This is a genomic window from Nonomuraea sp. B1E8 (genome assembly GCF_039871515.1).
GTDB lineage: Bacteria > Actinomycetota > Actinomycetes > Streptosporangiales > Streptosporangiaceae > Nonomuraea.
Window position 1 is genome coordinate 55963 of sequence record NZ_JBDPLS010000008.1, and the last position, 57671, is coordinate 113633.

Here is a 57671-nt window from a genome sequence, read left to right on the forward strand (position 1 = left end):
ACCCCCGGCTGGGCGATGACCTCGGTGATCGTGGCCAACATCTGGTACGGCGTCACGTTCTTCGCCATCATGATCATGGCCGCGCTGCAGTCGGTGCCCCGCGAGCTCTACGAGGCGGCGTCGGTGGACGGCGCCTCCCGCCTGCGGCAGTTCTGGCACGTGACGCTGCCGCACATCCGGCCCACGCTGGCGCTGATCGTGTTGCTGCGCATCATCTGGATCCTGAACTTCCCCGACCTCATCTACTCGATGACCGGCGGCGGCCCCGCGGGCAGCACGGACATCATCACGACGTTCCTCATCCAGCAGGTCATCGGCGGCGACTACGGCCGTGCGGGCGCGGTCGGCCTGCTCGTGCTCGGCCTGCTGCTCGCCTTCAGCGTCTTCTACCTCAACGCCACCCGATTCGAGAAGGTCCGATGAAACGCGTCGCGACCGCGGTCAAGGCCGTCGTGCTGGGCTCCTGGCTGCTGATCACCCTGTTCCCGCTCTACTGGATCCTCGTCACCTCGCTCAAGCCCAAGGCCGAGATCTTCTCGATGCCGCTGAAGTACTGGCCGGGCGAGGTGACGTTCGAGCACTACGAGGAGCTGTTCTCCTTCGCCGACTTCGGCGTCTATCTGCTGAACAGCCTGATCGTCTCGCTCGTCTCGGCCGGGGTGGTGACCGCCGTCGGCGTGCTCGGCGGCTACACGCTGGCCCGCTTCGCCTTTCCCGGCAGGGGAGCGGTGATGCTGGCGTTCCTCGTCACGCAGATGATTCCGCTGTTCATCGCGCTCGGGCCACTCTACCTGCTCATGTCCGATCTCGACCTGCTCAACCGGCTGTCCGGGCTGATGCTGGTGTACGTGGCGATGCTGGTGCCGTTCGCCACGATCATCATGCGCGGCTTCTACGAGCGGGTGCCGGTCGCGCTGGAGGAGGCCGCCCAGGTGGACGGCGCCTCGCGGCTGGCGGCGATGGTGCGGGTGGTGATCCCGGTGATGCTGCCGGGCATCGCGGCCACGTTCATCTTCGCGTTCGTGCAGTGCTGGAACGAGCTGTTCCTGGCGATCACCTTCATCGACAGCGAGGACGCCAAGACCATCCCGGTCGCCATGAACTCCTTCATCACCCAGTACGACATCGACTGGGGCTCGATGGCGGCGGCCACGGTGATCTCCGTGCTGCCGACGCTGGTGCTCTTCGCCGCGATCCGGCGCTACATCGTCGAAGGGCTCACCGCTGGGGCCGTAAAGGGGTGAAAGGGAAAGCCAACCGCTCACCGCGCCATACAGACCTTTCACCGCAGGCCATCCCCAACTAAGCGCCGGACGGCGGCGGCTCGCCGAACAACTCGGCCACGTCTCTCCACGGCCGGTAGGTTGCGCTCTTACGTTGGGCGTGATCCGCATCACAGTGGAGGGCTCGTGACGACTCAAGAACATGACGCATCGGTTTATGAACAAGTGCAGGGGAGCGATGAGTTCCAGGATCTGAAGAGGCGCTTCCGCCGCTGGACCTTTCCCATGACTGTCGCGTTCCTCGCGTGGTACCTGCTGTACGTGGTGCTGTCGGGATGGGCGCGCGACTTCATGGGGATCAAGGTGTGGGGCGACATCAACGTGGGGCTCGTCCTGGGCCTGCTGCAGTTCGTCTCCACCTTCCTCATCGCGTGGGCGTACTCCAGGCACGCGGAGAAGTCGCTCGACCCGATCGCCGACAAGCTCCGCCACGAGGTTGAGGAGAAGTCGAAGTGAGCTCGACCACTCTGGGGATGATCCTCTTCCTCACGTTCGTCGCCGCCACGCTGGGGATCACCGTCTGGGCGAGCCGGCAGACCAAGACGGCCGCCGACTACTACGCGGGCGGCCGGTCGTTCAGCGGCGCGCAGAACGGCCTGGCGATCGGCGGCGACTACATGTCGGCCGCCTCCTTCCTCGGCATCGCCGGCATCATCGCCCTGTCGGGCTACGACGGGTTCCTGTACTCGATCGGGTTCCTGGTGGCGTGGCTGGTCGCGTTGCTGCTGGTGGCCGAGCTGATGCGCAACTCCGGCAAGTTCACCATGGCCGACGTGCTCGCCTTCCGGATGAGCCCGCGCCCGGTGCGCACCGCCGCCGGCGTGTCCACGATCGTGGTCAGCATCTTCTACCTGCTGGCCCAGATGGTCGGCGCGGGTGCCCTGGTCGGCCTGCTGCTCGGCATCGAGTCGGAGGCGGGCAAGCTCTGGACGATCGTCGGCGTCGGCGCGCTGATGATCGTGTACGTGGTGTTCGGCGGCATGAAGGGCACCACCTGGGTGCAGATCGTCAAGGCCGTGCTGCTGATGACCGGCGCCGCCCTGGTGACGCTGCTGGTGCTGGGCAAGTTCGGCTTCAACCTGTCGGCGCTGCTGAGCCAGGCGGCCGCCACGAGCGGCCCGTCGGGCAACACCGGCAGCTTCCTCGTCCCCGGCCTGAAGTACGGCACCGAGGCGCAGGGCCTCGCGGGCAAGATCGACCTGATCAGCCTCGGCCTCGCCCTGGTGCTCGGCACGGCGGGCCTGCCGCACATCCTCATCCGCTTCTACACCGTCCCCACCGCCAAGGACGCCCGCAAGTCCGTGCTCTGGGGCATCGCCATCATCGGCACGTTCTACCTGCTCACGCTGGTGCTCGGCTTCGGCGCGGCGGCCCTGGTCGGCCGGGAGGAGATCGTCGCCGGCGACCCGGGAGGCAACACGGCGGCGCCGCTGCTCGCGTTGCGGATCGGTGAGGAGATCTTCGGCTCGGTGGGCGGCACGATCCTGCTGGCCTTCATCGGCGCCGTCGCCTTCGCCACGATCCTCGCGGTGGTGGCCGGACTCACGCTCGCCTCCTCCTCCAGCTTCGCCCACGACCTGTACGCGCACGTCTTCCGGCGCGGCCAGGCCAGCGAGCGGCAGGAGGTCGTGGTCGCCAGGATCTCCGCCCTGGTGATCGGCGCCATCGCCATCGGCCTGAGCATCCTGGCGCAGAGCCAGAACGTCGCCTTCCTGGTGGCGCTGGCGTTCGCCGTCGCCGCCTCGGGCAACCTGCCGGCGATCCTCTACAGCCTGTTCTGGAAGAGGTTCAACACCTCCGGCGCGGTCAGCGCGATCTACGGCGGCCTGCTCTCCGCCCTGGTGCTGGTGATCTTCTCGCCGGTGGTCTCCGGGGGTAAGACGGCGCTGTTCAAGGACGCCGACTTCGCCTGGTTCCCGCTGAGCAACCCGGGCATCATCTCGATCCCGCTCGGCTTCATCTGCGGCTGGCTCGGCACGATCATGAGCAAGGAGTACAACGCCGCCAAGTACGCCGAGATCGAGGTCCGCTCCCTCACCGGCGTCGGCTCGGAGAAGGCCGTCAAGCACTGACATCTTTCCTCCGAGGGCCCGGCCTCCCCAGGCCGGGCCCTTTGTGCTGTCTGGTGGGGGTTTGCGGGCATTTGAGCAGGCGTCCCACACCGGCTCTTGTCGCTAACGACACGGAAACGCAGTGATATGAGTGGTTGACGGGATTTCGGCGATATGGGTACGTTCTCAGATGTGTGAACGTTGCCACACTGGCCTGGCGCCACGTGGCCGTCATCAGCATGCCTGATGCCCCGCTTGCTCAGTGTGGAGGCGAAACCCCATGAGATCCCCCCTCGTCCGCTGGTCCGTCCTGTCGGTGTCCCTGGCGCTGGCCCTCACCTCGTGTGCCAAGGGCACCGGTGGCGGCGCCGCCCCGACCCCGTCGGCCGGCCAGTTCAACCCCGGAGCCACGTTCAGCGGCTCCATCTCCGTGATGGGCTTCGGCGCGACCGACGAGATCGGCACCACCCGCGTCGACCTGGCCGAGAAGGCCCTCGGCGGCGCGGAGATCAAGCTGATCGAGGGCGACCTCGACATCCAGCAGTTCCTGTCCGCCGTCGCCGCCGGCGACCCGCCGGACATCATCTACGCCAACCGCGACCAGATCGGCACCTTCGCCTCGCGCGGCGCGATCATGCCGCTGACCGAGTGCATCAAGGGCGAGTCGATCGACACCTCGATGTACAACAAGAACGCGCTCGGCCAGGTGACGTTCGGCGAGGAGATCTGGGCCATTCCCGAGTTCAACCAGGTCCAGATCACCATGGCCAACGGCGACCTGCTCAAGGAGGCCGGGCTGACGATCGAGGACGTCAACGGCTCCGACTGGGACAAGGTCACCGCCGCGGCCAAGAAACTGGTCAAGGCCCCTGGCGGCAAGCTCAAGGTGATCGGCTACGACAGCAAGCTGCCGGAGTTCCTGCCCCTGTGGGCCAAGGCCAACGGCGCCGACCTGCTGTCGGCCGACGGCAAGACCGCCCAGCTCAACAACCCCGCCGTGGTCAAGGCGCTGGAGTTCGCCGTCGGCATCTACGACGCGCAGGGCGGCTTCGCCAAGGTCAAGGCCGTGCGCGACTCCGCCGACTTCTTCGGCAAGGGCAACCAGTTCGCCAAGAACGAGCTGGGCGCCATGCCGATGGAGCAGTGGTACGTCAACGTCCTCAACGACGTCTCGCCCAAGGCGCCCCTGGTCTTCGACACCTTCCGCACCCCGCAGGGCCGGCCCCTGGCCTACTCGTCCGGCTCGTCGTGGGCCATCCCCAAGGGCTCCAAGAACCCCGGCGCCGCCTGCCGCTTCGCCAAGACCATGACGCTCGTCGACACCTGGAAGGCCGCCGCCCAGGCCCGCCTGGACAAGCGCGAGGCCGAGGGCAAGCCGTTCACCGGCGTGCTCACCGGCAACGTCAAGGCCGACGCGGAGATCGAGAAGATGCTCACCTCGGGCGGCGAGCCCTGGGACGCCGGCGTCAAGGCCGTCTACGAGGCCAACGCGAACACCTTCAGCCTTCCCGCCAACCCGGCCGACAAGGAGTTCAAGGACGCCTGGCAGGGCGCCGTGAACCGGGTCCTCAACGGCCAGGACGAGCCGAAGGCCGCGCTCGACAAGGCCCAGCAGGACGCTCAGAAGGCGCTCGACGAGGCATGGGCCGGCTGGACGAAGCGTACGAACTGAGATGCCCCGCACCCGCTCCCACTCCCGGCCCGCGTTCCGGAGGTCCATGCGGTTCGTCGAGACCCGCGCGGCGCTGCTGTTCATCAGCCCGTGGATCCTCGGCTTCCTGATCTTCACCGCGTGGCCCGTCATCAACAGCGCCTACCTGTCGCTGACCGACTACGACGTGATCAACGACCCGTCGTTCGTCGGGCTCGACAACTACCGGACTCTCTTCGAGGATCCCAAGGTCGGCCTGGCGCTCAGGAACACGTTCATCTTCATGGTGATGTCGGTGCCGGCCCAGCTGGTCGTCTCCCTGGGCCTGGCGCTGCTGCTCAACAGCGCCACCAAAGCCACAGGCTTCTTCCGCACGGCGTTCTTCCTGCCCAAGATGACGCCGCCGGTCGCCGTCGGCATCCTGCTGCTGATGTTGTTCAACGGGCAGAGCGGCCTGATCAACGGCTTCCTCGGCATCTTCGGCATCGACGGCCCCGCGTGGACCACCGACCCCGACTGGGTCAAGCCCGGCCTGGTGCTGATGAGCCTGTGGACCGTCGGCTCGTCGGTGGTCATCATCCTGGCCGCGCTGCGCGGCGTCCCCCAGGAGCTGTACGACTCCGCCGTCGTCGACGGGGCCGGGTGGTGGAAGCGCACGCTGCGGATCACCGTGCCGATGATCAGCCCCACGCTGTTCTTCCTGTTCATCGTGGACAGCATCAACGCCCTGCAGTCGTTCACGGAGGCGTACACCGCCTTCTTCGGCTCGGGCAACACCACCTACAGCAACGACGCCGCGCTGTTCTACGCCATCTACCTGTTCCAGCAGGCCTTCGAGTTCCTGCACATGGGCTACGCCTCGGCCCTGGCCTGGCTGCTGTTCATCGTGATCATGGTGATCACGATCGTGCAGATCCTGGTGACCAGGCGGTTCGTCCACTATGAGGGGGGGAACCCGTGAGGCGCGCCCGGCTGATCCTGACGTGGACCGCGCTGAGCGCGTTCGCCATCGCGTTCATCTACCCCTTCGTCTGGCTGCTCAGCGCCTCGTTCAAGCCGCGCAGCGAGGTGTTCGACCACCGGCTGATCCCGGAGACGTTCACCTTCGACAACTACATCCAGGTCTGGCAGGAGGCGCCGCTGGCGTTGTGGATGGTGAACACGCTCTTCGTGACCGTGCTGGCGGCCGTCGCCGTCACGATCACGAGCGCGATGGTGGCGTGGGGCTTCGCCTACTTCCGCTTCCCCGGCAGGGGAGCGCTGTTCAGCGTCGTGCTCGGCACGATGATGTTGCCGGGCGCGGTCACCATGATCCCGGTGTTCCTCATCTGGAACTCCCTCGGCATGGTGGGCACGCTGACCCCGCTGTGGGCGCAGAACCTGTTCGGCAGCGCCTTCTACATCTTCCTGCTGCGCCAGTTCTTCCTCGGGCTGCCGCGCGAGCCGTTCGAGGCGGCCAAGATCGACGGCGCGAACAACTGGCAGATCTTCACCAGGATCGCCCTGCCGCTGTGCAAGCCGGCGGTCGTGGTGACGCTGCTGTTCGAGTTCCAGGCGGCCTGGACCGACCTGATGCGGCCGCTCATCTACCTGCGCGACTCCAGCACGTTCACCGTGCCACGCGGGCTGAAGGCGCTGCTCGACCAGTTCGGGTTCGGCGGCGAATGGCACTGGGAGATCGTCATGACGGCCAGCGTCATCACCACCATTCCGATGATCATCCTGTTCTTCCTCGGCCAGAAACACTTCGTCAAGGGCATCGCGACCACAGGGAGCAAGGGATGAGCTTCCCCGGCGGATTCCTGTGGGGCGCGGGCACGTCCGCGTACCAGATCGAGGGCCACCACGGCAGGGGCGAGTCCGTGTGGGACGTGTTCTGCCGCCGGCCCGGCGCCGTCGAGGGCGGCGGCGACGGCTCCCGGGCGTGCGACTCCTACCTGCGCTGGCGCGAGGACGTCGAGCTGGTCAAGGAGCTCGGGCTGCGCGCCTACCGCTTCTCCACCGGCTGGTCGCGGGTCATGCCCGACGGCGTGCGCCCCGACCCGAAGGCGCTCGACCACTACGAGCGCTTCGCTGACGCGCTGCTCGAAGCGGGGGCGGAGCCCGTGCTCACGCTCAACCACTGGGACATGCCCGCCGCGCTGACCGGCGGCTGGGCCGAGCGCTCCACCGTGGCCGCCTTCGCCGCCTACACCGAGGCGGTCGCCGGGCGGCTCGCCGACCGCGTCACCTGGTGGGTCACCCAGAACGAGCCGTGGATCATCCAACTGCTCGGCTACCAGCTCGGCCTGCACGCCCCCGGCGTCGCGGACCTGGGCACGGCCGTCAGAGCCGGCCACCACGTGCTGCTCGGCCACGGCGCGGCGGCCGACGTGCTGCACGCCCACCCGGGCGCGCTGGCCGGCTCGGCGCTCAGCCTCTTCCCCTGCGACCCGGCCACCGGCAGCGAGGCCGACCGGGCCGCCGCCACCGGCTCCGACGGCTACGTCAACCGGTGGTACCTCGACCCGCTGCTCGCCGGCGGCTACCCCGCCGACATGCGCGAGCACTGGGAACGGGCGCTCGGCCACGGCCTGGACTTCATCCAGGACGGCGACGAGGCCGCCATCGGCGGGCGCAGCGACTTCCTCGGCGTCAACTACTACACCAGGCGCGTCATGGCCGCCGCGCCGCCCGGCCCGTTCCCCTGGCGGGTCGTCGGGCCCAGCGGCGACGTGGCCAGGACCGACGAAGGCTGGGAGATCAACGCGGGGGCGCTGCGCGACCTGCTGATCGGCCTGAGCCGCCGCTTCCCCGCCACGCCGCTGATGGTCACCGAGAACGGCGGCGTCTTCGGCGACACGCCCGCGCACGACGGCCAGGTCCACGACGACCGCAGGATCGCGTTCCTGCGCGACCACGTCGCGGCCGTCGGCGAGGCCATCGACGCGGGGGCCGACGTGCGCGGCTACCTCCACTGGTCGCTCATGGACAACTTCGAGTGGGCGCTGGGCTACCGGCCCAGGTTCGGGCTCGTCCACGTCGACTACGCGACCGGCACCCGGACGATCAAGGACTCCGGGCGCTACTACGCCCGGCTCATCGCCGGGGGCGGCGCCGCCCCCGCCCTGCCCAGGATCGAGGCTTACGGCTAGACCATGCGGATCACCACCACGGACACCGCCTACCACCTGGACAGCGGGCACTACCGGCTGACCGTCTCGCGCACCGATCCCAGCGCCGAGCTGGAAGGCTGGCTGACGCTCAGCCTCATCGCCTCCGTCGCCACCGGGAGCGACCGCGACGAGACGTACGAGACCCTGCCGCCCGTGCTCGCCGAGCGCGGCGACGTGGCGGTCTTCGACTTCCCGCAGCGCTCGACCGCGTGGGCGGCCAAGACCGTCCGCCTCACCTGCACCCCCGAGACGATCGCGCTGGAGGTGCGGGTCGAGGGCGACGGCGTGATCGGCGACGTGACGCTGCTCGGCGGGCGGGCCGTGCTCAACACCCGCGCGGCCGGCACGTTCCGCTCGGCGGTGCACGCGCGCGGCGTCTTCAACCCCACGCCCACGCACCCGGTGCACGTGGTGCGGCCCGTGTCGGCGCCGCTCGCGCTCACCGTGATCGGCGACGCCTCGCCGGGCCGCCTGCACGCCGTCTTCTCGCCGCCGCCGCTGGCCATCGCCTTCAGCAGGGAGGAGCCCGACGGCGGTGCGACCTCCGTACCCGAAGGCCCCTGGCTGGGCGCGTCGGTGCGCGCCGGGATCGCGGACCTGACCTTCACCGAGCTCCGGTACGAGCCGCTCGACGGCGGCGCGCTGCTGCGGCTGGACTACGAGTGCCAGACGGCGGTGAGCGGCGCGTGGACGTCGCCGGCCGTGGTGTTCCGCGCCGCGTCGTCCCCCTGGGAGGCCATCTCCCACCACCGGGAGGACCTCGTCGAGCACGGCCTGGCCCCGCGGGGACCGGTCGCGGAGCGGCACGACTGGTGGAGCGGGACGATCTTCTGCGGCTGGGGCGCCCAGTGCGCGCGGGCCGACGGACGCTCCCCGGTCGAGCTGTCCCGGCAGGACCTCTACGACACGTGGCTGGCCAGGCTGGAGGAGCACGGCGTCGTGCCCGCCACCATCGTCATCGACGACCGGTGGCAGCTCACCTACGGCAACCAGGAGCCCGACCCCGACAAGTGGCCCAGGCTGCGCGAGTGGATCGCCGACCGGCACGCGCGCGGGCAGCGGGTGCTGCTGTGGTGGCGCGCGTGGTCGCCCGACGGGCTGCCCGCCGAGGAGTGCGTGACCGACGCCGCTGGCCGTGCCGTGGCCGCCGACCCGTCCAACCCCGCCTACCGGCGCAGGATCGGCGAGATCATGCGCCGGCTGCTCGGCGACCTCGACGCCGACGGATTCAAGATCGACTTCACGCAGTGGTTCCCCAGCGGGTCGCACCTGAAGGCGTACGGCTCCACGTGGGGGCTCTCCCTCCTGCACCAACTGCTCGGCACCATGTACGCCGCCGCCAAACGCGTCAAGCCCGACGCCCTGATGATCACCCATACCCCGCACCCCGCGTTCGGGGACGTCAGCGACATGATCAGGCTCAACGACGTGCTGGAGCTCGACGCCCGCGGCGAGCCCGTGCCCGCCGTCGACCAGCTCCGCTTCCGCCACGCGGTGGCCGTCCACGCCATGCCGGAGCACCTCGTCGACACCGACCAGTGGCCCATGCCGAGCCGGGCCGACTGGCTCGCCTACGCGCGGGAACAACCGTCGCTCGGCGTGCCCGCCCTCTACTACGTGGAGTCCATCGACAACACCGGCGAACCCATCACCGGCGACGACCTGCGCCAGGTGGCGACGTGGTGGCGGCGATGAGGCAGGCCGAGGTCGTCGTGTACGGCGCGACGTCCGCGGGCGTGTGCGCCGCCGTCGCCGCCGCCCGCCGCGGCCTCGACACCGTGCTGCTCGAACCCGGCCGGCACGTCGGCGGCATGACCTCCGGCGGGCTCGGCTACACCGACATCGGCGACCCGCGCGTGCTGGGCGGGATGGCCGCCGAGTTCCGCCAGGCGGTCGCCGACGCCTACGGCGTGGCTCCCGGCCACTACGCCGGGCCGGAGCCGCACGTCGCCGAGGCCATCTTCGTGTCGTGGCTGGAACGCGCCGGCGTGGAGGTCGTGTACGACGCCCCGCTCCGCACGGTGGTCACCTCAGGGGATCGCATCTTCTCCGCCGTCACCCGCCAGGGCGACTACACCGCCGGCGCCTTCGTGGACGCGAGCTACGAGGGCGACCTGATGGCCGCCGCGGGCGTGTCGTACCGGGTGGGCAGGGAGGACCGCACGCTGCACGGCGAGACCTTCGCCGGGCGGCGCGAGGTCGTGCCCGGCATGCACAACTTCCCGCCGTGGATCTCCCCGTTCCGCGCCGACGGCACGCTGCTGCCGCAGGTCGCCGACGGGCCCATGGCCGAGGTGGGCGCCGGCGACGGCGGCGTCATGTCGTACGGCTACCGCGTCTGCCTGACCAGCGCCGACGACCGCATCCCGATCGAGCGGCGGCCCGGCTACGACGAGGAGCACTGGGAGCTCGGACGGCGGTTGTTCCGCCACTGGCGCGAGCAGGGCGTCGAGCCGCGCGCCGGACGCCTCGTCGGCCTGGCGCCGAACCTCCCGAACGGCAAGTGCGACGGCAACTCGCTCGGGCCGTTCTCCCTCAGCGTGCTCGACCGCTCCGCCTGGGACTACCCCGACGCCGGCCCCGGCGAGCGCGAGCGCATCCGGCTGCACCACCTGCACCACGCCCAGGACCTGCTGTACTTCCTCTCCCACGACCCCGAGGTGCCCGCGAGCGTGCGGGCCGAGCTGGGGCGCTGGGGGCTGCCGCCCGACGAGTTCGCCGACACCGGCCACCTGCCGCACCAGCTGTACGTGCGGGAGGCACGGCGGATGCTGGGGGACAGGCACCTGACGGAACACGACCTCGTCCAGAGCCGCCCGCAGCCGGACGCCATCGCGATGGGGTCGTACCACCTCGACATCCGCGAGGTGCAGCGGACCTGGCGGCAGGTGTACGAGCATCCCGACCCGGTGCCGATGGTCGTCACCGAGGGCTACCTGTCGGTGGGGGTCGCCCCCTACCAGATCCCGTACGCGGCGATCGTGCCCCGGCGCGCGGAGTGCGGCAACCTCGTGGTGCCGGTGTGCCTGTCGGCCTCGCACGTGGCGTTCTCCTCCATCCGGATGGAGGTGCAGTACCAGATGCTCGGCCACGCCGCCGGGCTCGCCGCGGCGCGGGCGGCGGGGAGCGGCAAGGCGGTGCAGGACATCGACGTCACCGCCCTTCAGGACGACCTCTCCGCCGCCGGCCAGGTGCTCTCCCTCTGACCACGCCCCGCGCCCCCGCCGGACCTCCGGCCAGGGGGCCTTCGGTACTGGTGAGGGTCGGACCGGATTCTGGCGCTAGTGCCTCGTCGATCAGGGCGCGGACGTGCGCGTCGCGGGCCCGGTACAGCACGCGACGGCCGTCGCGCCGGGTCTGCACGAGCCCGGCCAGGATGTCTAGCGGAGCGTGCTGGCTGTTCATGGACCAGCTATATATGAACACAGCGCATAGTACTGAACACAGTGTCCCGAATCCTGGAGGTCTTGATGCCGGCAGCCAGCACGGATCGCCGGGTGCGGCGAACCCGGGAACTCCTTCGGCGTGCCCTGGTGGACCTGATCTTGGAGACGGGTTACGACCGGATCACCGTGCAGCACATCATCGACCGTGCCGACGTCGGCCGCTCCACCTTTTACGCGCACTACACCGACAAGGACGATCTCCTGCTCAGCAACCTGGAGGAGCTGGCGGCGGCGTTCGAGGAACACATGGAGCGCCACTTCGCCAGCCGTGCCGAGCCCAATCCGGTGCTGGCCGCCTTCGAGCACGCCGACCGGCAGCGCGACCTGTACAAAGCGCTGGCCGGCAAGCGGGGCGCGGAGGTGATCAGAACCGGGCTGCGCCGCCGAATCAAGGAGGTCATGGCTCGGCGGGTGCCGGAGTTCCTGCCGCACCGCGACGGCGCGGTACCGGTGGAGGTCACCACGGAGTTCCTGCTGACCTCGATGCTCGGCCTGCTGGTGTGGTGGCTGGACAACGACCTGCCGTACACGGCCGAGGAGATGGCCGACTCGTACGCGTCTGATCGTGCCCGGCGTTCAGGCCGCCTACGGAATCTGAACAATTGCGCTGATCTGTTCACTGCCGCACTGAACTGCGGTTTCGTCGATTGACCGGCCTTCTGATATCGAACATCGTGTTCTGAAACTGACTCAATGTTTTGATAGGAGGCTCAGTGCCCGTCATCGACATACGCGAGGTCACCAAGACCTACGCCACCCCGCAGGGCCCGTTCACCGCGCTGCGCGGCGTCTCGCTCAAGACCGACCCCGGCGAGTTTCTCGCGGTGGTCGGCCGGTCCGGCAGTGGCAAGTCCACCCTGATCAACATGATCACCGGGATCGACCGGCCCACCAGCGGCGAGGTTCACGTCGCCGGGGCCGCCGTGCACGAACTGGACCAGCAGGCGCTGGCCATCTGGCGCGGGCGCAACGTCGGCGTGGTGTTCCAGTTCTTCCAGTTGCTGCCCACGCTGACCGTCGCCGAGAACGTCATGCTGCCCATGGACTTCTGCGACACCTACCCGCGCTCCGAGCGCCGCCCCAGGGCACTGGAGCTGCTGGAACGGTTCGGCATCGCCCAGCAGGCCGACAAGCTGCCCGCCGCACTGTCCGGCGGCCAGCAGCAGCGCGCCGCCATCGCCCGCGCGCTGGCCAACGACCCGCGGCTGCTGGTCGCCGACGAACCCACCGGCAACCTGGACTCGTCCACCGCAATCGCCGTGCTGGAGCTGTTCGCGGCCATCGCCGGCGAGGGCACCACCGTGGTCATGGTCACGCATGGCAACGACGCGGCCCCGTACATCACCTCGACCGTGGAACTGGCCGACGGAACGGTGAGCGCGCATGTCTAACCCGCTGTCTGGGCCGCTGTCTGGGCCGCGCTGGCGCAAGCTCCGCCGTGACATGGCGCTGGCCTGGGGGCGTACGGTCATGATGGTCGTGGCCATCGCGGTCGGGGTGACCGGCATTGGCGCGGTGCTCAGCGCCAACGCGATCGCCTCACGCGAAATCACCCGCAACTACCTCGGCACTGCGCCCGCCGCGGCCACCCTGGAGCTGGATCGGGCCGACGCCGCGCTGGCCGAGCAGGTCCGCGGCCGCCCCGGCATCACCGACGCCCAGGCCAGAGCCACTCTCGCCGCCACGATGCGGATCGGGCCCGACGAATGGCGGACGCTGGTGCTGTTCGTGGTGCCGGACTTTGACGGCATGCGGATCTCCACGTTCGCCCGCGAGTCCGGAGCCTGGCCGCCGCCGGCGGGCACCATGCTGATCGAACGTGCCGCCCGCGACATGGTGCCGCCCGGACCCGTCGAGGTGCGCCTGCCCGGCGGCCAGAGCCGCACCATTACCGTCTCCGGCGCCGTGCACGACCCCGCGCTCGCCCCCGCCTGGCAAGACCGCGCCGGCTACGGCTACATCACCCCGCAGACGCTCGCCGTGCTCGGCGGTAGCGCTTCCTTGGATGAGCTGAAGATCCGCACCGAGGCCACCACCTCGGAAGGCATCGCGCAGACCAGCCGCGAGCTGGCGGCCTGGCTGCGCACCCAGGGATACCAGGTGCACGAGATCCAGGTGCCGCCGCCAGGCCAGCACCCGCACGAAGGGCAGATGCAGGCGCTCATGCTGATGCTGCTGATCTTCGCCTTGCTCGGGCTCGTGCTGGCCGCGATCCTGGTGGCCACCGTGATCGGCGGCATGCTGGTTCAGCAGATCCGCCAGATCGGCGTGATGAAGGCCATCGGTGCCCGCACCGGCCAGATCGCCCGCCTGTACGCCGTCCAGGTGCTGCTGCTCGGCGTGGCCGCGGCCGCGGTCGGCATCCCGGTCGGCACTATCGCCGGCCGCGTGTACGCGGCTGTGGTGGCCGATCTGCTCAACCTGAACCTGCACAGCCAGGCCGTCCCGCTGTGGGTGTACGCCACCCAGTTCGCGGCGGCCGTGCTGGTGCCGCTCCTGGTGGCGGCCGTGCCGATCCGCCGGGCCACCCGCCTCACCGTCCGCGAGGCGATCAGCGACTACGGCGTACGCCCGGAGACCGTCTCGGCCCGGCTGACCGGGCTCAGCCGCATCCCGCTGATGGCGTTGCGCAACGCTTTCCGCCGCCGGGCACGGCTCGCGCTCACCCTCGGACTGCTGTCGGTCGGTGGCGCACTGTTCCTGTCCGGCCTGAACGTGGCCGCCGCCTGGCAACGCACCGTCGACGACGGCATGGCCGCCCGCCACTACGACATGGAGGTGCGGCTGGCCGCCGCGGACCCCGCCCTCATCGAGCGCATCCGCACCACTCCCGGCGTCACCCGGGTGGAAACCTGGGGAGGAGCACCCACCGCCGCCGGGGACGTGGTCACCACCTACCCCGACGGCGGCCATGGCAGCTTCAGCCTGCGCGGCGTCCCGGAGGACTCCAGACTTCTGGACCTGCCCGTCACCTCAGGCCGATGGCTGGCCCGCGGCGACACGAACGCGGTCGTGCTGAACTCCATGGCCGCCGACCCGCTCCCCGACGCGCGCCCCGGCGACACGCTCACTCTCCAGCTCGACGGCCGCGCCACCACCTGGCGCGTCGTCGGCACCGTCCGCGAGATCGGCTCACCGGCCGCCGCCTACACCACCAAGACCGCCTTCGAACAACACGCCGGCCCCGCCCGCGATCTGCGCATCGCCACCTCAGACACCGCGGCCGTGCAAGGCGTGCTCCGCGACGCCCGCGTCGAGGGCGCGCCCCTGGCCACCGCCGAACTGCGTGAGGCCGTTGACGGCCACATCTTCGTGCTGATCGGCGCGCTGACCGCCCTGGCCGTGCTGATGGCGATCGTCGGCGTGCTCGGCCTGACCGCCGCCACCGGCACCAGCGTGGTGGAGCGCACCCGCGAGTTCGCCGTCATGCAGGCCATCGGCGCCACCCCGCGCACCGTGCTCGGCATCGTGCTGGGCGAGACGGTCTTTGTCGGGCTGCTCAGCTGGCTGGCCGCCGCCCTGCTCGCGCTCCCGCTGAGCTGGATGATCGGCGACCTGCTCGGCGACCTGGCCTTCCGCGCCCCGTTGCCGCTCACGATCTCACCCCTGGGTCTCGTCCTCTGGGCCCTGGCCGCCGTCGCCGGCTCAGCCCTGGCCGGAGCCGCCCCCGCCCGCCGAGCCGCCCGGCTGACCATCCGCCAGGCCCTCGCTTACGTCTGAGGAGTATCGATGCGCAAGACACTGTTCATTCTGCTCGCGATCGCCGTCGTGATCGGTGGCCTGGCCGTGGCCGCTCATCAACTGGACCTCTCGGCCCTGATCCGTCAACTCCACGGAGGATGATCCGACGTCATGTCTGCTGCGACTCGGCGCGCGTCTCCAGGGGGAGGTAGCGGCTCGCGGCCGGATCGCGGTGCAGCAGGCGTACGGCCAGCGCGCACGTCGCGCCCACGGCGGCGAGCCCTGTCCAGGCCCAGACGGGGCCGAGGTCGAGCAGCCGACCCACCGCGAGGTTGCCGGCGGCGACGCCGATACCGGCGACCGTGTTGTAGAAGCCGTAGTGCGTGGCCACCCGCTCCCCGCCCGACAGGGCCACGACGGTGTCCATTTCGAACGGGTAGGCCAGCACCGTGCCGAGCGTGAGCAGCGCCGTGCAGGCCAGCACGGCCGCCACGGGCACCTGCACCGCCGCGATCCCGTACGGGATCAGTGGGACGAAGGCCAGAGCCATCAGGGCGAGGCCGCGCACGATGGCCTGCGAGGCCGTCCAACGCTGCCGCGCCCAATCGGTGACACGCATCTGGCCGAGCAGCGCCACCAGCGCGGACACCACGAACAACACGCTCACCGCGCCGCTGTCATCCAGTTCCAGCGGCAGCGCCAGGTAGATCTGGAAGGACAGCACGTACGAGCCGACCACGGCCAGCGCGAAAGTGTCGAATCGCCGGTTCGCCGCGATGTCGCGCCAGTCCGCCAGCACGCCCCCGTGCCGCTGCGTCTCGGTGCGGCACGGGGGCAGCGCGGCCAGCTGGACCAGGGTGAGCACTGCGAAGACGCCCGCGGCCACGACACAGACCAGCCGGAAGTCGGCCGAGAGCAGCACCACGCCGATCAGCGGGCCGAGCAAGATTCCGCCCTGGTAGAAGACGTTGAACGGCGTGAACGCCTCGACCCTGCGCTCTTTCGCGCCGTGCGCGACGTACGCGCGGACCGCAGGGTTGAACAGCGCCCCGGCGAAGCCGGTCATGGCCGAGGCGGCGAGCAGGGCCGGCAGCGTGTCCACGAACCCCAGCAGCCCGAAGCCCGCCGTGCGCACCAGGCAGCCCGCGACGATGACGGGCCGGTAGCCGAGCCGGTCGGCGAGCGTCCCGCCCACCAGGAACATGCCTGCTGGCTGAGGTTGCGCATGCCCAGCACCAGCCCGACCGCCCAGGCGGCCATGCCCAGCCCGCCGGACAGGTGCCCGGCGAGATACGGCATCAGCATGAGAAGCCGAGGTTGATGGCGAACTGGTTGACCATGAGCATCTGGACGCTGCGGTCGAAGGAGCGCATGCGGCGCCACATCAGCGCATCACCATGCGGGTCCACCGGGTGACCTCGGCCTCGCCGGGATCCTTGATCTCGTCGGGTTCGTCGTTCGGCGGCCGGTCCAGGAGGTGGTGTCGGGCGCAGTAGGCGTCGTCGAACACGGTCGTGTAGTAGCGGGCGGGGCCGTCCGGGAAGACGGCGGCGATGCGGGTGCCGGGCGGCTGGGTCCTGGCGTGCCAGGCGGCGACGACGGTGACCGCGCCGACACTCCATCCACCCGTCGCGTAGTGGGTCTGCGCGAGCGTCCGGCTCGTCCACACCGCTTCCTGCGGCGCCACCCAGTGCACCTCGTCAAAGGCGTCGTGGTCGACGTTGCGCGGATGGATGCTGCTGCCCAGGCCCCGCATCAGGCGCGGCCGGGCCGGCTGCCCGAAGATCGTGGAGCCCACCGCGTCCACGCCGACCAGGCGCAGCGCCGGCTGGTGCAGCCGCAGCCGTCTGGCCACCCCTGCCGAGTGCCCGCCGGTCCCCACGCTGCACACCAGCACGTCGACGCGGCCCAGCTGCGTGAGCAGTTCGTCGGCCAGACTCGTGTACGCCTCGACGTTGTCCGGGTTGTTGTACTGGTCCGGGCAGTACGAGCTCGGGTCGCTCGCCAGGAGCCGCGCCACGCGATCCAGGCGGGCCTGCTGCCAGCCGCCGCGCGGGTGAGCTTGTGTGACGGTCTCGACCCGTACGCCATAGGAGACGAGCAGGGTTTCGATGATGGCTTCCATGCCGGGGTCGGTGACGACGGTGACCGGATGGCCGTACGCGATGCCGGCCAGTGCCAGGCCGAGCCCGAAGGTGCCGGAGGTGGACTCGACGATCATCGCGCCCGGGGAGAGGTCGCCACGAGCCCGGGCCCGTCCCACGATGTGCAGGGCCGCCCGATCCTTCAGCCCGCCGGGATTGACGCCTTCGAGCTTGGCCCAGAAGCCCCGGCCCGGTGGGGCGAACGGTTCCCCGATCCGGCACAGAGGTGTGTGTCCCACCAGGTGCGTCATGGTGAGTTCGGTGGTGGAAGAAGTCATGGTGATCACTCGTTTCGGCGCATGCTGCGCCATGTCGCTGACTGGTGGATGACGTAGGAGCACGTCCTCCTCAGCAGCGGCACACTTCGAGCGTCTGGGTGAGCGCGGCCCGGCCACGGTAGTCCCCCGGCGGTGATCGGCCTACCGGGACCGTGGTCAAGCTCTGATCGGAGTCTTGGGGCAGCAAGGACGGGGCAGTCCACGCGTCCTGACTGTGCGGGGCGTAGAGCGCCGCAGACGTCACGAACGGGTGGGAGTGGGCCTTCTCATCGTGATCCTCGTCAACCGGATGGCCTTCACCCGCCGTGACGACAGCAGTCGCCCCCACATGGTCGGGGACGTGGGCGGCGTGAGCCCACAGGTGAGCGATCGTGAGGAGACCGAGCAGCACGATGAACCACGCGTACTTGCGCGGCAACCCCACATCCCTCAACAATGCGCACATGACTAACTACAGAGAGTAACTGAGCGTGGGTGGTGACCTCCCGGCACCCCCTTGCCAGCCTCGTGCACGACCCGGCCGGGCAGGGGTCAGGACCGGCGGCGCGCCCCCAGGTCTCCCCCCTTCTGCGCGCCGGCGCCTCCGGCGAGAGGCGAGACACGGGCGTGGCGGGCCGGCGACGCCACCGACGTGTGCCCGGACAAGGCCGGCAGGGTGGAGGTGTCGGCCCCGTCTCCGGCGGCATGCCTCCTCGGTCGGGCCCGCCGGCTCAAACAGCAGCCGCAGCGTGGCCGGCCTGTTCCAGGGCGGCCCGGACGAACGGCGGGATGACCCGGCGCAGGACGTTCGCCTTGTGCTCCTCGGCCCTGGCCAGCGCCCGCGCCACGGCGGCGGCCTGGGCGGGACGGGCGTCCGGGGCGGCGGCGAGCAGGTCGAGGGCCGTCAGGCCCGCCACGGCCATGTCCTTGGCGGCCGCCACCCAGCGGGCCAGCTCCGCGGCGATCGGTCCCGGCACGTCGAGCGGCAGCTCGGCCAGCCGGGTCAGCTCGGCGCGCAGCCGTACGGGCGGCTCGGCCTTCAGCGTGTCCGCGCACAGGGACGTGAGCACCGGGCTCTGGTCGGCGCCAGGAGGCCAGGACGAGCACGCCTCCACCAGCGGCAGCAGGTCCGTGACGCCCGGCAGCAACCGCACGGCGCGCTCGTGGGAGCGGGCCGGATCGTAGGCCGCCGGGTGCCAGGCGTAGTCGGCCACGGTCGTGAGCGCGATCCGCGACGCCGCCGCCTCCACCATCGGGTTGGCCGTGATGCCCTCCAGCGGCACGCCGTCCAGCTCCGTCGCCCGCCCGACCAGCGGACCCAGGAAGACCCGGTCGAAGTCGAAGTCGTTGACCGGGAAGTTGTCCCACAGGGCGACGCGGTGGCCGTAGGAGGCCGCGGCGGCGGTCATGTCGCGCGCGGAGATCTCGCCCACCACGATGTCGGACCCGGTCCACCAGACCAGCACGTCCGGCGGCAGCTCGGCGGCGAGCCGGTCGCGGTAGGCGGTCCTGCCGGTGCCGGCGTAGTCGGTGGGCACCATGGTCAGCGGCCGGTCGGCCCCACGCGTGGCGAGGAACCCCGCGGCGAAGTCGCGGCAGACGGCCGCGTGGGCGCTCGCGCTCGCACCCTCCCGCGTGCCGAACTCCTCCCTGTCGGGCTCGTGCCGCAGCTCGGGCGGGATGTCGTCGAAGAGCAGTGCGAACTCCCTGACGCCCACCTCCCACACCTGCTCCGCCTTGGCCCGCAGCGCCGCCCGCTCCCCGGCGTCGCTGTAGACCATCGACAGGCCGGGGCTCAGCGCGAACACGAACCTGACGTGCCGCGCCGCCGCCTCCGCCACCAGCTCGGCCAGCCTCGCCAGTTCCTCGTCCGGGTACGGCTCCCGCCACCGCTCCCGGTGGAACGGGTCGTCCTTGGGGGCGTAGACGTAGGCGTTGAGCTTGTGCCTGCCGGAGAAGCGCAGGTGTTCCACGCGGGCGGCGTGGGTCCACGGAGTGCCGTAGAAACCCTCGATGGTGCCCCGGAGCGGCAGGTCGGGCCAGTCGCGTATCTCGACCTCCGGCACGCACACCCGATGCTCGGAGCAGGCGGCTCCCGGGGGTTCCGTCAGGGCGAGCAGCGTCTGCGCGCCGTAGAAGGCGCCCGCGGGGTCCGCGCCGACGATCAGCACGCGGTCGCGGGCGGCGCTCAGCGTGTATCCCTCCGGCGGCAGCCCGGCCCCGGCGTCCACCCGCACCTCCACCGCCACCGGCCCGCCCGGCGTCCCGGTCTGCCCGGCCGGCGGGGCGTCCCGCCCTTCGGCCGCGTTCGCCGACCCGAGAGCGCGCAGGGCGGCGGTGGCGGTGGCGGGGCCGGGCTGGATGCGGCATCCGCTGAGGTCCACGTGCGACCGGCCGGCAGTGACTGTTTTCGGATGGGGGACGATCCAGTCCAGGGCATGCATTGTGGGAACGATACCGGATACAATCTCGCCCCGTGAGCGAGGATGTGACCGAAGTTTTGCCCGGGGTGTTCCGAATTTTGGACACCTGCCACGTCTATGTCATCGCGGCTCCCGATCAGCCGGGAGCGGAACGCACCGGGATCGCCATCGACTTCGGCTCCGGCCGTGTGCTCGACCTCCTGGATGAGCTCGGCCTCGACCGGCTCACCGATGTTCTCATGACACACCACCACCGTGACCAGGCACAAGGCCTGGCCAGGGCGGTGGAGGCGGGCGTGGCCGTGCACGTGCCGCCGGTCGAGCGCGACCTGTTCGAGAAGGTCGGCGACATGTGGCAGGGCCGGCGCATCAGCAACGACTACGACCTGCGCGACGACCGCTTCTCGCTGCTGGAGCCGGTGCGGGTCGACGGCGTGGTGCCCGAATACCGCACGGCCCGCTACGGCGGCGTGGACGTCCGCGTCCTGCCCACCCCCGGTCACACCCCTGGCTCCGTCAGCTATCTGGTGGAGGCCGCCGGCACGAAGGCGGCCTTCACCGGCGACCTGATCTACGCGCCGGGAAAGGTGTGGTCGCTGGCCGCCACCCAGTGGTCCTACACCGAGAACGAAGGCCCCGCGATGGTCGTCCTCAGCTCCGAGCTGCTCCAGCGGGAGGAGCTCGACGTGCTGCTGCCCTCGCACGGCGAGCCGATGACCGACCCCGCGGACGCGCTCGCGCGGCTGTCCACGGCCATGCAGCGCTACGTCGACTTCCGCCGCCCGCATCCCTGGAACGTGCGCGGGCTGCTGGCCGAGCCGTTCATCGAGGTCACCCCCCACCTGCTGATGAACAGGAGCAGCCAGTCCTACAGCTACGTCCTGCTGTCGGAGTCGGGCGCGGCCATGGTGTTCGACTTCGGCTACGACATGTGCACCGGCCTGGTGAGCAGCACCGCGCGTGAGGCCCGCCGGCCGTGGCTGGCGTCGCTGCCCGCGCTGCGCGAGCTCCACGGCGTCACCGAGGTCGAGGTGGCGCTGCCCACCCACTACCACGACGACCACGTGGCGGGCATGCCCCTGCTGCGCGACGTCGAGGGCACCGAGATCTGGGCGCCGTCCCACATCGCCCCGATCCTGGCCACGCCGCTCCACCACGACCTGCCCTGCCAGTGGTTCGACCCGATCCCCGCCGACCGGGTGCTGGGGCTGGGGGAGACGGTGCGGTGGCACGAGTACGAGATCACGGTGCACGACCTGCCGGGGCACACGCTGTTCGCGGCGGCGTACGCGTTCGAGGTGGACGGGCACCGGGTGCTCGTCACCGGCGACCAGCAGGACGGCAGCGGCGTCCCGGGCGAACGCCAGGAGATCCTGAACTTCCAGTACAAGAACAGGTTCAGGATCGAGGACTACCGCAAGAGCGCCGCACTCTACCGGCGGCTCCGCCCCGACCTCATGGTCAGCGGCCACTGGCGGCCCCGCTGGGTGGACGACGACTACCTGCGCATGCTCACCGAGCGCGGCGAGGAGCTCGTCGCCCTCCACCACGACCTGCTCCCGCTCGACCGGCTCGATGTGGGGGCCGACACGGTGTTGTGCCGCCTGACCCCTTACTATTCGAGCGTCCCCGCCGGGGGCGAGATCACGCTGACGGCCACGGTGCGCAACCCCTGGCCGGGCAAGGCGACGGTCACCGTGGAGCCGGTCGTTCCGCCGGGCTGGCGTCGCGAGCCGGGGCCTTCGACGCTAAGGCTGGACGGAGGGGGTATGGATCAGGTGCGTTTCCGTCTCGGCGCGGACACCGTGCCGCGGCGCCGCGTACGCCTCGCCGTCGATGTGACCATCGGCGATCTGCGCCTCGGGCAACACGCCGAGGCACTGGTCGACGTGGTCGGGGAAGGGAATTGATGACCGTAGAGCGGCGCCCGTCCCCCAGCCGTTCGCGACGTCCCACGATCAAGGACGTCGCGGAGGCCGCCGGCGTCTCCCGCTCCACCGTCTCCCGGGCGCTGACCGGGCGCGGCTACGCGGCCAGCGACGTGCGCGAGCGGGTGCTCCGGGCGGCGGCCGAGCTCGGCTACGTGCCCGACGTGATGGCCCGCACGCTCAAACAGCAGGTGAGCAGGTCCGTCGGCGTCCTGGTGAGCGACCTGCGCAACCCGTTCTACGCGGAGCTGGCCGCGGGGGCCAGCAGGGAGGCCCGCGAGCGCGGCTACACGATGGTCCTGGCGGACACGAGCCTGTCGGCCGAGGCGGAGAGCGAGGCCGCGGAGGCGCTCGTGGCGCTCCGGGTGGCCGGCGTGGTCGTGACGCCCAACTCCTCGGCCGTCTCCACCTACCTCGGCGCCCACGGCATCCCGGTCGTCGAGGTCGACCGGCAGTTCGCGGCGGGCTCGACCGACGGCGTCGTGGTCGGCAACCGCGTCGGCGCCCGCACGGCCACCTCCCACCTGGTGGAGCTGGGTCACCGCCGGATCGCGCTGTTCATCGACGAGACCGACTGGACCACCGGCTACGAGCGCTACCAGGGCTATCTCGAAGCGCTCGCGGCGGGCGACATCAAGGTCGAGCCCGAGCTGGTCGTCTCGTCGGGCTGGGACGTCGCCGACTCCCGGCGCAGGGCGCTCGACATGCTGCGCGGGCCCGACCGGCCCACGGCCGTCTTCGCGGCCAACAACGTGCTCGCCGAGGGCGTCTGGCGGGCGATCGGCGAGCTGGGGCTGCGGGTGCCCGCCGACATCAGCCTCGTGGCCTTCGACGACGCGCCCTGGATGAGCATGGTCTCGCCCACGGTCAGCGCGGTCTCGCAGAACACGTACGGTCTGGGCGCGACGGCCGTACGCCGGCTGTCGGAGCGGATCGAGATGCCCGAGGCCGACTCGGTCACCACAGTGCTCAACGTGCGGCTGATCAGCCGCGAGTCCACCGCACCACCCCCCGAGATCTGACATTTCGGCATATGCCGCGTTGACCCGTGGGGAAAGGTCGCCCTAGGATCCCGTGTGGGAACGATGTCACAGTCCTGGTGCGGCGCCCGTTCCCGTCGGAGGCCCAATGGAGCACGATCTTCCCCCCGTTCTGTCGCTGGACATCGGCGGCACCAAACTCGCCGCCGGCGTCGTCACCGGCGACGGCCGGATCCACGGCTGGCAACTCGTCCCCACCCTCAGGGACGAAGGGCCGCGGCGCGTGTTGTCCAGGCTCTTCGACCTGGGCAGAAAGGCCATCGCCGAGGCGGGCGTGCCCCACGTGGCAGCCGTCGGCATCTCCTGCGGCGGGCCGCTCGACGCGGCGGCCGGCGTGCTGGAGTGCCCGCCGCACCTGCCCGGGTGGATCGACATCCCGATCGGCGCGATGGCGACGGAGGCGTTCGGCGTCCCGTCCGCGCTTGAGAACGATGCCACGGCCGCCGCCCTGGGCGAATTCCGGCATGGCGCGGGGCGCGGCACGTCCACGATGCTCTACCTCACCGTGTCCACCGGCGTCGGCGGCGGCTCCGTCATCGGCGGGCGCCTGCACAGGGGCGCGGCCGGCAACGGCGGCGAGCTGGGCCACGTGATGGTCAGGCCCGGCGGCCGCACGTGCTCGTGCGGCCGGCTGGGCTGCCTGGAGGCGTACGCGTCCGGCACCTCCATCGCCGAGCGCGCCCGCGAGGCCGTCGCCGCCGGGCGCACCTCGTCCCTGTCCGCCGTCGAGTCCCCGACGGCCGAGGACGTCTCCCTCGCGGCGGCCGCCGGTGACGCGCTCGCGAACGAGATCTGGGACGAGACCACCGGGGCGCTCGGCACCGCGATCACCGACCTGGTGAACGCCTTCGAGCCGGAACTCGTCGTCCTCGGCGGCGGCGTCACCCGATCCGGCGCCCGGCTCCTCGACCCCGTCGCCGCCGCCGTCGCCAGGGACGCCATGCCTCCCGCGGCCCGCGCCGCCCGCATCGAGCTCGCACAGCTCGGCGCGGGGGTGTGCGTGGTGGGCGCCGGCGCCGTCGCACACGACCTCGTCACAGGAAAGACCGATGCCTGACCTGCCCCCGCTGACCGCACCCCTCACCCCGACCCCCGACGACGCGTCCCCCGAGACGCCCCAGACGTCCCGCGACACCGGTGGAGCCGGGACGGCCGGGCTGCCGCCCGTGCTGGCCGGGCACGTCGAAGGCCATCTCGCGGCGGCCCGCCGCACGGCGGAGCTGGTCCCGGCCGTCGAGGCCGTCGCGGACCTGCTCATCGAGGCCTTCACCGGCGGCGGCACCCTCTACACGATGGGCAACGGCGGCAGCGCGGCCGACGCCCAGCACCTCACGGGCGAGCTGGTCGGCCACTACAAACGCGACCGCCGCCCGCTGCCCGCGGTGACGCTCACGACCGACGCCACGGTCATGACGTGCATCGCCAACGACTACGCCTACGAGGAGGTCTTCGCCCGGCAGGTCCAGGCTCTCGCCCGGCGGGGAGACGTCGTGGCGGCGTTCACCACCAGCGGGAACTCGCCCAACGTGGTCGAGGCCCTGGCGACCGCACGGAGCAGGGGAGCGGTCACGGTACTCTTCGGCGGCGGCGACGGCGGAGCCGCCGCGAAGCACGCCGACCACCTCCTTCTCGCCCCCTCGTCCGAGACCCCGCGCATCCAGGAGATCCACACACTGATGCTGCACATGATCAGCGACAAGGTCGACGCATGGGCCGCCGCATGACCAGGCTCCCTGACCCCACGCCCGCCGACCGCACGCCCGCCGCCCCCATGGCGAACGCCCCTTCGGGCGCGCAGCCCGCCGACCTGCCCCGTGCGCCGCGACCGGCCGCCACCCCTGGCCGCACCCTGCACATGATCGGCAACGCACACCTCGACCCGGTGTGGTTGTGGCCGTGGCAGGAGGGCTACCAGGAGGCGCGGGCGACGTTCTGGTCGGCGATCCACCGCATGGACGAATATCCCGACTTCGTCTTCACCTGCGACCAGGTCGTCCTGCTGTCGTGGGTGGAGGAGTCCGACCCCGAGCTGTTCGCCAGGATCCGGGAGAAGGTCGCCGAGGGCCGCTGGGTGATGACCGGCGGCTGGTGGGTGGAGCCCGACTGCAACATGCCGTCGGGGGAGTCGTTCGTCCGCCAGGGTCTGTACGGCCAGCGCTACCTGAAGGAGAAGTTCGGGGTCACCGCGTCGGTCGGCATGAACGTCGACCCGTTCGGCCACAACGCCATGCTGCCCGCCATCCTGCGCGGGCAGGGCATGGACTCCTACTGCTTCCTGCGCCCCGGGCCGCACGAGAGCGAGTTGCCCGGCACGATGTTCTGGTGGGAGGCGCCCGACGGCAGCCGCGTGCTGGCGTACCGCATCCCGTTCGAATACTGCAGCCCGCCCGGCGAGGTCGCGGGGCAGACCGAGAAGGCGCTCGGCCAGCTCGACCGCTCGCTAGGCGACCTGATGATCTTCTACGGCGTCGGCAACCACGGCGGCGGCCCCACCAGGGCCAACATCGAGTCCATCCACCGCTACGACCGGATGGGCACGTTCGGCGAGCTGACGATGTCGTCGCCGCGCCGCTACTTCGACGAGATGGCCAAGCGCCTCGGCGAGCAGGGCCTGGCCGAGCTGCCGGTGTGGCGCGACGACCTGCAGCACCACGCGGCCGGCTGCTACTCCTCCCACTCCGGTGTCAAGGCGTGGCAGCGCAGGGCGCAGGCGGCCGTGCTGTCGGCCGAGCGGTGGGCCGCGATCGCCGGCCACGACGCCCGCGCCGACCTGGAACGCGCGTGGAAGCAGGTGCTGTTCAACCAGTTCCACGACGTGCTGCCGGGCTCGGCCATCGAACCCGCCTACGACGACGCCCGCGACCAGCTCGGCGAGGCCGTGGCGATCTCCAAGCGGATCATCACCAGGGCGCACAACGTGATCGCCCGCGACATCCGCGTGCCCGAGGAGACCGGCACCCAGCCGGTGATCGTCTTCAACCCGCACCCGTGGCCGGTCACCACCCGGGTCGAGATGCAGTACGGCCTCGCCCCCAACGGCGTGCACGTCGTGGACGCTGACGGCGCCGACGTGCCGTGCCAGCGCACCCAGTCGGTGGCGACCACCGACGACAAGGGCCGCGGCGCCACCGTGTTCCAGGCCGAGCTGCCGCCCCTCGGCTACCGCCTCTACCGGCTGCGCCAGGGCCCCGGCATGCACGCGGCCGGCACGCTGTCGGCCTCCGAACTGCACCTGGAGAACGACGTGCTCCGCCTGGAGCTCGACCCCGCCACGGGCTGGCTGACGAGCCTGCTCGACAAGCGCACCGGCGTCGACCTGGTGGCCGGGGCGGCGGGCGAGCACACCCAGATCTGCGAGGACCCGACCGACACGTGGGGACACCGCGTCGTGTCCTACGACTGGCCGGGCGAGGCGATGGCGACCACCGGCATCGTGCTGCGCGAGAACGGCCCGCTGCGCGCCCGCATCCGGGTCGAGCGGGCGTGGGGCCGCTCGACGATGACCGAGGAGTTCATCCTGGGCGCGGGCGACGACGACGCGGTCGAGGTGCGGGTCACGCTCGACTGGCGCGAGCGGGCGCACCTGATGAAGCTGCGCTTCCCGGTCGCGCTGGAGAACCCCGCGGCCACGTACGAGATCCCGTTCGCGCACCTCGGCAGGCCGATCGACGGGGCCGAGGAGCCCGCCCAGTCATGGGTGGACCTGTCGGGCGCCGTCGACGGCGCGCGCGCCGGGCTGGCCGTGGTGAACAACGCCAAGCACGGCTACGACGTCGCCCCGCCCAGCGCCGGCCGCGACCACAGCATCGGCATCACAGCCGTGCGCAGCCCCGTCTACGCCTGGCACGACCCCCGGCTGCTCGACCCCGACGGCCACTACTCCTACCAGGACCAGGGCACGCAGCGGTTCGCGTACCTGCTGGTGCCGCACGCCGGCGACTGGCGCGCCCCCGGGCTGACCCGCCGGGCGGCGCTGCTCGGCTCCCCGGTGCGGGCGATGCTGGAGAGCTTCCACGACGGCCCGCTTCCCCCGGCGCGCGGCTACCTCGACGACGGCGGCGGCCAGGTCATGGTGACCGCGGTGAAGCTGCACGAGGACGCGCCGCGCGACCTGGTGGTACGCGCCGTGGAGAGCACCGGCCGGGCGGCCGCGGCCACGCTCGACATCCCGCTGGCCGGCGTCAGGATCACGGCCGACTTCGGGCCGAGCCAGATCCGTACGTTCCGGATCCCGCTCGACGATCCGCACTCCGCCGTGGAGACCGACCTGCTGGAGCTCGGCAGCCGCAAGGGCGCGTTCACCGTGGAGTCGTGGTGACCGGTCCGCTGCTGATCGCCGACCCCGGTGGCGGCGAGGTGGCCGTCGAGGTGCTGGGCGCGGGGCCGTACACCATGAGCGGGCGGTGGGGCGAGCGACGCGCGACGGGCCGCCGCGAGCTGCGCCTGACCATCCGGTACGACGGCGCCGAGCCCTCCGCCGGCACCGTGCGCGTCAGCAGGCGGGTGCCCGCCGCTGAGCCGTGGTGGCTCATTCCCGGCCTGTTCTACGGCGAGAACCGGCCGGCGGCGTGCCGGCGGGTGTTCCCCCGCTTCGAGGCGGGCGCCGACCGGCCCGACGAGATGGTCTCGGCCCGGTGGGGGTTCCGCGCGGACCGGGCGGCCACCCCCGCCGTCATGGTGTGGGGCGACGAGGCGGGCGCCTGCCTGATCGCGGACGAGGAGTCGGCGCTCGGCGCCACCGGCCTGGCCGTCGAGCACGCGGCGGGGGAGGCGACGATCGCGCTGCTCTTCCCGTACCAGGAGTTCCCGATCACCTACTACGGCTCGGCGCTGCCGCTGCCCGCCGAGGCCGCCACGCACGTGTGGCAGCCCGGCGAGTCGCACGAGCTGACCGTGGCGACGTGCCCGCTGCCGGCCGACCGGCACGCGTACGCACCGCTGCTGCGCGAGGACCGCGAGCTGCGCCTGCCCGCCGCTCCCGTCGAGCCGTGGCAGGACGTCGAGGAGGCGGCCGGCATCGCCGCCGAGGGCCTCTACCGCTGGCACTACGACCCCGACCCCGGCGTGTTGCTGGAGACGGTCGGGTTCGACCGGGAGGTCAGCGGCGCCGACGGCGAGCGGGTCGACCGGCAGGCCATGCACGTCGGCTGGGTGAGCGGCATCCCGTGGGCGGCCGCGCTGCTGGAGCACGGCCTGCGGACCGACCGGCCCGAGCACGTCGCCGCCGCCTCGCGGGTGATCGACTTCATCTGCGCCAACCTGTCGCCGTCCGGCACGTTCTGGGGTACGTGGTACCGCCGTTCGGGCTGGTCGCAGAGCTGGAGCCACACCAGGGACGCCCTGCACGCCCGCACGCTGGGGGAGGCGACGTTGTTCCTGCTGCGGGCGCTGCGCCACCGGCCCGACCCGGCCTGGCAGGCGGCGGCCCGCTCCAACCTCGACGTGATGGTGGCCCGCCAGCGGCCCGACGGCAACCTCGGCACCCTGCACCACGCGGCCACCGGCGAGGTGCTGTCCTGGTCGGGCGCGTCCGGGCTGACCTGGATCGCGGCCCTGTGCGAGGCGGGCGGCGAGACGTACCTGCGGGCCGCGGAACGGGCGGGCGGCTACTACGCGGCCTTCGTCGAGGACGAGTTCATCTACGGCGCCCCCGAGGACGTCGACCTGGCGCCGACGTCGGAGGACGGCTACGCGGCCGTCATCGCGTACATGGCGCTGCACCGCGCCACGGGCGCCGCCCGCTGGCTCGACCTGGCCCGCCGCGCCGCCGACTGGACGCTCACCTTCCGCTACTCCTACAACGTGCGCTTCGGCCCCCGCACCCCCCTGGGCGTGTACGGCTTCGCCACCCGCGGCGCCGACCAGGCCTCACCGTCCAACCAGCACCTGCACGCCTACGGCCTGGTGTGCACCGACGAGCTGATCGCCCTGTCGGAGGCGCTCGGCGACCCTTACTACGCCGAGCGGGCGCACGAGACGCTGGCCTGCTTCCGCCAGTTGCTGCCCGCCGCCGACGGCGATCTGAACGCCTACCGCGGCATGATCACCGAACGCTACTACCAGACCGACTGCTTCCAGCCGAAGGGCATGTACCTCACGTTGTCGCACGCCTGGAGCGCCGGGGTGCTGCTGCTGGCCTGCGAGCAGGTGATCGCCCGCGACCGGCTCGCCTGGATGGACGCCGCCCTGCGAAAGCCCTAGGGTGCCCGTCGTGTCTGAATCGCCTACCTTCACGAATCTTCTCGACGACGCCGCGCTGTTCTCGTTCGAACACCAGCTGCATCTGGAGGAAGTCCTCGGAGAGCACAGCTGGAACGTCGACCTGCAGCAGCCGCGTTTCGAGTTCACCGGTGCCCGCACCCTCACCTGCACCCGCTTCCACCTGCTCGGCAGTGCCGCCCCCGGCCCGCGCTCGTGGTTGTGGGCCTGGGCCAACCCGTCGGGTTACCCGCCTGAGGTGACGGCGGCCTCGGCGGCGCTGCGCGACTTCGGCCAGCGGCACGGCCTCCCGGAGCTCGCCTCCGCGGAGGTGCCGTTCGACGCGCTGCCCGGTCCGGCGGGGGAGCCGGCCTTCGCCGCCGCGCTCCTCACGGAGGCCGCCAAGGCCGCGAGCGGCCACTGGACCTCCTACAACGGCGACGCCGGCGGCGGCACCCGGGCGGCGTTCCTCGTCGAGCACCCGGAGTTCCGGCTGCCGCCGCCCGAGCCGGCCAGGGTCATGCGGGTCCTCCAGGAGGGGATCACCGGCCTGCCCCTGACCGACCGGCGACGCGCCCTGCACGGCTACGCGGTGCGGCGAGGGCTGGGCGTCGACTGGTCCGGCGGCCAGGCGCGGCTGACGGGGCCGGGGTTCGAGGCGACGGTCGCCTTCGACGAGCACGGCCGCCTCGCCGAACTCAAGGCCACGATGTCCCGGCCCGGCTGAGCCGTGCTGCGCCGCGGGCGGCTCGGCCGCCCGCGGCCTCCTAACTGCCGACCGGTTCCGCGCGAAGCCGGGCCGAGTGCTTGACCAGGGCGATGAGCACCTCGCGGCTGGACTCGCGCTTCCTGGCGTCGCACATGATGATGGGGACCGACGGGTTGAGCTGGAGGGCCAGCCGCACCTCGTCCAGGTCGAACTTCTGCGCCCCCTCGAAGCAGTTGACCGCCACCACGAACGGCGTGCCGCGCCGCTCGAAGTAGTCGATCGAGGGGAAGCAGTCGGCCAGGCGTCTGGTGTCCGCCAGGATGACGGCGCCCAGCGAGCCCTCCGCCAGTTCGTCCCACACGAACCAGAAGCGTTCCTGCCCGGGCGTCCCGAACAGGTAGAGGACGTAGTCGTTGCCCAGGGTGATCCGGCCGAAGTCCATCGCCACGGTGGTGGTGCGCTTGGCCTCGACGGAGGTGAGGTCGTCGACGCCGATCCCGCGGTCCGTCAGCACCTCCTCGGTGCGCAGTGGCCGGGTCTCGGAGACCGCGCCGACCATCGTCGTCTTGCCCGCGCCGAAGCCGCCGGCGACCAGGATCTTGATCGCCGTCGGCAGGCGCGGACGCTCAGAGCGATCGAAGACCATCGAGCACCGCCCTGTACATCTTCATGTCGTGCATGTCCACCTCGGATTGTGGTTCCTGGGCAGAGACGAGTTCGCGGTCGAACAGGTCGCCGAGCAGCACCCGGATCGTGCCGGCCGGCAGATCGAGGTAAGCGGCTATCTCGGCGACGGACTTGGGCTCACGGCAGAGCTGCAGAATGCGCAGATGCTCCGGATCGAGCCCGGCGTCAGGACCCGGGGTCGGCCCCACGGCCAGCGCCATGGAGATCAGGTCGAACCTCCCGTGCGCGGGCTGCGTGCGGCCGCGGGTCACGACGTAGGGGCGGATGATCTCAGGATCCACCCAGTGCTCGTCCGTGGGCCCGTCAGCGCCACCCACAGGGCCACCCATAGGGCCACCCATAGGGCCACTCACCGGTCACTCCTGGCGATGGCCTCGGCGTTGCGGGCGCCGGAGGTGAGGTACTGGCCCACCCGGGCCACCAGCATCGCCATCTCGTACGCGATGAGACCGATGTCGGCGTTCTGCGCGCACAGCACGGCCAGGCAGGCGCGCTCCCCGGCGGTGGTCACGATGAGGAACTGGGACTTCCACTCCACGACCGTCTGCCGGACCGCGCCACCGGAAATGTGGTCGGAGACGCCCTTGGCCAGGCTCTGCAGCCCGGAGGCGACGGCGGACAGGTGCTCCCCGTCGGTCCGTTGCAACTCGGCGGAAGACGCCATCAGCAGGCCGTCGGAGGACAGGACGATCGCGTGGTCGGCCTCGGGGATGCGGCCGACGAGGTCGTCGAGCAACCAGTTGAGGTCGGTGCCCGAAGTGGGGGTCATGACTCACCTCCCGACTGTTCGTCCATCATCTTGGCCGCTTCGGTGCGGCCGAGACGGGTGCCGGACTGGAAGGATCCCATCATCGCGCGGATCTCCTCCGGAGAGCGCTCGTCATCGTCCTCCTCGAGGTCGGGCTGCGTGGGCGTCTCGTCCCGCAGCGCTGGTGCCAGATTGGCCTGTGGTACGCGCAATGGCAGCCCTGACGGCGTGAACTCGGCCACAGATTGCTGCTCCGGTTCGGCTGGCGTTTCTTCGGATCGTGGCTCCGGATCCTTCATCTGCTCCGGAGCCGGGGAGGGAACGGGCGTGGGCCTTGGAACTGGTCTCGGGGCTGCTCCGCCGTCAGGCGTCGCGCCCGGAGCCTGGGCGGGCGCCGGGACGGCGGGGGACGCCGGATCAGCGGCCCGCCGCGCCGACTTGAGCGCGCGCACGTTCTCGCCGGTGACCGGCCGGGTCGCGGTGGCCACGGCACTCGCCCTGCGCGGCAGCCGCTCCCGGCCACCGTTCTGCTGGGGGTCGGGCGTGGGGTCGAGCTGTACGAGCTCCTGCGGCAGCAGTACCACGACCGTGGTCCCACCGTACGGTGACGCCTTGAGCACCACCTGGATGTCGTGCCGCTTGGCGAGCTGGCTGACCACGTAGAGGCCCAGCCGGGCGGTGCCGGTGATGCGGAACTCGGGCGGGTCGGCGATGCGCTCGTTGGCGGACTCCAGGTCCTCCGGCTTCATGCCGAGCCCGCGGTCCTCGATCTCGATCACGTAGCCGTTGGCCACGAGCTGGCCGCTGACCTGCACGCTGGTGTAGGGGGGCGAGAACGACACGGCGTTCTCGATCAGCTCGGCCAGCAGGTGGATGACGTCACCGACGGCGCGGCCGATGAGCACGACGTCGCCCATCGGCATGAGCGTGACGCGGGTGTAGTCCTCGACCTCCGCCAGCGCGCCGCGGACCACGTCGACCATCGGGACGGAGCGCCGCCACGTTCGGGCGGGGGACGAGCCGGAGAGCACGATCAGGTTTTCCGCGTTGCGCCGCATGCGGATGGCGAGGTGGTCGAGCCGGAAGAGCTCCTTCAGCTCCTCGGGGTCGGTCTCGCGCCGCTCCATCACGTCGAGCACGGTGAGCTGCCGGTGCACCAGGCCCTGGGTCCTGCGGGCCAGGCTGAGCAGGATGTCACGGATGCTGCGGCGCAGCTCCGCCTGCTCGGCGGCGACGCTGACGGCGGTGCGCTGGACGGTGTTGAACGCCTGGCCCACCTGGCCGATCTCGTCGTCACCGAAGTCGAGGGCCGGGACCTCCTTGGCGAGGTCGACCTCCTCGCCGCGGCCGATGCGCTCGACGACGCCGGGCAGGCGCTCGTCGGACAGCTCGTGAGCGGCGTCGCGCAGCTTCTGCAGTTGTGCAAGCAGGTCACGCGCCGTGGTGATGGACAGGACGATCGAGGCGATGACCGCGATGAGCCCGAGACCGCCGGCGAGGACCAGCCGGACGACCACGTTGACGGCGACGGGCACGGTCCTGTCCACCACGCGGTCGCCCGCGCCGAGCACCATGGTGTTGAAGTCGGCCAGGAAGCGTTCGGTTGCGGACTTCCACTGGTCATCGGTGAACGGTACGTCCAGAGCCGTTGGGTCATGCTCCATGACCCGTGCTTCCATGTTCTGGAGCTGGACGAACGACCGGCCCTTGATCAGCTTGTCGTAGGCGGCCCTTTCTAAATCGGGCAGGTCGGTCGCGGCCTGTTCGGCGATGGTTCGCCAGGCGCCCACGGCTTGGCCGAACTGCGCCTGGTCGGCGGCGGTCAGCCGCCTCTCGGCGAGCGCGCCGGCCAGGAGCGCGTCCTCGCGGGTGAGGAGCTCTCCGGCGCGGCTCAGAGCGACGAGGGTGCGGACGTCTTTGGCGATCTCCTTGTCGTCGAGCGTCCCTATCGAGCCGTAGAGGTCGTAGACGGGGTCGATGACGTCGTTGTACGCGGTCGTCGCCTGGACGCGGCCAAGATTGCCCGCGTCGATGGCTTGGCGTATCTTCTTGAGCGAGTCGAGCTGCCCGAGCAGGTGGGCGAGCCGCTTCTCGCCCTCATCGTCCAATGCCCAGCTGACCAGCCCGGCGCTGGCCGACTCCCGGAAAGCGGCGATGAGGCGGTCGTTCTGCTTACGCTGTGTTTCGAGCTCTTTGCGGGACTGGGCGGTCTTCTCGCCCAGTCTCACGGCCGAAAGCCGACGCTCTTTTTGCAGGCCGAAGAGCACCGGATCGCTGGGGGCTGCTATCGCGGAGTCGAGTTGGGAGGTCCACAGGAGGTTTACTCCCTCACGGAGGGTGACCCACGCAGCGAAGACCCACAAGGCCGTCAAGGAGAGCAGCAGAGCCGTGATCTTGGTCCGCAGCCCCGTCTTGCGGAAACGCATTATCGTAACCACCCTGTGAATGTCATATCTCAGTGCCGGTCACCTTGCGTGCGGCAGGTTGCATGCAGTGTCGATCGCGTAACTCTAGCGCACTGGCAAAGCACCTCTCAAGCAACATTAATCACATATGTCCGAACTTCTCCGCGTATAGTCAAGGTTGTAACAAAAGGGGTCAGAAATCGGAATCCTGATTCCGAACCACGCGCAGTGCCCAGCCCTCGGTATCCCCTGTGGCTGGGAGTACCTGTTAGGAGCCGTCATGAGCCCTTCGCCGTCCCTCCCTGACGAGCTTTCGTCCGGTGAGCTGTCCGCCCGCGCAGCGGAATGTGCCCGTGACCTCCGCCACACTGCCGCGAGTCACCCCGAACTCTTCGACACCGGTGAATTCGCCGAAACTCCTGGTCAGGTCGCGGACATGATGGTCTATGGCACACCGCGCCATGGTCCGGACGTGTTGCGGAGTCCCTCCCGGCTGGCGTTGTGGATCTTCCCGCTCGACGCGGCCATCGACCGTGATGCGACACAGCGGTCCCAGGTACGGGCCATCGTCGAGGAGTGCAAGGACGTCATCGCCGGCGACGACCCGCATACGCCCCTGGCCCGGCTACTCGCTCACATCCGCGATGACCTGGCTCACGCGCCCGCGTTCGGTCGTCTGGGACCGGCATGGCGCACCGAGTTGGCCACGATGCTCGATGCGATGGAGCGGGAATGGGAGTGGAAGACCGCGGCCCGGCAGACCGCCGCCGCGCCCACCCTGGGGGAATATCTGGGTAATGCGGCGAACTTCGGCTCCACGTGTGTCGGAGTGGCCCGTTTGATCAGCACGGATGAGCCGGAAGCCACTCGCGAGCACCTGCCGGCGATCATCGACGCCGCCAATGCAACCCAACGGGTCATGCGCCTGGTCAACGACCTGCGCACCTTCGAACGCGACCGCCAATGGACGGACCTGAACGCGCGAATGCTGGGGCTCGACGAGCACGCTCTGCTGGAACTGATCACCGAAGAGCGTAAGGCCTGTGACCTGGTGCTGGACCGGCTCGCGCAGTCCTGCCCGGGCGTGGCCGGAGATCTTCGCCACCAGATGATGGCCACCTGGGGCTTCTACTTCAACGGCAGTGATTTCTGGACCGTCTGAGCCGGGGTGGTCGCGGATCCCGCCGCTCATCAGGAGTCGTACCGGGCCTGCCGGATGAGGTGCGACGAGGCGATCACCGCAGCGCGGGTAACGGCGAGCGGAACGTACAAGTCCTTGTCGTGCCAGAGCGGAGGATGATCGTCGCCGGTCGAGCGAACCAGGTATTCGTGACCCCGATCCGCCGCACGCATGCGCCGCGGATCCGTGCGGTCCCGGGATAGCAGCAGGATCTGCACAGCGTACGCGGTCTCCTCGGCCGTGCCCTCCCAGCGGCCCCAGGAGCCGTCCGGCCGCTGAGTCCTCAGCGTCCACTCGGCCGCCGCGCGCACCGCCTCCCGCGAGACGTCTCCGCCGAAGTCATCGAGCGCCAGCACGCAGCTGGCGGTGGCGTAGTACGGTGACGCGTGCCACCGGTCCGTCCAGCTCCCGTCCGGCTGCTGGCGATCGCGGATCCAGGCGGCGAGTTCGGCGATGGCCTCGTCGTAGCGCGGTGCGGCGGCCGGCCGGCGGCGGACGTACTCACCGAAGGCGTCCAGCACGTGCGCGTTGACGCTGACCGACACGCCCTGCTCACCAGGCCAGGTGGAGAAGTGGGTGCCGGAGCGGAACCCCCACAGGCTGTCCGGTTCGTGCGGCGCGCCGAGCAGTGCCAGGGCGTACAGCGCCACCGATGTCGTGTCGGCGTCGGCGGGCAGCCCGGATCCCGCGGGCGTGCCGGCAGGACCTATGGCCGCCCTGATGTCGGTCACCATCTCCGGCGGCACGTCGACGGGCACGCCCGCCCGGAGCAGCCAGCTCAGCACCCAGCCTCGTTCGAACACGGTGATGGGGAAACCGACGGGTACGGGCCCGCCGTGTAAGCGGACCACCGCCTCCAGATGCCCGCGGGTCGACTCGTGCGCGTCGCGTCCCCCGTGCTCTCCCAACCAGGCGGCGGTCGCCGCGGGCGAGGCGCCGACGCTGCCAATGGGCGTGGGCCGGATGCCGGGCGCTCCGGCGGCATCTTCGGCTGCGATCTCCAGGGCGTGGAGCAGCTTCTCCGGCACCTCCGCGCCGGACCTGACCCACGACCGGACGGCGTGGAGGGTGTCGTAGCTCATGGCCTTGGGCAATGGCATCGGCGCCCGGCCCGGTAAGCCCTCGATGTGCTGGTTGATGCGGGCGACGAGGGAGGGGACGATGTGCTCGATCGCCGGCATGTCGGGGAGTTCGAGCGGGCTGCTCAGCCAGGTGGCGAGCACCCGCAGGCCGCGGTCCGCCGCGTCGGCGAGGCGTTCGCGGTCCGTGTCCCGGTCCCCGCGCGTCAGCGCGGAAAGGATCCCCTCGGTGGCGCTCAGGGTCGGCACCACGCCGTACCCGTCGGGGGCGCCCCAGGCGCCGTCCTGCCGCTGCGTGCGGATCAGGTAGTCGATGCGTTCCAGGTGGCCGGTCAGCCAGGGGGCGAGGGCGACCAGCCGCCCGGTCTCGTAGACCGAAGGGGAAACCTGCCCCCACGGTCTGAGCATGAGGCTCGCGACGAGGTCGCCCGCTTCCGTGGTGATGTCCGCTGCTTCGCCGATGCTCACGCCGCGAGATTCCGTTCGATCGGGTGCAGCTGGAGGAAGAGCTTCTCCTTGGGCCGCAAGGTGGCTCCCCCCAGTACGGGCGTCAGCTTCTGCGGGTAGGGCAGCGCCGGCCGGTACCTGGTGAACAGGTTGGCGATCAACAGAGATGCCTCGATGTAGAACAGGTGCTGTCCGAGGCAGACGTGCGGGCCCGCGCCGAAGGGGATGAACGAGTAGCGGTGCCGGCTTCCGGTCTTCTCGTTGGCCCAGCGCTCGGGATCGAACTCCGTCGGCCGGGGCCAGAACTCCTCCAGCCGGTGGGTGGCGTACGGGCTGATCAGCACCTGCGAGCCGGCCTTGATCCGGACGCCGCCGATCTCCGTGTCCGCCACGGTCTGACGCGGGACGACCCAGGCACTCGGGTAGATCCGCACGACCTCCTGCAGGACCATACGGATATACGGCATCTCGGCGACGTGCGACGGCCGCACCGGGCCCCCGCCTACCACACGGTCGATCTCCTCCTGCAGCCGGGCGTTCACCTCCGGGTGGTCGTGTAGCACGCTCCACAGCCACATCAGCGACATCGCCGTGTTCTCCGAGGCGGCGCCGTAGACGTTCACCAGATCGTCGCGGATCTGCCGCAGGTCGGCCTTGCCCCCCTGCTCGAGCCTGGCCGTGAGCAGCGCCGAGACGACGTCCTTGCCCTCGGCGTTCTCGCGCTGCGCCCGCTCGATGAGGGGGACGACGATCTCGTGGATCTTCTTCGTGGATCGCAGGAAGGCGCGGTCGCCCGGGACCCTGATCGAGTACGGCGCGGAGGGGAAGAGCATGCGGAAGCCGATCGAGCTGGCGCACGTGGCGAACTCGGGCGCCAGCCGTTCGGCGGTGTCACGGGTGATCCGGCCGCCGAACAGCAGTTGGATGACGGCCTGGTTGACGATCGAGGTCATCTGGTGCTCGACGTCGATCGGGCGGCCCGTCTGCGCGAAGTCGTCGAGCTCGACAATGCGCTCGGCGATGATGTCGGCCATGTCCTCAGCGAGCGAGGCCGTATAGCGAGCGGTGAAAAGCGGCTGGAGGATCTTCCGGGCGGATGCCCATGCCTCGCCCTCGCCCATGATGCTCTGACCGATCAGACGCTGCAGCGGCTGCCAGAACATGCCCGCGCGCACGAAGTTGGTCCAGTCCGTCTTGAGCACTTGCTGGACGTGGTCCGGATGCGAAATCAGGTAAGGGCGGAAGGGGCCGAGATCGAGCCGGACGACCCGCCCGGCGGCGTCGGTGGCCATTCGGGCCAGTTCGGTGACCGGGTCTTTCACCAGCCGGGGGATGGCCCGGTAGAAGGGAACGACTTGGGGTCTGATCACGGATGTCCCCGTGGCATGCGGCATGGCGGCGATCCAGACTCGAAGGTGATATTCAACTAGAAGTCGTGCTGTGTAACAGTTCAGTGCACGTTGTCCGACTGCCGTGTGAAGAGCGGTGTATGATCACGATCGGGGAAAGTGGAGTGGTGGCCTGTGCTTCTTTGCGGCTCGACCGGCAGGTCCACCGCGTACCTGCACAGTGCCTTCCGGCTGACCGCTGTCGTCCACGGTGAGCCGAAGGTGTCGACCAGTTTCAGCGAGTGGAAGAGGCCGTCTCGGAGCGGCATCGCGGACCTTCATCGCCTACATCTCATGACAGATATTTCCTGACAAAAGTTACTCTTCGGATGGATTATCACACGATCATCCGTGTAGTTTCAAGATCATGCTGAGGTAGGAGCGCCACATGGAATCTGGCCACCTGGCCATCGACCGGCCCGGCGGCGAGGCGATCGAACGCTGTCGGCGGTTGCTCGATCCCGCGCTCCGCCAGGCTGTCTCCTTGCTGCACCCCTGGGGTGCCAGGATGGCCGAATTCACACTTGGGTGGTCGGACGTGGACGGGCGCCCATCCGATGGTGACGGTGGCAAGAGCCTGCGGCCCGCGTTCGCCATGCTGAGCGCCGAGGCGGTCGGGGGGGACGCCGAGTCTGCGCTGCCGGCCGCGGTGGCGGTGGAGCTGGTGCACGCCTTCTCGCTGGTGCACGACGACATCATCGACCACGACGAGCGGCGCAGGCACCGCGAGGCGCTCTGGAAGGCGTACGGCGTGGGGCCCGCCCTGCTCGCCGGCGACGCGCTCCTGGCCCTCGCCGTCGGCCAGCTCGCCGCGCGGCCCGAGGCGATCCCCTACCTGTCGGCCGCCCTGGTCGAACTGGTCCAGGGCCAGACGGCCGACATGGCCTTCGAGAACCGCCCGTGGCGCGGGCCGGACGAGGTCACGGTCGCCGAGTACACCGAGATGGCCGCCGGCAAGACAGGCAGCCTGCTGGGGGCCGCCGCGGCCACGGGCGTGGCGCTGGGCGGCGCGCCCGAGCTCGCGGACCGCCTGTGGGACATGGGGCGCGACCTCGGGGTGGCGTTCCAGATCGTGGACGACATGCTTGGCATCTGGGGTGACCCTGACGTGACGGGCAAACCCGTGCACAGCGACCTGCGGCGTGCGAAGAAAACGTTACCGGTGCTGGTCGCCCTGGCCGCCGACGTCCCGGCCGCCCGCGAGTTGTCCGCGCTCCTGTCGGCGGGAGATCTGGACGAGGACTCCCTGCGGCACGCCGCCGACCTCGTGGAGGAGGCCGGCGGCCGCGACGCCGCCCGCTCCCAGGCGGACCGCTACATGTCGTCCGCGCTGGAGGTGGTCGACCGGCACCTGCCGGACGCCGAGGAACTGCGCGCGGTGTGCGACTCCCTGGTCAACCGTGTCCACTGAACGGCCGGGACCGGGGGTCGCGGCGAGCCGTCCCGGGCGAGTGCGGATAATGGCGGGATGAGATCGCTCGGCACTACCGGATTGTCCGTTTTTCCCCTGTCGCTCGGTGCCAATGTGTTCGGCTGGACGGCCGACAAGGCGACCTCGTTCGCGATCCTGGACGCCTACGTCGCGGGCGGCGGCAACTTCATCGACACCGCCGACGTCTACCCGTCCTGGGAGACCGGCGAGTCCACCTCGGAGACGATCATCGGTGAGTGGCTGGCCGCCCGCGGCAACCGCGAGTCCATCGTGCTCGCCACCAAGGTCGGCATGCTGGAAGGCCTGCGCGGGCTCGCCCCCGCGACCATCCGCACGGCGGTCGAGGGCTCGTTGCGGCGGCTCCGTACCGACTACATCGACCTCTACTGGGCACACGTGGACGACCAGGACACGCCGCTGGCGGAGTCGCTGGCGGCGTTCGACGCCTTGGTCCGCGAGGGCAAGGTGCGCCACGTCGGGGCGTCCAACTACGGGGCGGCCCGGCTCGCCGAGGCCCTCGCGATCTCCGACGCCGAAGGCCTGGCCAGGTACGCGGCCCTGCAGCAGCCGTACAACCTGGTCGAGCGCGCCTACGAGGGCGAGCTGAGGGACGTGGTGACCGGGGAAGGGCTGGCCACCACACCGTACTTCGGGCTGGCACGCGGCTTCCTGACCGGCAAGTACGCGCCCGGGGTCCAGGTCGACAGCCCCCGGGCGGGGAAGGCCTCCGCGTACCTGGCGACGGCACACGGGCCGCGGACGCTGGAGGCGCTGGGCAAGGTGGCGGCCGACCGGGACGTCGCACCGGCCACGGTGGCCCTGGCCTGGGTCGCCGCCCAGCCGACGATCACGGCGACGATCGCGAGCGCGCGCAACATCGAGCAGTTGGAGACGCTGATGGAGAGCGCGTCGCTCACGCTCAGCGCCGGCGAACTGGCCCTCCTCGACGAGGCCTCCCGCCCCTGACCCCGCACGATCCGTTCAGGACGGCCCGCCCCTCGCGCGCGCCTGCCGCCGTACGGGCGGCGCCCGCGTTCAGGCCAGGCCGTGCCGGCGGCACCACTCCTCGACGCTCTCGCCCCCGCGCTCCACCGCGCGCACCCAGTGCGCGTCGGCCGCGACCGCGTCAAGGACGGTGTCGTGGATCGGGAACACGGCGGTGAGGCCGGTGATCGTGAAGATGCGTACGATCCGGTCCGTGCCCATCACGAGGGCGAGTGACCCCTCATGGGAGCGCAGCCGCTTGAGCGCGCCCACGAGCACCCCCAGACCGGTCGAGTCGAGGAACTCCACGCCGCTGAGATCGACCACGACATGGACGACCCCCTTGGCCACGAGGTCGAGCACCTGCTCGCGCAGCCGTGGCGCGGTGAAGACGTCGATCTCTCCGGCCACCCTGACGGCGGCGCAGTCGCCGGTCGGCCCGCAGACCTCTAACTCGATCTCTCGCATCCGGAACCCCTCAGCTCACTCAGTCGCGTCATTCGTGGTGATGACGGGGGAAACTGTACGTTGACACTATGCGGTGAGCGGCATCCGCGTCAATAAAGAGCTTTCGGCGTCATTGTGCACGATGACAGGAGTGGGGGGATGGGATGCGCGTCGAGGAGGCCATCGGGTCGCAGATCGCACACCTGCGGGCGGAGCGGCGGATGTCGCTGACCGAACTGGGTGAGGCGCTGGGCCGCTACCTGGACCGGCCGTGGAGCCGGCAGGCCGTCCACCAGGCCGAGCGCGGGCAGCGGGCGTTCACGGCCGCCGAGCTGACCGCCCTCGCGCTGGCTCTCGACACGTCGGTCCCGGCGCTGTTCCGCGCCGAAGACGACCGGATCGAGCTGCCGGGCGGGGCGGTCTCGCCCGAGGAATACCGCGGCATCCTGCTGAACAGGGAGCGGAACACGCCCCTGGACGGAGTCGAGGAGCTGATCATCGCGTTGCACGACATCGGGGAGGTGCTCTCCCGTCCCGCCCTCGTCCGCCTGGCGCGCATCGGCGAGGTGGCCGACCAGGTCGCCGGCCCAGAGCCGCACCAGCCCTGACCCTCACCCCGCCGGCCCCGGCAGGCCACCCGAAGGGGTCGTGGTTCATCGGGCGGCGTGGCCGGTGACGTGCAGCGCGCGCAGGGCGCCCTCGGCGGCCATGATCGCGCTGTTGATGGAGATCTCGCCGCGCATGCCGGGCGCGGCCACCATGTCGCCCGCCAGGAACACGCCGTGGCCCCGGTCGATCGCCGGACGGTCGCGCCAGGTCTGACCGGGCAGGTCGAGCGCGCCCGTACGGTGCCTGGCCGTGCCGGAGCGCTGCCAGGTGACGCGCTCGCGCCAGCCGGGCACCGCCAGGTCGGCCAGCGCCCGCACCCGCCGGGCCGCCTCCGCCCTGGTCTCGTCGTGCCGTACCGGCATGTCCATCTGGAACAGGGTCTCCCCCTCGGGGGCGGCCGTGGGATCCTGCAGGGAATAGCTCTCGTGGAAGCCGCCGCCGTCGAGGTCGAAGCAGATGAAGCGGTCGCCGCGCGCCGAGCGTACGGCCAGGTCGAACAGCACGACGTTGCCGCTCTGCCCGTGGAGGCTGTCGTCGCCGAGCAGTCTCCGGGCCGAGGACAGTTCGGTCGCCACGATGGTGGGCTCGCCCGGTAGGTCGTGCACGCGGGAGCCGAGCTCGACGTGTACGCCGAGTTCGCGGGCGCGGGCGGCGAGCCGGTCGATCACCGCCTGCCAGCCGCCGACCACCCAGCGGACCGTCGGTACGCGGAAGGCGAACACCCGGCGCAGCAGCTCCCACACGAACGCGGCCGACAAACGTCCCGTGTCGGCGTCGTACGTCACCACGCTGATCGCGTTGGCGGCCGCCCTGGCCGTGTCCTCGCCGTACCGGGTGGAGGCCCACGTGTGGAAGTCCACGTCCACCGGCGCCGTGCGGGGGCCCGTCGCCATCATCCGCACGAAACCGGGCGGCGGCAGCCGCCGCAGCCGGCCATCGCGTACGAACCCCAACCTGGAATCACGCACCGCCGGCCGGCCCAGCGCCCCGACCAGGCCCCGCTCCCGCAACCACGTCCAGTGCGGGCCGTCGGCGTAGAAGACATGAGGACCCTCATGCGCCAGGTAGGGGCCGCCGGTCGCCCGCCCTCGCCCGCCGAGCCGCTGGTGCGCCTCGTGCAGCGTCACCTCCGCACCCGCCTCCGCGCAGACGATGGCCGCCACCAGACCGGCCAGCCCGCCTCCGACCACCACGATCTTCTTCGTCACCACTTTCCCCTTCCTTCTCACCCCACAAGAAGGAACGAGGCGCCGCCGATGTGACATCACCCGCTCGGCGTGCTGTCGCGCCTCCCCTCCTCCGCGCGGAGCGCGAGCTCGTGAGCATCGAAGGAGCCCACAGGGCGCAGGCGGCTCGGCGTGAGCAGCCACACCGCGACCGTGCCGGCCAGCAGCAGAACCGCTCCCGCCCCACCGGCCGGCACCATCGACTCGGTGAACGCCGCCCGCGCCTGCTCCGCCAGCGTCCCGCCCGCCGCCCCGAGGCCCTGGGCCACGTCGAGCGCCGCACCCAGCGACTCGCGTACGCCCTCCCCGCCGGGCCCCTCGTACGCCAGCTCGCTCCGGTAGGCCGCGGCCGCGACGCTGCCCAGGACGGCCACGCCGAGCGCCCCGCCGACCTCGTAACTGGTCTGCTCGATGGCCGCCGCGCTGCCCGCCTTGGCCGCCGGCGTGCCCGACATGATGACCGAGGACGCGGTCGCGAGGGCGCCGTTGCCGACGCCGATGAGCACCAGGGCGCACGCGACCGGCCAGTAGGTCAGCGGCCCGGGGGCGGCGAACAACAGCAGGAACCCCAGCCCGGTGAGGCCCAGCCCGCCCGCCAGCACCGCCCGCGCGCCGACCAGGGCCGCCACCCCGGGGGCCAGCGGCGAGGCGACGATCGCGGCCAGCGCGGCGGGCAGCAGGCGCACGCCCGTCTCCAGCGGGGAATAGCCCTGGACGAGCTGCATCCACTGCGCCAGCAGCAGCAACACCGCCGCCATCGCGATCGACGTGGTCAGCGCCGTCACCACGCCGGCCGAGAACGGGCCGCTGCGGAACAACCTGATCTCCAGCAGCGGATCGGGCCTGCGCAGGCACCGCGCCACGAACCAGCCCAGCGTCACCGCCGCCACCACGGTCGCCGCCAGGGCGGCGGGGGAGCCCAGGCCGTACTTGCCGAAGTCCTTCACGGCGAACACCAGAGCCACCATGCCCGCCATCGACAACACCGTGGCGAGCGCGTCCCATCGGCCGGGTGCCGGGTTCCTGGACTCCGGCAGCAGGAACAGCCCGGCCGCGATCGCGGCCGCCATGATGGGCACGTTCACCAGGAACGCCGAACGCCAGCTGAAGTGCTCCAGCAACAACCCGGCCAGGATCGGCCCCAGCGCCGCCCCGACCGCGGCCATCGCCGCCCAGACGCCGAGCGCCCTGGCGCGTTCCGCCGGGTCGGTGAACATGTTACGGATCATCGACAGCGTCGACGGCATGATCATCGCGCCGCCCACCCCGAGCAACGCCCGTACGGCGATCACCTGCAGCGGGCTGCCGGCGGCCAGCACCGCCAGCGAGGCCAGCCCGAACACCGCGAACCCGGCCAGCAGCATGCGCTTGCGCCCCCACCGGTCGCCGAGCGCGCTCACCGTGACCAGCAGCCCTGACAACACCAGCGCGTACGCGTCCACCATCCACAGCAGCTCGATCGAGCCCGGCCGCAGGTCCGCGGACATGGCCGGGAGCGCGACGTTGAGCACGGTCATGTCCATGACCACGAGCAGCACGCTGGCCGAGAGCACGGCCAGGCCCAGCCGGTGCCTCCTGGCGGAGACCGGCGACGCGTTCGCCGTCATGACTCCTCCCGCCGGGCCGCGCCGTCCTGAAACGTGGTGAGCAGCAGCCGGGGCACGTCCCGGCGTGCGACGTCGCCGCGGCGCAGGCTCTCGCGCACGGCCACGAGCAGGCCGTACACCGTGCTGCTGATCCACCGGGCGGGCAGGTCGGCGCGGAGCAGCCCCGCGCGCTGCGCCGCGGCGTAGAAGGCGATCTCGCGCTCCTCCAGCTCGTCGGAGCGGCGCTTCAGCTCGGGATCGACCAGCATGGCGTAGTCGGTCAGGCCGAACCCGTAGGCGTCGGCCACCGCGATCAGCCCGCCCAGCATGGCCTCCAGCGCCTTGCCGATCACCTCGCGATCCCCGGAGGCGGTCGCGTCGACCAGGCCGCTGCGCTCCTGAACCTGTTCCCACTGCTCGTGCGCACGATGGCCGAGGGCGAGCATCAGCTCCTCCCGGCTGCTGAACTGCCGGTGCAGCGTGGCCCTGCTGATCCCGGCCGCCTCGGCGAGCTGCGCCATGGAGGCGAGCGGGTTGTCGTTGAGGTGCTGGATCGCCGCACTCATGATCTGCTCCCGGCTCATCGCCATCGCGCACCGCTATCGTATGAGACGCCGCGAGCGGTGAAAGAGCCTCCTTGACCGCACCGCCTGGCATGCGTCGTCGGCTCCCCTGCGCGGAACGGTCCGTCGACGGCAGGCTGGCACGTGGCGGCGTGGGGCGCCCCGACGGGCAAGCGGCGCTAGCCCGGGAACGGCTCCCCGGCGTTGAGACGCTCGATCAGGGTCGTTAACGCGGCCCGGCCGCCGTGGTCGCGCAACCAGCGGCTCACCTGGCAGGCGGACTTCGCGTACGTGCCGGCGTCGCGGCTCGCGGCGGCCAGCCACTCCTCCAGCGTGACGGGCAGAGGGCCGGTGGGCTCGATCAGGCAGCGATCCCCAGCGGACGCGGGAGCCAGGTAGCGGGCGTCGCCGGAGACCACCACGGCCAGGCCCTCGTCGAACCACTGCGGCATCTCGGCCCCGGAGGAGAGCCGGGCGTGCAACTCGACGTGGGCCATCTCGTGGGAGGCGATCACCGCGTTCACCCCGCGAGGGGAGAGCATCACCGACCGGTTGAGCACCGCCACACCGCGCTCCTTGCCCCCGCCGATGCGCGCGTAGCAGTCTTCCGTCAGGCAGATGAGCAGGTCGGGGGCGCTCACCGGAGCACCGTAGAAGGCGGCGACCCGCCGGCGTGCCTGCTCGGCCACCTGCTTCACCCGGGACCGCTCGGCGTCCCCAAGATCGGGCTCCGTGTAGATGCCCTCCTCCACCTCGGTCAGGCCGTAACAACCCGGGCACGTCGTCGCGGCCATGGAGGGATAGGCGAGCGCGACACCGGCGACGGCCGCGATCAGCAGCGCGGCGACAGCGGCGAGAACGCGCGCCGCCAGCTTGCGCGCCTTCTTCCTCGGGGAACCCATCGCGTCCTCCTCCTCGGGGTGGCCGGGCCGGCGAGGACACTCTTCCGCATTCCCGGCCGCCGCACATCCACCCGGAGTCGGTCAACCCGTGGGAGGAGACCGGCCGCGGAGGAGGTCAACGCCCCAGGAAGGACAGAAGGCGGTCGAGGGGCCAGGCGTTGATGACGTCGTCGGTGGTCAACCACGCCCGCTGCGCGATCCCCACCCCGAACCGCTGGTTGGCGAGGTGCGGGATCGCGTGCGAGTCGCTGTCGATCGAGAACCTGACCCCATGGTGCCTGGCCAGCCGCACCAGGTCGGCCGGCAGGTCGGACCGGTCGGGGTAGGAGTCGATCTCCATGGCGGTGCCGGTGCGGGCGGCCGCGCGGAAGACGGCGTCCCAGTCGGCGTCGACAGGCGGGCGCTTGCCGATCTTCCTGGTCGTCGGGTGGCCGATGATGTCGACGTACGGATTCTCGCAGGCGGCGATGAAGCGGCGCGTCATCTCGTCGCGCGGCATCCCGAAGTGGGAGTGCACCGAGGCGACGCACACGTCGAACCCGCGCAGGATCTCCGCCGGCCAGTCGACCGACCCGTCGGGCGCGATATTGAGCTCGGTGCCGTGCAGCAGCCGCATGCCGGGATGCCGGCGCTGCAGCTCGGCCACCTGGCCCCGCTGCTCCAGCGCCTTGTCCAGGGTCATCCGCTGCATCGCCAGGTCGGGAGCGTGGTCGGTGACCGCGTAGTAGGAGTAGCCGCGGGCGCGGCCGGCCGCCACCATGTCGTCCAGCGAGGCGATGCCGTCGGTCAGGTCGGTGTGGGTGTGCAGGTCGCCCTTGAGGTCGGTGAGCTGGACCAGGGTGGGCAGCTCACCGCGGAGCGCCGCCTTGACCTCGCCGCCGTCCTCCCGCAGCGGCGGTGGCACGAACTGCATGCCGAGCGCGTCGTAGATGTCCTCCTCGGACGCGGCGGCGATCACCCGGTCGCCCTCGAACAGCCCGTATTCGGACAGCTTCCAGCCCTTCTTCACCGCCATCTCCCTGATGGCGACGTTGTGCTCCTTGGAGCCGGTGAAGTATTGCATCGCCGCACCCCACGACCCGGCCGGCACCACCCGCAGGTCGACCTGGACCCCGGACGTGGTGCGGACCGAGGTCTTCTTTTCGCCCGCCGCGATCACCTCGGCGACGTAGGGCTGGGCGCGGAAGGCGGCCATGACGGACTCGGGCGCGACGGCGAGGATGTCGATGTCGCCGATCGTGTCCTTCATCCGCCGCAGCGAGCCCGCGTAGGCGATGCGCTCGGCCTCCAGCGAGGCCATCACCTGCTCGGCCAGCGACATGGCGACCCCGATGTGCACCCGGCGGCCCGACTGCTCAAGCTGCTCGACGCCCTTGCGGAGATTGGCCAGCGTCTTGGGACCCAGCCCCTTGACCCCGTCGAGCCGCCCGGCGGTGATCGCCTCGCCCAGCGCCGCGGGCGAGTCGATGCCGAAGTCCTCGAACAGCATGATGGCCGTCTTCGGCCCCAGCGTCGGCACCCGGGTCAGCCTGCGCACGCCCTCGGGCACCCGGCCGCGCAGGTCGTCGAGCTGCCGGAAGCTCCCGCGCCGCAGGAACTCCTCCATCTTCTTCGCGATCGCCTCGCCCACCCCGGGAACGGCGCGCACGTCGGCGACCGAGATGTCCTCGGGGAACCCCGCGATCGCCTTGGCCGCCTTCTGGTAGCTCCGCACCCGGAAGGCGTCTCCGCCGCAGAGCGCGAACAGCTCCGCGTATTCCTGCAGCGCCGCCGCCGCATCCTCATTCGCCCGCATGGAACCAACCCTAGGGTCCGGGGCCGACAATCTCGCCTCTCAGAAGCGCACCTCACGCGGCCGGTACGGGGCCGCGAGGAAGTCGAGCTCGTCGGCCGACAACGTCACCGACACGGCGGCCACCGCGTCGTCGACGTGCCGGTCCTTCGTGGCGCCCACGATCGGGGCGGTCACGGCAGGCTGGTGCAGCAGCCAGGCCAGGGCCACCTGGGCGGGCGGCAGGCCGCGGTCGCCCGCCACCTGCGCCACCCGGTCGATCACGAGCTTGTCGTTCTCCGGGTCGTACAGGTAGTCGATGCGCGCGTCGGAGCCCGTCCTGGCCGTCGCGGCCTCGGAGCCCGCCCTGGCGAGCACGCCGCGCGCCAGCGGGCTCCACGGGATCACGCCCACGCCCTGGTCGGCGCAGAGCGGCACCATCTCGCGCTCCTCCTCGCGATGAAGGAGGTTGTAGTGCGGCTGCATCGAGACGAACCTCGTCCAGCCGTGGGTTTCGGCCACGTGCTGCGCCTTGGCGAACTGCCAGGCCCACATGGACGAGGCGCCGATATAGCGGGCCTTGCCCTCCTTGACCACGTCGTGCAGCGCCTCCATGGTCTCCTCGATCGGCGTCTCGTCGTCCCACCGGTGGATCTGGTAGAGGTCGACGTGATCGGTGCCGAGCCGGGAGAGCGAGGCGTCAATGGCGGCGTGGATGTGCTTGCGCGACAGGCCGCGGTCGTTGGGCCCTTTGCCCATGGGGAAATAGACCTTGGTGGCCAGCACGTAGTCCTCGCGCCGAGGGAAGATCGCGCGCAGCGCGTTGCCGGTCACGACCTCGCTCTCACCCCGGCTGTAGACGTCGGCGGTGTCGAAGAAGTTCACCCCGGCGTCGGCGGCCCTGCGGATCATCGGCTCGGCCTCGGACTGCGGCAGCGCCCACTCCTGCCGGGCCGGATCGCCGTAGCTCATCATGCCGAGGCAGATCCGCGACACCTTCAGGCCCGTGTTGCCAAGTCGTCTGTAGTCCATGGCCCAACCCTATGACTCCGGCCGGCGCTCAGGACGCCCCATGCGGAGCCCTGGGAACGATCATTGTGACGCCCGGCACCGAGCCGATCGAGGCCAGCGCCTTGCCGGCGTCGGCCAGCCCGATCGTGCGGGTGATCAGCTGGTCGGGATGGAGGAGGCCGGCCCTGATCATCTCCAGCATCGGCGGGTAGGCGTGCGCGGCCATGCCGTGGCTGCCGAGCAGCCGCAGCTCGTGGCCGATCACGCGGTCCATCGGCACCGGCGTCGGCCCTCCGGGCAGCAGCCCCACCTGGACGTGCCTGCCCCGCCTGCGCAGGCTCTCGACGGATGCCAGGCACGTCTGAGGGCTGCCCAGCGCGTCGACGGACAGGTGGGCGCCGCCTCTCGTCAGCTCCCTGACCTGGGCCGCCGCGTCGCCGGCCGAGCCGTTGACGAAGTGCGTCGCACCCGCCTGCTCGGCCAGGTGCAGCGCGTCGGTGCTGATGTCCACGGCCACCACGCGCGCCCCGGCCGCCGTCGCGATCATGATGGCCGACAACCCCACGCCGCCGCAGCCGTGCACCGCCACCCACTCGCCGGGACGCACCTCCCCGACCTGCGACACGGCGCGGAAGGCGGTGGCGAAGCGGCAGCCCAGCCCCGCGGCGGTGACGTAGGCCATGTCCTCGGGCACCGCGACGAGGTTGACGTCGGCGTGGTCGACCGCCACGAACTCGGCGTACGAACCCCAGTGGGTGAAGCCCGGCTGTGTCTGCCGCTCGCACACCTGCTGGTCGCCGGCGACACAGGACGGGCACGAGCCGCAGGCGCAGACGAACGGCAGGGTCACCCGCGCGCCGGGCCGCCAGCCGCGCACGTCGGAGCCGACCGCTTCCACCACGCCCGCCAGCTCGTGGCCCGGCACGTGGGGAAGGGAGGTGATGTCGGGGTCGTGGCCCTGCCAGCCGTGCCAGTCGGAGCGGCACAACCCCGTTGCCTCGACCCTGATCACCGCCCCGTGCGGGGCGGGCGACGGGTCGGGCAGCTCGCGAACGTCGAGCTCGCCACCGAAGAGGTCAAAGGCAACCGCTCTCATCTCACGAGCTTAGGGTCAACTCCCGCAGCTCGCGCAAGGCCCGGGGCGCCGGCTCTGCCGGCAGGACGACGGCTTCCTCCCCTGGTGAGGTGTCAACCATGACGACGGGGACAGTTAGGGGTGATGGGACGAGATCTGGATAAGGAGCGCTTCACCGAAGCGGAGTACGTCCGTTTCGGCGAACGCCTCCAGGAGCAGGTGGGCGTGCTCCGTGACCTGCTGGCCACCCCCGGCTTCGGTCAGGGCCCCGCCACGATCGGGGCGGAGCTCGAACTGTTCCTCATCGACGAGCGGGGCAGGCCGCTGCCGCGCAACAGCCAGGTGCGGGAGGCGCTCGGCGACGAGCGCGTCGTGCTGGAGCTCGGCCGCTTCAACCTCGAGGTGAACCTCACCCCCACGCCGCTGGCGGGCACGCCGTTCGAGACGCTGAGCGCCGAGGTCCAGGAGACGATCAGCAAGGTGGACGGCGCCGTCGAGGGCGGCGGCGCCCTGCCCATCGGCATCCTGCCCACCCTCAGCGCCGACGACTTCACGGTGGGCGCGATGAGCGACCAGAACCGCTACCGCGCCATGAGCAGGGGCTTTCGCCGGCTGCGGCTCGAACCGTTCCTGGTCAAGATCGAGGACCTGGAGCTGTCGGTGGAGGACGTGATCCTCGAGGCCGCCAACACCTCGTGGCAGGTGCACATCCGTACGCCGCCCGAGCGCTTCGCCCGGCTGTTCAACGCCGCCCAGCTCGCCATCGGCCCGGTGCTGGCCGTCTGCGGCAACTCGCCGTTCTTCCTGGGGCGTGAGCTGTGGGAGGAGACCCGCATCGCGCTGATGGAGGAGGCCGCCGACGACCGGGACGTGGCGCGGCTCGGGCGCAGGGACGGGCGGGTCACGTTCGGCTCGGACTGGGTGCATGAAGGCGCCCACGAGCTGTTCGAGCGGTATGTACGCGACTACGAGCCGATCGTGCCCGACCTCACCGAGGATCCGCGCCCGCACGAGGTGCCCGAGCTGCGGCTGCACCAGGGCACGATCTGGCAGTGGAACCGGCCCGTCTACGACCCGGCCGACAGTGGCCACCTGCGGATCGAGATGCGTGCGCTGCCCGCGGGGCCGTCCTGCGCGGACATGGCCGCGAACACGGCCTTCCTCCTGGGCCTGACGTTGTCGCAGGCCGAGCGCGACCTGACCGGCTACCGCTTCGCGCAGGCGTACCAGAACTTCTACCGCGCGGCCATGCACGGGCTGGACGCCAAGCTGTCGTGGCCGGGCAGCGACGCCGAGTTCGAGGCGGGGGAGCTGGTGCTCTCGCTGCTGCCCGAGGCGCGGGAGGGGCTGCTCGCGGCCGGGGTGGCGGCGCACGACGCCGACCGGGCGCTGGGCGTCATCGCGCAGCGGACCCGGCTGCGGCGTACGGGCTCGGTGTGGCAGCGCGAGGCGCTCGTGCGCTTCGGTGGTGACCGGGAGCGGCTCGTGCGCAGCTACCGCGAGCTGGCACTTTCGGGATTGCCCGTGCATTTGTGGGATTGAGCGCAACCTTGTGCCCTGCCTGCTCCGTCAAACCCAGTCAAGGGACGGGAAAGTGAGGGAGATATGGCGGCAAAGGGGATGGTTTCCACCGATAAGGCCCCCTATGCCTTGTCGCGGGCGACCGGTGACCTGCCCGAAGGGGCGGCCAAGCTGGCGGGAGAGATCGGCAGCACCGCTGTGGAGGCGGTGCTGGCCGAGGCCAACAGGACCGCCGTGGCCAAGGGCGCGGCGGGCGCGCTGGGGTCGATGCAGCCGGAACCCGCCGAGTGGTACGCCTTCGACGACGGCGACCAGAGCACCGCCGACTGGTACCCGCAGGGCCTGACCGGTGGGGCGGACTCCGGCACCGTCGGCGTGCCGGTGTTCATCGTGAGCTGGTACTTCCGGCCGGAGGCCGGCGAGCGGGGCATCAGGGTGAGCTTCCTGAGCCCGCAGACGTTGAAGTACCGGCACGCGCTGCTGGTCACGGCCGACCCCGACGGCTCGTACGCGCCGATCGACATCCACGCGGGCGGCATCGCCTGCCACGGCGACCTGCTCTACGTGGCCGACACCGTCAGGGGCCTGCGGGTCTTCGACCTGCGCAACCTCCTCGACCTGCGCACCGCCCAGAACGACCTGGGCGACCCCGAGCGGGTGGGACGGCACGACGGCAGGTTCCACGCCTTCGGCTACCGCTACGTGATCCCCCAGACCGACCTGTGGCAGGTCGCCACGGCGGGGCCGCGGTTCTCGTTCGTGTCGGTCGACCGCGGCGGCGCCACCCCGCTGCTGATCACGGGCGAGTTCCGGGGGGACGACCCCGGCGGCTGGGTCGCGCGCTGGCCCCTGGACCTGGCGGGCGGCGAGCCCCAGGACGCCTTCGTGCTGGGCCACCCCAAGATCCAGGGGGCGCTGTCGTCGGGCGGCACGTGGTACCTGAGCCAGTCGGCCGGCGCGACCGCGAACGGCAAGCTGCTCGTCCACACCGGCGACACGACGCGGACCAGGCCGTTCCCGATCGGGCCCGAGGACCTGACCGTGCAGGACGGCAGGCTGTGGAGCGTCACCGAATATCCGGGCAAACGGGTGATCTTCGGGGTGGATCTCTGAGATGGGGAGCGGGAAACGGGCCCGGAGGGCGGGGACGGCCCTGCCCTCCGGGCACATGCGCTCTCAGGTCACGGTTGCGGGTTGGGCGGACAGGAGGGTCTGGCTCCAGCCGTTGGTGTCGACGGTGTTCTGTTTGCTGAGGTCGTCGTCTCGTCCGTCGTAGGGGTCGCTGTCGATGTAGCTGTGCATGGAGTGGTCGGGGTGGTGGCCGTAGTAGACGCCGCCGCCGGGGGACAGGAGGTGGTCGAAGACCTGCCAGGTGGTGTCGCGGAGTTGGTGGCGTTGCCAGGAGTCGGCGCCGCGGATCTGGTAGGAGATGAGTTCGCCTTGGGTGGTGGTGCCGAGGAGCCAGTCGGGTCCGGTGGTGGTGAGGGTTTTGAGGGTGAAGCCTTTTCCGATGACGGTGTTGCCGGTGATGGAGGTTGGGGTGGGTTTGGTGGCGGTGATGGTGTAGCGGCGGAGGGTTCCGTTGGCGATGCCGTACAGGTGGCTCTTGCCGTCGTAGGCGAGGAGTTCGTGGGTGTAGCCGCTGGCGAGGTAGACGGGTGGGTCGAAGGTGAGGGTGTCGCGGTTGGTGCGGATGTCGACGCGGTAGAGCTTGCCTCCGGGGTCGTTGTCCTTGGTGACGAGGAGGGTGTTGAAGTTGAGTGTGGCGATGGCTTTGGGGGTGAAGCCGAGGGTGGCGGTGGAGACGACCGCGCCGAGGGTGCGCCGGCCGGTGGCGGCGTCGATCGCGGTGTAGGTCAGCCGCCCGTCCGGCATGACCCCGTAGATCGAGGCGACGCCCTCAGGGGCAGGCTCGGGGCAGTTGTGGCTCTCGACGTTGTTCCACTCCTGGCCGTCGGCCTGGCCGTAGGTGACGCCGTTGATGGTCGGTCTGACCCGTTCGGAGCCCGCATATCCCCATGAGGCCGACCCGTCGCCGTTGGAGTCCCTGCCGAGCTCGAAGTGCAGGTGCGGGTGTCCGTTGGAGGTGGGGCCGGTTTTGCCGACCTTGCCGATCACCGTGCCCTTCTGCACCCTGTCCCCGTCCGAGACGGCACGGGACTGCAGGTGGATGTACGTGGTGAAATAGCCGCCGCCATGATCGATCTGGATCATGTTGCCGGCGTTGCCGTGGTAGTAGGACTGGTTCACCGTCCCAGCGGCAGGGGCGATCAGCGTGGCGCCGTCGGTGCCGTGCTGGTCGGGCTCCTTCACCATGTCGAGTGCGGGGGCGTGGCCCCAGGTGTTCAGCTGCCACTTCTGCCCGCAGGGGAAGGGAAGCTGCAGGTCGGGTGCGGCCATCGCGGGGCTCGCCGTGCTGCAGACGCCGAGAGCGGCGACAAATGTCGTGGTGACGACGATGCGTAATAGTGATGTCAATGAGACCATGTTTTCCATCCAGGGGAATTTCAGCCGGAAGTGGAACCGCTGCCCGATGCCGCCGCAGCCCCGTGCCCGGACGCTGATCCGTCGTGTAACTTTCTGTTGCTCATTGTTAAGAGAATGTTCATTTATGGTGAGAATCTGCCTCCGTTATTTCTGGGCGAGTTCCGTGCGGAATTGACCATAAATAGCGGCGGTATATCGGCGGTATGTTCCTGGATTTCAGTCGTTTTCCATCGTGCTGGCCCAGATCAAGGGCGCGGCCGCGTCGGTGCCGGGCGGGCGGAGACCGTCAGTCGCTGAGATGCCGGTTGAGCACCTCGCGGTAGCGGCGGTCGAAGGCGTCGTAGCGGACCCGTAGCTCCGCGCCCGGCCAGCCGGGCGGCAGCAGCTCGTCCGGCAGCAGCGGATCGGCCAGCAGGTGGCGCAGCACCGCGGCCGACACGACGAACCCTTCGGCCAGGCCATCCGCGTGGTCCAGCGCGCGCTGCAGCCGGCGGGCCTCGGCCGCCCAGCCGTCCAGGTCCCACAGCAGGGGAGTGGGGTCGTCGTGCGGGCGGCCGTCGATCAGCGTGCACTGCGCGGTGACGATCTCCGGCCACGCGCCGCGCACCAGGTTGGCCGGCCGCAGCCAGGCGCCCTCGCGCAGCTCGGCCAGGCGCAGCGCGGTCATCGTGTGCCGCAGGGCGGCCCGGTCGGCGGGCGCGCGCCGCTCGGCGGTGACGACGGCCACCTCCCACGTCCCGTCCCACGGCCTGGTGTGCGGATCGCGGCTCTCGTCCTGTCTGGCCTGGCGCTCGACCAGCCGCTCCGACAGCGTGTAGAAGCCGTCCTCCTGAACCAGGTCACCGGCCGCGACCATGCGCGACAGGGCCACCCGCACCGTGCCCTCGGCGATGCCGAACAGCCCGCCGATGCGCACCAGGTGACGGGCCGGCAGGCGCGGCGGGTGGCTGCCCAGCAGCGCGCTCAGCACGGCCGACCTGGCACTCAGGACGTTACGCTCTTCCATCGCGTGTCGAGTATATGTAACACTCCGGGTATGAGGCGCTATCTCAGCGAGCCGTTCGACGGCAGCGACCGCTACGCCACCGAGCGCTACCAGGGCGCCGCCGGGCGCAACTGGTGGGCCTGCGACCCCACGCTCCGCCTGCTCATGCGGCGGCACCTGGGCGACGGCTACGCCTGGGCGGAGCCGCACCTCGACCGGCTCGGGGCGCTGATGGGCGGGCTCGTCGCCGAATGCGCCGAGGAAACCGACCGCAACCCACCCCGGCTGGAGAAGTACGACAAGTGGGGCAGGGACGTCAGCGAGGTCGTCATGCCGCCGTCGTTCCTGACCGCCAGGCAGGCGCTCATGGAGAACAACTTCACCGCGCCGTCGTTCGCCGAGGAGGCGCGGGCGCACGGGGCCGACCCGTCCGCGCTCGCCGCCGCGTGGACGTACCTGCTCGACCAGGCCGACATCGGGATGGGCTGCGCACTCGGCACGGGCGGCGACATGGTGGTCTCCCTGGCCGAGAAGCACGCGCCCGAGGACGTACGCGAAAAGGTGCGGGAGATCTTCGCCAACGGCTTCTACTCCGGCGAGGCCGCTCAGATGTTCACCGAACGGACCGGCGGCTCCGACCTGGCCGCCCTGGAAACCGCCGCCGCCCCCGCCGGCGACGCGTGGAGCCTGTCCGGGCTCAAGTGGTTCGCCTCCAACGCCAACGGCTCCGCGTTCGTCGTGCTCGCCCGGCTCCCCGAGGGCGACGTGGCGCCCTTCCTGGTGTTGTGGGAGCGGCGCGACGGCACGCGTAACGGTGTGCGGATCCGGCGGCTCAAGGACAAGCTCGGCACCAGATCCGTCGCCTCGGCCGAGGTCGAGTTCGCCGCGGCGGAGGCGTTCCTGCTGGCCGGAACGGGTCCGGGCGCGGGCTCCGGGCTCGGCACCATGATGAAGCTCACCAACGCCTCCAGGCTCGGCGTGGCCATGATGGGCCTCGGCGTGGCCAGGCGGGCGCTGGTCGAGTCGATCTGCTACGCCAGGGCGCGCGAGGCGTTCGGGCGGCCGCTCATCGAGCAGCCACTGATGCGCCGCAAGCTGGCCGACCTGATCGTCGAGGTCGAGGCGGCGCAGGCGATGGTGTTCGACGCGCACGTCAGCCCCCGGCTGCGCCTCGCGCCCGCCCTGACCAAGCTGCGCGCGGCCCGGCTCGGCGTCACCGCCGCCGGCGACGCGATCGAGGTGCACGGCGGCAACGGCTACATCGAGCAGTGGCCGGTCGCCAGGCTGCTGCGCGACGCGCAGGTCAACCCGATCTGGGAGGGCGGAGACAACATCCTCTGCCTCGACGTGCGGCGGGCCATGCTCAAGGAGCAGGCGCACCTGCCCTTCCTCGACCGGCTGCGCTCCCTGGCGACCTCCGGCCTGGTCGGCGCCCGCATCGACGACCTGGCCAAGGCCATCGAGACGTGGCACACGCTGGACCGCGAGGTGGCGGAGGAACGGCTCTACCCGCTGGCGCAGTTCATGGCCGACGTCTACGCCGCCGCGCTGCTGGAGGACCAGGCTCGCTGGGGGCTCGACGACGGCCGCAAGGCGCTCGTGGCCCGCTCGTACGCCGAGGCGCACCTCGTGGATCACGGCCCCCTGCGCGGACTCGACCGCCCCGCCGGGGACCCGCAGTGGTTCGACGACCTGCTGTCGGGGGCGTTCACCGGCTGACCATCCCGCCACTGGCCTTCGTCACGCGCGCAGTACGGTGATGTGGCGGCCGGAGGGTGTGGTCGCCACTTCGAAGCTGCCGCGTTCCTTCCAGGGCAGGGCTTCGGGGCGGCGGTCGAAGATGACCAGCACGCCGGTGGGCAGGCTGAGGCGGTCAAGATAGCGGTCGAGTTGTGTGAGGCCGTCGGGTTTCGGGTCGTTCTCTCCGGCTCGCCAGACCTTGAGTTCCATGGCCTCGCGCTGCATGAGCCGTTCGCCGCCTGGGCCGGTGTAGGGCCAGCGGACCAGGACGTCGAGGCGTTCGGTGCCGGCGGCGTACTCGCGGTCGAGGTGGCCGCCGCCGTTGACGAGGCGGTGCAGGAAGGCCATGAGGATGATCTGGCAGGCGGCTTCGTGGTAGCCCTCCTGCCGGATGAGCACTTCGCCGTGTTCGCGCCAGAACACGACGAACTCCTGGAGCAGGCGCTCCAGGTCGAATCGGCCGTCCGGCTGCACGAAGCTGCGCGGATCGGCTCTGACGAACCGTTCGGTGCGAGCGCCCAGGACCCGGAGCAGGACCTCTCGATAGATGGGGTTGGCGATCTCAAGGTCTCTGGTCCCCTGGATGAGGCCCAGATCGTGCACGTAGGAGACGTCATCGTCAAAGACGGCGTCCAGGCCCGGGGACGTGCCGGCCAGGATCGGTTCGATCACTCGCTTGACCCGTGGCTCGTGCAGCCGCGCCACGAGGGTGTCCAGGTGGGTGGCCCGCTTGCGGATCAGCCGTTCTTTGGCCTCTTCCACCTCCTCGGCGGTGATGGCACCGGTCGTCCCGATCTGGAGGATGATGTCGAAGGCGAGGGCGTTGACCAGCCAGGGTTGTCCCTGGGTGAGTTCGAAGACCCGGTCGACGGCGTCCTTGGTGAACTCCTGGCCGGTGGCCTGGGTGTGCTGGCCGTACAGTTCGGTGATCTGGTCGGCGGTGAAGTCGCTCAGGCGCAGCGACTCGGCGACGATGTTGAACGGGCTCGCCGGGTTGGACCGGCCGGCCTCGCCGCCTGAGGCGACCTTGTAGTCGCGCAGGTCACGCAGCCCGCACAGCGCCACGGAGGCGGGGAACGGGTGGCCCTCATGCCGCGCGTTGTGGCCGTGACGGAGCTGGCTGAGGATGCTGACCAGGCTGGTGCCCTGCAGGGCGTCGATCTCGTCGAGGAACAACACCACCCGGCGCGGGCTGCGGCGGCACCACTCGCTCAGCGCCGAGCCGAACCGGGCGCCCGGCGTGACCTGCGGCCGGGGACCCGGCGGCAGCAGGTTCTCCGGCCATCCCGTCCGCTCGGCGGCCTCGCGGAGGGAATCCAGCAGCAGCGACTCCGCGGCGGGGTAGTCGTCACCGGCCGCCTTGGCGCGCTCGCAGGAGAGCAGCAGGGCCGCGGTGTCGCCCTCGGCGCTCAATTCGGTGGCCAGGGTGTCC

The 57671-nt window shown here is 70.8% G+C and carries 47 protein-coding genes and 1 pseudogene (2 of these 48 only partly in view); 27 read left to right on the forward strand and 21 right to left on the reverse strand.

Going from position 1 to position 57671, the window contains the following annotated elements; translation table 11 throughout:
• The 13 genes from ABGA98_RS25590 to ABGA98_RS25650 form a co-directional block, all read left to right on the forward strand.
• Positions 1-423, forward strand: the final stretch of a protein-coding gene (locus ABGA98_RS25590) for a sugar ABC transporter permease (RefSeq protein ID WP_347620944.1). Its footprint begins 486 nt before the window's first position; only the last 423 of its 909 coding nucleotides appear in the window; its start codon lies off the left edge, out of view; it ends in the stop codon at positions 421-423.
• On the forward strand, positions 420-1244 hold the full coding sequence (locus tag ABGA98_RS25595) for a carbohydrate ABC transporter permease (RefSeq protein WP_347620945.1): 825 nt from the start codon (positions 420-422) through the stop codon (positions 1242-1244). Before ABGA98_RS25590 ends, ABGA98_RS25595 begins: the two co-directional genes overlap by 4 nt.
• Before the next feature lie 204 nt (positions 1245-1448).
• The gene (locus ABGA98_RS25600; RefSeq protein ID WP_347620946.1) at positions 1449-1739 is read left to right on the forward strand and encodes a DUF485 domain-containing protein; all 291 of its coding nucleotides are present in this window, start codon (positions 1449-1451) and stop codon (positions 1737-1739) included.
• A gap of 17 nt (positions 1740-1756) precedes the next feature.
• Positions 1757-3355 carry a cation acetate symporter gene (locus ABGA98_RS25605; protein ID WP_347621295.1) on the forward strand — a complete coding sequence of 533 codons (1599 nt, stop codon included), beginning with the start codon at positions 1757-1759 and terminating at the stop codon, positions 3353-3355.
• 259 nt (positions 3356-3614) lie between these two features.
• Positions 3615-5006, forward strand: a complete 1392-nt coding sequence (locus ABGA98_RS25610) for an extracellular solute-binding protein (protein ID WP_347620947.1) — start codon at positions 3615-3617, stop codon at positions 5004-5006.
• Between the two features lie 46 nt (positions 5007-5052).
• Positions 5053-5946 (forward strand): sugar ABC transporter permease, encoded by an 894-nt coding sequence (locus ABGA98_RS25615; RefSeq protein ID WP_347620948.1) that lies wholly within the window; start codon positions 5053-5055, stop codon positions 5944-5946.
• Entirely contained in the window at positions 5943-6770 is an 828-nt protein-coding gene (locus ABGA98_RS25620; RefSeq protein WP_347620949.1) for a carbohydrate ABC transporter permease, read from the forward strand. Before ABGA98_RS25615 ends, ABGA98_RS25620 begins: the two co-directional genes overlap by 4 nt.
• Positions 6767-8119 (forward strand): GH1 family beta-glucosidase, encoded by a 1353-nt coding sequence (locus ABGA98_RS25625; protein ID WP_347620950.1) that lies wholly within the window; start codon positions 6767-6769, stop codon positions 8117-8119. The genes ABGA98_RS25620 and ABGA98_RS25625 overlap by 4 nt, the downstream gene beginning before the upstream one ends.
• Before the next feature lie 3 nt (positions 8120-8122).
• Complete coding sequence (locus ABGA98_RS25630; RefSeq protein ID WP_347620951.1) at positions 8123-9835, forward strand: hypothetical protein; 1713 nt, start codon at positions 8123-8125, stop codon at positions 9833-9835.
• On the forward strand, positions 9820-11346 hold the full coding sequence (locus tag ABGA98_RS25635) for an FAD-dependent oxidoreductase (RefSeq protein ID WP_347620952.1): 1527 nt from the start codon (positions 9820-9822) through the stop codon (positions 11344-11346). The genes ABGA98_RS25630 and ABGA98_RS25635 overlap by 16 nt, the downstream gene beginning before the upstream one ends.
• Before the next feature lie 291 nt (positions 11347-11637).
• Positions 11638-12237 (forward strand): TetR/AcrR family transcriptional regulator, encoded by a 600-nt coding sequence (locus ABGA98_RS25640; protein ID WP_347620953.1) that lies wholly within the window; start codon positions 11638-11640, stop codon positions 12235-12237.
• Positions 12238-12299: 62 nt separating this feature from the next.
• Positions 12300-12977 (forward strand): ABC transporter ATP-binding protein, encoded by a 678-nt coding sequence (locus tag ABGA98_RS25645; protein ID WP_347620954.1) that lies wholly within the window; start codon positions 12300-12302, stop codon positions 12975-12977.
• Positions 12970-15306, forward strand: a complete 2337-nt coding sequence (locus tag ABGA98_RS25650; protein WP_347620955.1) for an FtsX-like permease family protein — start codon at positions 12970-12972, stop codon at positions 15304-15306. The genes ABGA98_RS25645 and ABGA98_RS25650 overlap by 8 nt, the downstream gene beginning before the upstream one ends.
• 130 nt (positions 15307-15436) lie before the next feature.
• On the opposite strand, the gene ABGA98_RS25655 is transcribed toward ABGA98_RS25650, so the two are convergent.
• From ABGA98_RS25655 to ABGA98_RS25670, 4 genes are all read right to left on the reverse strand, one after another.
• Entirely contained in the window at positions 15437-16471 is a 1035-nt protein-coding gene (locus tag ABGA98_RS25655; protein WP_347620956.1) for an MFS transporter, read from the reverse strand.
• A gap of 180 nt (positions 16472-16651) precedes the next feature.
• Positions 16652-17689 carry a PLP-dependent cysteine synthase family protein gene (locus ABGA98_RS25660; protein WP_347620957.1) on the reverse strand — a complete coding sequence of 346 codons (1038 nt, stop codon included), beginning with the start codon at positions 17687-17689 and terminating at the stop codon, positions 16652-16654.
• A gap of 70 nt (positions 17690-17759) precedes the next feature.
• Positions 17760-18107 carry a hypothetical protein gene (locus ABGA98_RS25665; RefSeq protein ID WP_347620958.1) on the reverse strand — a complete coding sequence of 116 codons (348 nt, stop codon included), beginning with the start codon at positions 18105-18107 and terminating at the stop codon, positions 17760-17762.
• A gap of 292 nt (positions 18108-18399) precedes the next feature.
• Positions 18400-20112, reverse strand: a complete 1713-nt coding sequence (locus ABGA98_RS25670; RefSeq protein ID WP_347620959.1) for a beta-N-acetylglucosaminidase domain-containing protein — start codon at positions 20110-20112, stop codon at positions 18400-18402.
• 32 nt (positions 20113-20144) lie between these two features.
• Between ABGA98_RS25670 and ABGA98_RS25675 the strand changes: the two genes are divergently transcribed.
• The 7 genes from ABGA98_RS25675 to ABGA98_RS25705 all read left to right on the forward strand — a co-directional run bounded on the left by ABGA98_RS25675 (position 20145) and on the right by ABGA98_RS25705 (position 29984).
• Positions 20145-22001: an MBL fold metallo-hydrolase gene (locus ABGA98_RS25675; RefSeq protein WP_347620960.1), complete on the forward strand. Its 1857-nt coding sequence runs from the start codon at positions 20145-20147 to the stop codon at positions 21999-22001.
• The gene (locus ABGA98_RS25680; protein ID WP_347620961.1) at positions 22001-23041 is read left to right on the forward strand and encodes a LacI family DNA-binding transcriptional regulator; all 1041 of its coding nucleotides are present in this window, start codon (positions 22001-22003) and stop codon (positions 23039-23041) included. The genes ABGA98_RS25675 and ABGA98_RS25680 overlap by 1 nt, the downstream gene beginning before the upstream one ends.
• Before the next feature lie 106 nt (positions 23042-23147).
• Entirely contained in the window at positions 23148-24116 is a 969-nt protein-coding gene (locus ABGA98_RS25685) for an ROK family protein (RefSeq protein WP_347620962.1), read from the forward strand.
• Positions 24109-24783: an SIS domain-containing protein gene (locus tag ABGA98_RS25690; RefSeq protein WP_347620963.1), complete on the forward strand. Its 675-nt coding sequence runs from the start codon at positions 24109-24111 to the stop codon at positions 24781-24783. The genes ABGA98_RS25685 and ABGA98_RS25690 overlap by 8 nt, the downstream gene beginning before the upstream one ends.
• The gene (locus ABGA98_RS25695) at positions 24780-27377 is read left to right on the forward strand and encodes a glycoside hydrolase family 38 C-terminal domain-containing protein (RefSeq protein WP_347620964.1); all 2598 of its coding nucleotides are present in this window, start codon (positions 24780-24782) and stop codon (positions 27375-27377) included. The genes ABGA98_RS25690 and ABGA98_RS25695 overlap by 4 nt, the downstream gene beginning before the upstream one ends.
• Positions 27374-29260 carry a hypothetical protein gene (locus tag ABGA98_RS25700; RefSeq protein ID WP_347620965.1) on the forward strand — a complete coding sequence of 629 codons (1887 nt, stop codon included), beginning with the start codon at positions 27374-27376 and terminating at the stop codon, positions 29258-29260. Before ABGA98_RS25695 ends, ABGA98_RS25700 begins: the two co-directional genes overlap by 4 nt.
• A 10-nt stretch (positions 29261-29270) precedes the next feature.
• Positions 29271-29984, forward strand: a complete 714-nt coding sequence (locus ABGA98_RS25705; protein WP_347620966.1) for a DUF6882 domain-containing protein — start codon at positions 29271-29273, stop codon at positions 29982-29984.
• A 40-nt stretch (positions 29985-30024) separates the two neighbouring features.
• Here the strand turns inward: ABGA98_RS25705 and ABGA98_RS25710 are convergent, their stop codons facing one another.
• From ABGA98_RS25710 to ABGA98_RS25725, 4 genes are all read right to left on the reverse strand, one after another.
• Entirely contained in the window at positions 30025-30612 is a 588-nt protein-coding gene (locus ABGA98_RS25710) for an ATP/GTP-binding protein (RefSeq protein ID WP_347620967.1), read from the reverse strand.
• The gene (locus tag ABGA98_RS25715; protein ID WP_132638849.1) at positions 30593-30934 is read right to left on the reverse strand and encodes a DUF742 domain-containing protein; all 342 of its coding nucleotides are present in this window, start codon (positions 30932-30934) and stop codon (positions 30593-30595) included. The genes ABGA98_RS25710 and ABGA98_RS25715 overlap by 20 nt, the downstream gene beginning before the upstream one ends.
• 68 nt (positions 30935-31002) lie before the next feature.
• Positions 31003-31422, reverse strand: coding sequence for a roadblock/LC7 domain-containing protein (locus tag ABGA98_RS25720; RefSeq protein ID WP_347620968.1), 420 nt, complete (start codon positions 31420-31422; stop codon positions 31003-31005).
• A complete protein-coding gene (locus ABGA98_RS25725; RefSeq protein ID WP_347620969.1) occupies positions 31419-33827 on the reverse strand; it encodes a nitrate- and nitrite sensing domain-containing protein in 2409 nt (802 codons plus the stop codon). Before ABGA98_RS25725 ends, ABGA98_RS25720 begins: the two co-directional genes overlap by 4 nt.
• Positions 33828-34086: 259 nt before the next feature.
• Between ABGA98_RS25725 and ABGA98_RS25730 the strand changes: the two genes are divergently transcribed.
• Positions 34087-34968, forward strand: a complete 882-nt coding sequence (locus tag ABGA98_RS25730) for a terpene synthase family protein (protein ID WP_347620970.1) — start codon at positions 34087-34089, stop codon at positions 34966-34968.
• Positions 34969-34997: 29 nt separating this feature from the next.
• Here ABGA98_RS25730 and ABGA98_RS25735 read toward each other — a convergent pair whose 3' ends face one another.
• Positions 34998-36533, reverse strand: a complete 1536-nt coding sequence (locus ABGA98_RS25735; RefSeq protein ID WP_347620971.1) for a prenyltransferase/squalene oxidase repeat-containing protein — start codon at positions 36531-36533, stop codon at positions 34998-35000.
• The gene (locus ABGA98_RS25740) at positions 36530-37882 is read right to left on the reverse strand and encodes a cytochrome P450 (RefSeq protein WP_347620972.1); all 1353 of its coding nucleotides are present in this window, start codon (positions 37880-37882) and stop codon (positions 36530-36532) included. Before ABGA98_RS25740 ends, ABGA98_RS25735 begins: the two co-directional genes overlap by 4 nt.
• Before the next feature lie 406 nt (positions 37883-38288).
• Between ABGA98_RS25740 and ABGA98_RS25745 the strand changes: the two genes are divergently transcribed.
• Positions 38289-39311 carry a polyprenyl synthetase family protein gene (locus tag ABGA98_RS25745; protein WP_347620973.1) on the forward strand — a complete coding sequence of 341 codons (1023 nt, stop codon included), beginning with the start codon at positions 38289-38291 and terminating at the stop codon, positions 39309-39311.
• A 57-nt stretch (positions 39312-39368) separates the two neighbouring features.
• Positions 39369-40298, forward strand: coding sequence for an aldo/keto reductase (locus ABGA98_RS25750; RefSeq protein WP_347620974.1), 930 nt, complete (start codon positions 39369-39371; stop codon positions 40296-40298).
• A gap of 147 nt (positions 40299-40445) precedes the next feature.
• On the opposite strand, the pseudogene ABGA98_RS25755 reads toward ABGA98_RS25750, so the two are convergent.
• Positions 40446-40784, reverse strand: a pseudogene (locus ABGA98_RS25755) (STAS domain-containing protein); the annotation flags it as partial.
• Between the two features lie 143 nt (positions 40785-40927).
• Here ABGA98_RS25755 and ABGA98_RS25760 point away from each other — a divergent pair.
• On the forward strand, positions 40928-41371 hold the full coding sequence (locus tag ABGA98_RS25760) for a helix-turn-helix domain-containing protein (RefSeq protein ID WP_347620975.1): 444 nt from the start codon (positions 40928-40930) through the stop codon (positions 41369-41371).
• Between the two features lie 45 nt (positions 41372-41416).
• On the opposite strand, the gene ABGA98_RS25765 is transcribed toward ABGA98_RS25760, so the two are convergent.
• The 7 genes from ABGA98_RS25765 to ABGA98_RS25795 form a co-directional block, all read right to left on the reverse strand.
• Positions 41417-42580 (reverse strand): FAD-dependent oxidoreductase, encoded by a 1164-nt coding sequence (locus ABGA98_RS25765; protein WP_347620976.1) that lies wholly within the window; start codon positions 42578-42580, stop codon positions 41417-41419.
• A gap of 56 nt (positions 42581-42636) precedes the next feature.
• Positions 42637-44205, reverse strand: a complete 1569-nt coding sequence (locus tag ABGA98_RS25770; protein ID WP_347620977.1) for an MFS transporter — start codon at positions 44203-44205, stop codon at positions 42637-42639.
• The gene (locus ABGA98_RS25775) at positions 44202-44750 is read right to left on the reverse strand and encodes a helix-turn-helix domain-containing protein (RefSeq protein WP_347620978.1); all 549 of its coding nucleotides are present in this window, start codon (positions 44748-44750) and stop codon (positions 44202-44204) included. Before ABGA98_RS25775 ends, ABGA98_RS25770 begins: the two co-directional genes overlap by 4 nt.
• 176 nt (positions 44751-44926) lie before the next feature.
• Positions 44927-45649, reverse strand: coding sequence for a hypothetical protein (locus ABGA98_RS25780; protein WP_347620979.1), 723 nt, complete (start codon positions 45647-45649; stop codon positions 44927-44929).
• Between the two features lie 115 nt (positions 45650-45764).
• A complete protein-coding gene (polX, locus tag ABGA98_RS25785; protein ID WP_347620980.1) occupies positions 45765-47444 on the reverse strand; it encodes a DNA polymerase/3'-5' exonuclease PolX in 1680 nt (559 codons plus the stop codon).
• A 39-nt stretch (positions 47445-47483) separates the two neighbouring features.
• Complete coding sequence (locus ABGA98_RS25790; RefSeq protein WP_347620981.1) at positions 47484-48452, reverse strand: aldo/keto reductase; 969 nt, start codon at positions 48450-48452, stop codon at positions 47484-47486.
• A gap of 28 nt (positions 48453-48480) precedes the next feature.
• A complete protein-coding gene (locus tag ABGA98_RS25795; protein WP_347620982.1) occupies positions 48481-49527 on the reverse strand; it encodes a zinc-dependent alcohol dehydrogenase family protein in 1047 nt (348 codons plus the stop codon).
• A gap of 123 nt (positions 49528-49650) precedes the next feature.
• Between ABGA98_RS25795 and ABGA98_RS25800 the strand changes: the two genes are divergently transcribed.
• Together ABGA98_RS25800 and ABGA98_RS25805 are read left to right on the forward strand one after the other, a co-directional pair.
• Positions 49651-51048 carry a glutamate--cysteine ligase gene (locus ABGA98_RS25800; RefSeq protein WP_347620983.1) on the forward strand — a complete coding sequence of 466 codons (1398 nt, stop codon included), beginning with the start codon at positions 49651-49653 and terminating at the stop codon, positions 51046-51048.
• 78 nt (positions 51049-51126) lie between these two features.
• A complete protein-coding gene (locus tag ABGA98_RS25805; protein WP_347620984.1) occupies positions 51127-52140 on the forward strand; it encodes a hypothetical protein in 1014 nt (337 codons plus the stop codon).
• 63 nt (positions 52141-52203) lie between these two features.
• On the opposite strand, the gene ABGA98_RS25810 is transcribed toward ABGA98_RS25805, so the two are convergent.
• Both ABGA98_RS25810 and ABGA98_RS25815 read right to left on the reverse strand, forming a co-directional pair.
• The gene (locus ABGA98_RS25810) at positions 52204-53514 is read right to left on the reverse strand and encodes a M23 family metallopeptidase (RefSeq protein ID WP_347620985.1); all 1311 of its coding nucleotides are present in this window, start codon (positions 53512-53514) and stop codon (positions 52204-52206) included.
• A 286-nt stretch (positions 53515-53800) separates the two neighbouring features.
• Entirely contained in the window at positions 53801-54520 is a 720-nt protein-coding gene (locus tag ABGA98_RS25815; protein WP_347620986.1) for a PaaX family transcriptional regulator C-terminal domain-containing protein, read from the reverse strand.
• 30 nt (positions 54521-54550) lie between these two features.
• Between ABGA98_RS25815 and ABGA98_RS25820 the strand changes: the two genes are divergently transcribed.
• A complete protein-coding gene (locus tag ABGA98_RS25820) occupies positions 54551-56218 on the forward strand; it encodes an acyl-CoA dehydrogenase family protein (protein WP_347620987.1) in 1668 nt (555 codons plus the stop codon).
• 21 nt (positions 56219-56239) lie between these two features.
• Here the strand turns inward: ABGA98_RS25820 and ABGA98_RS25825 are convergent, their stop codons facing one another.
• Positions 56240-57671: the 3' portion of an ATP-binding protein gene (locus ABGA98_RS25825; RefSeq protein ID WP_347620988.1), read on the reverse strand. It continues 167 nt past the right edge of the window; 1432 of the gene's 1599 nt are visible here — the last part of the coding sequence; its start codon lies off the right edge, out of view — the gene reads right to left on this strand; the stop codon is at positions 56240-56242.

What these genes read in the sequence shown, in the direction of transcription:
- ABGA98_RS25595 (WP_347620945.1), top strand. Translation starts at nt 420, where the DNA reads ATGAAACGCGTCGCGACCGCGGTCAAGGCCGTCGTGCTGGGCTCCTGG.
- ABGA98_RS25605 (WP_347621295.1), top strand. Translation starts at nt 1,757, where the DNA reads ATGATCCTCTTCCTCACGTTCGTCGCCGCCACGCTGGGGATCACCGTC.
- ABGA98_RS25610 (WP_347620947.1), top strand. Translation starts at nt 3,615, where the DNA reads ATGAGATCCCCCCTCGTCCGCTGGTCCGTCCTGTCGGTGTCCCTGGCG.
- ABGA98_RS25615 (WP_347620948.1), top strand. Translation starts at nt 5,053, where the DNA reads ATGCGGTTCGTCGAGACCCGCGCGGCGCTGCTGTTCATCAGCCCGTGG.
- ABGA98_RS25625 (WP_347620950.1), top strand. Translation starts at nt 6,767, where the DNA reads ATGAGCTTCCCCGGCGGATTCCTGTGGGGCGCGGGCACGTCCGCGTAC.
- ABGA98_RS25630 (WP_347620951.1), top strand. Translation starts at nt 8,123, where the DNA reads ATGCGGATCACCACCACGGACACCGCCTACCACCTGGACAGCGGGCAC.
- ABGA98_RS25650 (WP_347620955.1), top strand. Translation starts at nt 12,970, where the DNA reads ATGTCTAACCCGCTGTCTGGGCCGCTGTCTGGGCCGCGCTGGCGCAAG.
- ABGA98_RS25655 (WP_347620956.1), bottom strand. Translation starts at nt 16,471, where the DNA reads ATGTTCCTGGTGGGCGGGACGCTCGCCGACCGGCTCGGCTACCGGCCC.
- ABGA98_RS25660 (WP_347620957.1), bottom strand. Translation starts at nt 17,689, where the DNA reads ATGACTTCTTCCACCACCGAACTCACCATGACGCACCTGGTGGGACAC.
- ABGA98_RS25670 (WP_347620959.1), bottom strand. Translation starts at nt 20,112, where the DNA reads ATGCATGCCCTGGACTGGATCGTCCCCCATCCGAAAACAGTCACTGCC.
- ABGA98_RS25680 (WP_347620961.1), top strand. Translation starts at nt 22,001, where the DNA reads ATGACCGTAGAGCGGCGCCCGTCCCCCAGCCGTTCGCGACGTCCCACG.
- ABGA98_RS25685 (WP_347620962.1), top strand. Translation starts at nt 23,148, where the DNA reads ATGGAGCACGATCTTCCCCCCGTTCTGTCGCTGGACATCGGCGGCACC.
- ABGA98_RS25690 (WP_347620963.1), top strand. Translation starts at nt 24,109, where the DNA reads ATGCCTGACCTGCCCCCGCTGACCGCACCCCTCACCCCGACCCCCGAC.
- ABGA98_RS25695 (WP_347620964.1), top strand. Translation starts at nt 24,780, where the DNA reads ATGACCAGGCTCCCTGACCCCACGCCCGCCGACCGCACGCCCGCCGCC.
- ABGA98_RS25710 (WP_347620967.1), bottom strand. Translation starts at nt 30,612, where the DNA reads ATGGTCTTCGATCGCTCTGAGCGTCCGCGCCTGCCGACGGCGATCAAG.
- ABGA98_RS25720 (WP_347620968.1), bottom strand. Translation starts at nt 31,422, where the DNA reads ATGACCCCCACTTCGGGCACCGACCTCAACTGGTTGCTCGACGACCTC.
- ABGA98_RS25725 (WP_347620969.1), bottom strand. Translation starts at nt 33,827, where the DNA reads ATGCGTTTCCGCAAGACGGGGCTGCGGACCAAGATCACGGCTCTGCTG.
- ABGA98_RS25730 (WP_347620970.1), top strand. Translation starts at nt 34,087, where the DNA reads ATGAGCCCTTCGCCGTCCCTCCCTGACGAGCTTTCGTCCGGTGAGCTG.
- ABGA98_RS25745 (WP_347620973.1), top strand. Translation starts at nt 38,289, where the DNA reads ATGGAATCTGGCCACCTGGCCATCGACCGGCCCGGCGGCGAGGCGATC.
- ABGA98_RS25750 (WP_347620974.1), top strand. Translation starts at nt 39,369, where the DNA reads ATGAGATCGCTCGGCACTACCGGATTGTCCGTTTTTCCCCTGTCGCTC.
- ABGA98_RS25760 (WP_347620975.1), top strand. Translation starts at nt 40,928, where the DNA reads ATGCGCGTCGAGGAGGCCATCGGGTCGCAGATCGCACACCTGCGGGCG.
- ABGA98_RS25770 (WP_347620977.1), bottom strand. Translation starts at nt 44,205, where the DNA reads ATGACGGCGAACGCGTCGCCGGTCTCCGCCAGGAGGCACCGGCTGGGC.
- ABGA98_RS25775 (WP_347620978.1), bottom strand. Translation starts at nt 44,750, where the DNA reads ATGAGTGCGGCGATCCAGCACCTCAACGACAACCCGCTCGCCTCCATG.
- ABGA98_RS25780 (WP_347620979.1), bottom strand. Translation starts at nt 45,649, where the DNA reads ATGGGTTCCCCGAGGAAGAAGGCGCGCAAGCTGGCGGCGCGCGTTCTC.
- polX (WP_347620980.1), bottom strand. Translation starts at nt 47,444, where the DNA reads ATGCGGGCGAATGAGGATGCGGCGGCGGCGCTGCAGGAATACGCGGAG.
- ABGA98_RS25790 (WP_347620981.1), bottom strand. Translation starts at nt 48,452, where the DNA reads ATGGACTACAGACGACTTGGCAACACGGGCCTGAAGGTGTCGCGGATC.
- ABGA98_RS25795 (WP_347620982.1), bottom strand. Translation starts at nt 49,527, where the DNA reads ATGAGAGCGGTTGCCTTTGACCTCTTCGGTGGCGAGCTCGACGTTCGC.
- ABGA98_RS25800 (WP_347620983.1), top strand. Translation starts at nt 49,651, where the DNA reads ATGGGACGAGATCTGGATAAGGAGCGCTTCACCGAAGCGGAGTACGTC.
- ABGA98_RS25805 (WP_347620984.1), top strand. Translation starts at nt 51,127, where the DNA reads ATGGTTTCCACCGATAAGGCCCCCTATGCCTTGTCGCGGGCGACCGGT.
- ABGA98_RS25810 (WP_347620985.1), bottom strand. Translation starts at nt 53,514, where the DNA reads ATGGTCTCATTGACATCACTATTACGCATCGTCGTCACCACGACATTT.
- ABGA98_RS25815 (WP_347620986.1), bottom strand. Translation starts at nt 54,520, where the DNA reads ATGGAAGAGCGTAACGTCCTGAGTGCCAGGTCGGCCGTGCTGAGCGCG.
- ABGA98_RS25820 (WP_347620987.1), top strand. Translation starts at nt 54,551, where the DNA reads ATGAGGCGCTATCTCAGCGAGCCGTTCGACGGCAGCGACCGCTACGCC.